The sequence below is a fragment of the Mammaliicoccus sciuri genome (assembly GCF_025561425.1).
In the GTDB taxonomy this organism is placed as follows: Bacteria; Bacillota; Bacilli; order Staphylococcales; family Staphylococcaceae; genus Mammaliicoccus; species Mammaliicoccus sciuri_A.
In genome coordinates, this window is the sequence record NZ_CP094824.1 from 173015 (window position 1) to 230685 (window position 57671).

The 57671-nt window shown below is 32.6% G+C and carries 53 protein-coding genes, 5 pseudogenes and 1 riboswitch (2 of these 59 running past the window's edge); of the genes and pseudogenes, 30 read left to right on the plus strand and 28 right to left on the minus strand.

What is annotated here, in order from left to right:
* Positions 1 to 1052, minus strand: the 5' portion of a protein-coding gene (locus MUA60_RS00745; protein ID WP_262649158.1) for a thiolase family protein. The gene continues 106 nt to the left of window position 1, outside the view; only the first 1052 of its 1158 coding nucleotides appear in the window; the start codon lies at positions 1050 to 1052; the stop codon falls past the left edge of the window.
* A gap of 102 nt (positions 1053 to 1154) precedes the next feature.
* Between MUA60_RS00745 and MUA60_RS00750 the strand changes: the two genes are divergently transcribed.
* Together MUA60_RS00750 and MUA60_RS00755 are read left to right on the plus strand one after the other, a co-directional pair.
* Positions 1155 to 2324: a hydroxymethylglutaryl-CoA synthase gene (locus MUA60_RS00750; RefSeq protein WP_262649159.1), complete on the plus strand. Its 1170-nt coding sequence runs from the start codon at positions 1155 to 1157 to the stop codon at positions 2322 to 2324.
* A gap of 404 nt (positions 2325 to 2728) precedes the next feature.
* The gene (locus MUA60_RS00755) at positions 2729 to 3472 is read left to right on the plus strand and encodes a glycerophosphoryl diester phosphodiesterase (RefSeq protein WP_262649161.1); all 744 of its coding nucleotides are present in this window, start codon (positions 2729 to 2731) and stop codon (positions 3470 to 3472) included.
* A gap of 307 nt (positions 3473 to 3779) precedes the next feature.
* Here the strand turns inward: MUA60_RS00755 and MUA60_RS00760 are convergent, their stop codons facing one another.
* The 3 genes from MUA60_RS00760 to MUA60_RS00770 form a co-directional block, all read right to left on the minus strand.
* Positions 3780 to 5024: an IS110 family RNA-guided transposase gene (locus tag MUA60_RS00760; RefSeq protein ID WP_262648674.1), complete on the minus strand. Its 1245-nt coding sequence runs from the start codon at positions 5022 to 5024 to the stop codon at positions 3780 to 3782.
* Positions 5025 to 5502: 478 nt separating this feature from the next.
* On the minus strand, positions 5503 to 6366 hold the full coding sequence (locus MUA60_RS00765) for an IS3 family transposase (protein ID WP_103361549.1): 864 nt from the start codon (positions 6364 to 6366) through the stop codon (positions 5503 to 5505).
* Entirely contained in the window at positions 6330 to 6881 is a 552-nt protein-coding gene (locus MUA60_RS00770; RefSeq protein ID WP_025907016.1) for a helix-turn-helix domain-containing protein, read from the minus strand. The genes MUA60_RS00765 and MUA60_RS00770 overlap by 37 nt, the downstream gene beginning before the upstream one ends.
* Before the next feature lie 60 nt (positions 6882 to 6941).
* Here MUA60_RS00770 and MUA60_RS00775 point away from each other — a divergent pair, with 60 nt between their 5' ends.
* The 3 genes from MUA60_RS00775 to MUA60_RS00785 are packed head-to-tail and all read left to right on the plus strand — an operon-like array spanning position 6942 to position 9939.
* Complete coding sequence (locus tag MUA60_RS00775) at positions 6942 to 7661, plus strand: extracellular solute-binding protein (protein ID WP_262649162.1); 720 nt, start codon at positions 6942 to 6944, stop codon at positions 7659 to 7661.
* Positions 7658 to 9199 (plus strand): sensor histidine kinase, encoded by a 1542-nt coding sequence (locus MUA60_RS00780; RefSeq protein ID WP_262649164.1) that lies wholly within the window; start codon positions 7658 to 7660, stop codon positions 9197 to 9199. Before MUA60_RS00775 ends, MUA60_RS00780 begins: the two co-directional genes overlap by 4 nt.
* A 5-nt stretch (positions 9200 to 9204) precedes the next feature.
* Positions 9205 to 9939, plus strand: a complete 735-nt coding sequence (locus MUA60_RS00785; protein WP_262649166.1) for a response regulator transcription factor — start codon at positions 9205 to 9207, stop codon at positions 9937 to 9939.
* 35 nt (positions 9940 to 9974) lie between these two features.
* Here MUA60_RS00785 and uhpT read toward each other — a convergent pair whose 3' ends face one another.
* The 3 genes from uhpT to MUA60_RS00800 form a co-directional block, all read right to left on the minus strand.
* Positions 9975 to 11354 carry a hexose-6-phosphate:phosphate antiporter UhpT gene (uhpT, locus tag MUA60_RS00790; protein WP_262649168.1) on the minus strand — a complete coding sequence of 460 codons (1380 nt, stop codon included), beginning with the start codon at positions 11352 to 11354 and terminating at the stop codon, positions 9975 to 9977.
* A gap of 168 nt (positions 11355 to 11522) precedes the next feature.
* A complete protein-coding gene (locus MUA60_RS00795; RefSeq protein WP_262649170.1) occupies positions 11523 to 12866 on the minus strand; it encodes a dihydrolipoyl dehydrogenase family protein in 1344 nt (447 codons plus the stop codon).
* A 20-nt stretch (positions 12867 to 12886) separates the two neighbouring features.
* Positions 12887 to 13324: a MarR family transcriptional regulator gene (locus tag MUA60_RS00800; RefSeq protein ID WP_262649171.1), complete on the minus strand. Its 438-nt coding sequence runs from the start codon at positions 13322 to 13324 to the stop codon at positions 12887 to 12889.
* Between the two features lie 196 nt (positions 13325 to 13520).
* Here MUA60_RS00800 and MUA60_RS00805 point away from each other — a divergent pair, with 196 nt between their 5' ends.
* From MUA60_RS00805 to fadH, 6 genes are all read left to right on the plus strand, one after another.
* A complete protein-coding gene (locus MUA60_RS00805; RefSeq protein WP_107577300.1) occupies positions 13521 to 13706 on the plus strand; it encodes a hypothetical protein in 186 nt (61 codons plus the stop codon).
* A gap of 716 nt (positions 13707 to 14422) precedes the next feature.
* On the plus strand, positions 14423 to 15760 hold the full coding sequence (locus MUA60_RS00810) for an aspartate aminotransferase family protein (protein ID WP_394812729.1): 1338 nt from the start codon (positions 14423 to 14425) through the stop codon (positions 15758 to 15760).
* 12 nt (positions 15761 to 15772) lie between these two features.
* Positions 15773 to 16516, plus strand: a complete 744-nt coding sequence (locus MUA60_RS00815; protein ID WP_262649173.1) for a YkvI family membrane protein — start codon at positions 15773 to 15775, stop codon at positions 16514 to 16516.
* Positions 16470 to 16847, plus strand: coding sequence for a hypothetical protein (locus MUA60_RS00820; protein ID WP_262649175.1), 378 nt, complete (start codon positions 16470 to 16472; stop codon positions 16845 to 16847). The genes MUA60_RS00815 and MUA60_RS00820 overlap by 47 nt, the downstream gene beginning before the upstream one ends.
* 193 nt (positions 16848 to 17040) lie before the next feature.
* Complete coding sequence (locus tag MUA60_RS00825) at positions 17041 to 17919, plus strand: hypothetical protein (RefSeq protein ID WP_262650543.1); 879 nt, start codon at positions 17041 to 17043, stop codon at positions 17917 to 17919.
* 184 nt (positions 17920 to 18103) lie between these two features.
* Positions 18104 to 18868, plus strand: coding sequence for a 2,4-dienoyl-CoA reductase (gene fadH / locus MUA60_RS00830; RefSeq protein WP_262649177.1), 765 nt, complete (start codon positions 18104 to 18106; stop codon positions 18866 to 18868).
* Between the two features lie 52 nt (positions 18869 to 18920).
* Here the strand turns inward: fadH and nadA are convergent, their stop codons facing one another.
* The 3 genes from nadA to MUA60_RS00845 are packed head-to-tail and all read right to left on the minus strand — an operon-like array spanning position 18921 to position 22380.
* Positions 18921 to 20021: a quinolinate synthase NadA gene (gene nadA, locus MUA60_RS00835; RefSeq protein WP_262649179.1), complete on the minus strand. Its 1101-nt coding sequence runs from the start codon at positions 20019 to 20021 to the stop codon at positions 18921 to 18923.
* Positions 20022 to 20855 (minus strand): carboxylating nicotinate-nucleotide diphosphorylase, encoded by an 834-nt coding sequence (nadC, locus tag MUA60_RS00840; RefSeq protein WP_262649180.1) that lies wholly within the window; start codon positions 20853 to 20855, stop codon positions 20022 to 20024.
* Complete coding sequence (locus tag MUA60_RS00845) at positions 20806 to 22380, minus strand: L-aspartate oxidase (protein ID WP_262649182.1); 1575 nt, start codon at positions 22378 to 22380, stop codon at positions 20806 to 20808. Before MUA60_RS00845 ends, nadC begins: the two co-directional genes overlap by 50 nt.
* Positions 22381 to 22468: 88 nt before the next feature.
* On the opposite strand from MUA60_RS00845, the gene MUA60_RS00850 reads away from it, so the two are divergent.
* The 9 genes from MUA60_RS00850 to MUA60_RS00890 all read left to right on the plus strand — a co-directional run bounded on the left by MUA60_RS00850 (position 22469) and on the right by MUA60_RS00890 (position 32544).
* Positions 22469 to 23557 carry a cysteine desulfurase family protein gene (locus MUA60_RS00850; protein ID WP_262649183.1) on the plus strand — a complete coding sequence of 363 codons (1089 nt, stop codon included), beginning with the start codon at positions 22469 to 22471 and terminating at the stop codon, positions 23555 to 23557.
* A 4-nt stretch (positions 23558 to 23561) separates the two neighbouring features.
* A complete protein-coding gene (locus MUA60_RS00855) occupies positions 23562 to 24080 on the plus strand; it encodes a transcription repressor NadR (RefSeq protein ID WP_262649185.1) in 519 nt (172 codons plus the stop codon).
* A gap of 166 nt (positions 24081 to 24246) precedes the next feature.
* Positions 24247 to 24450 carry a hypothetical protein gene (locus MUA60_RS00860; RefSeq protein ID WP_262649186.1) on the plus strand — a complete coding sequence of 68 codons (204 nt, stop codon included), beginning with the start codon at positions 24247 to 24249 and terminating at the stop codon, positions 24448 to 24450.
* Positions 24389 to 26596: an immune inhibitor A gene (locus MUA60_RS00865; protein WP_262649187.1), complete on the plus strand. Its 2208-nt coding sequence runs from the start codon at positions 24389 to 24391 to the stop codon at positions 26594 to 26596. The genes MUA60_RS00860 and MUA60_RS00865 overlap by 62 nt, the downstream gene beginning before the upstream one ends.
* Positions 26597 to 26737: 141 nt before the next feature.
* A complete protein-coding gene (locus MUA60_RS00870) occupies positions 26738 to 27250 on the plus strand; it encodes a YfiT family bacillithiol transferase (RefSeq protein WP_262649188.1) in 513 nt (170 codons plus the stop codon).
* 147 nt (positions 27251 to 27397) lie between these two features.
* The gene (locus MUA60_RS00875) at positions 27398 to 28705 is read left to right on the plus strand and encodes a CitMHS family transporter (RefSeq protein WP_262649189.1); all 1308 of its coding nucleotides are present in this window, start codon (positions 27398 to 27400) and stop codon (positions 28703 to 28705) included.
* 173 nt (positions 28706 to 28878) lie between these two features.
* Positions 28879 to 30438, plus strand: coding sequence for a hypothetical protein (locus tag MUA60_RS00880; RefSeq protein ID WP_262649190.1), 1560 nt, complete (start codon positions 28879 to 28881; stop codon positions 30436 to 30438).
* A gap of 134 nt (positions 30439 to 30572) precedes the next feature.
* Complete coding sequence (locus MUA60_RS00885) at positions 30573 to 31346, plus strand: spr1630 family ClpXP-sensitive toxin (RefSeq protein WP_262649191.1); 774 nt, start codon at positions 30573 to 30575, stop codon at positions 31344 to 31346.
* Between the two features lie 16 nt (positions 31347 to 31362).
* Positions 31363 to 32544, plus strand: coding sequence for a spr1629 family repressor/antitoxin (locus MUA60_RS00890; RefSeq protein WP_262650544.1), 1182 nt, complete (start codon positions 31363 to 31365; stop codon positions 32542 to 32544).
* A 113-nt stretch (positions 32545 to 32657) separates the two neighbouring features.
* Here MUA60_RS00890 and trhO read toward each other — a convergent pair whose 3' ends face one another.
* From trhO to MUA60_RS00910, 4 genes are all read right to left on the minus strand, one after another.
* Positions 32658 to 33605, minus strand: coding sequence for an oxygen-dependent tRNA uridine(34) hydroxylase TrhO (trhO, locus tag MUA60_RS00895; protein WP_262649192.1), 948 nt, complete (start codon positions 33603 to 33605; stop codon positions 32658 to 32660).
* A 240-nt stretch (positions 33606 to 33845) separates the two neighbouring features.
* A complete protein-coding gene (locus MUA60_RS00900; protein WP_262649194.1) occupies positions 33846 to 34322 on the minus strand; it encodes a MarR family winged helix-turn-helix transcriptional regulator in 477 nt (158 codons plus the stop codon).
* Between the two features lie 199 nt (positions 34323 to 34521).
* Positions 34522 to 34794 carry an SPIN family peroxidase inhibitor gene (spn, locus tag MUA60_RS00905; RefSeq protein ID WP_262649195.1) on the minus strand — a complete coding sequence of 91 codons (273 nt, stop codon included), beginning with the start codon at positions 34792 to 34794 and terminating at the stop codon, positions 34522 to 34524.
* Between the two features lie 156 nt (positions 34795 to 34950).
* Complete coding sequence (locus MUA60_RS00910; protein ID WP_262649196.1) at positions 34951 to 35442, minus strand: GNAT family N-acetyltransferase; 492 nt, start codon at positions 35440 to 35442, stop codon at positions 34951 to 34953.
* 172 nt (positions 35443 to 35614) lie between these two features.
* On the opposite strand from MUA60_RS00910, the gene MUA60_RS00915 reads away from it, so the two are divergent.
* From MUA60_RS00915 to MUA60_RS00925, 3 genes are read left to right on the plus strand one after another with little or no spacing between them, the layout of a single operon-like run.
* A complete protein-coding gene (locus tag MUA60_RS00915) occupies positions 35615 to 36022 on the plus strand; it encodes a class I SAM-dependent methyltransferase (RefSeq protein WP_262649197.1) in 408 nt (135 codons plus the stop codon).
* Between the two features lie 21 nt (positions 36023 to 36043).
* Positions 36044 to 36439, plus strand: a complete 396-nt coding sequence (locus MUA60_RS00920; protein WP_262649198.1) for a hypothetical protein — start codon at positions 36044 to 36046, stop codon at positions 36437 to 36439.
* 25 nt (positions 36440 to 36464) lie between these two features.
* Complete coding sequence (locus tag MUA60_RS00925; protein WP_262649200.1) at positions 36465 to 36935, plus strand: peptide-methionine (S)-S-oxide reductase; 471 nt, start codon at positions 36465 to 36467, stop codon at positions 36933 to 36935.
* A 131-nt stretch (positions 36936 to 37066) separates the two neighbouring features.
* Here MUA60_RS00925 and MUA60_RS00930 read toward each other — a convergent pair whose 3' ends face one another.
* The 5 genes from MUA60_RS00930 to fni all read right to left on the minus strand — a co-directional run bounded on the left by MUA60_RS00930 (position 37067) and on the right by fni (position 42408).
* The gene (locus MUA60_RS00930) at positions 37067 to 38143 is read right to left on the minus strand and encodes a phosphomevalonate kinase (protein WP_037589206.1); all 1077 of its coding nucleotides are present in this window, start codon (positions 38141 to 38143) and stop codon (positions 37067 to 37069) included.
* Between the two features lie 12 nt (positions 38144 to 38155).
* A complete protein-coding gene (gene mvaD / locus MUA60_RS00935) occupies positions 38156 to 39139 on the minus strand; it encodes a diphosphomevalonate decarboxylase (protein WP_262649201.1) in 984 nt (327 codons plus the stop codon).
* A 5-nt stretch (positions 39140 to 39144) separates the two neighbouring features.
* Positions 39145 to 40068, minus strand: coding sequence for a mevalonate kinase (mvk, locus tag MUA60_RS00940; protein ID WP_262649203.1), 924 nt, complete (start codon positions 40066 to 40068; stop codon positions 39145 to 39147).
* Between the two features lie 119 nt (positions 40069 to 40187).
* Complete coding sequence (locus MUA60_RS00945; RefSeq protein WP_037589209.1) at positions 40188 to 41162, minus strand: SMP-30/gluconolactonase/LRE family protein; 975 nt, start codon at positions 41160 to 41162, stop codon at positions 40188 to 40190.
* A gap of 199 nt (positions 41163 to 41361) precedes the next feature.
* Positions 41362 to 42408, minus strand: a complete 1047-nt coding sequence (gene fni, locus MUA60_RS00950; RefSeq protein WP_262649204.1) for a type 2 isopentenyl-diphosphate Delta-isomerase — start codon at positions 42406 to 42408, stop codon at positions 41362 to 41364.
* A gap of 201 nt (positions 42409 to 42609) precedes the next feature.
* Here fni and MUA60_RS00955 point away from each other — a divergent pair.
* Positions 42610 to 43521: pseudogene (locus MUA60_RS00955) on the plus strand (osmoprotectant ABC transporter substrate-binding protein).
* Positions 43522 to 43679: 158 nt separating this feature from the next.
* Here the strand turns inward: MUA60_RS00955 and MUA60_RS00960 are convergent.
* The 3 genes from MUA60_RS00960 to MUA60_RS00970 all read right to left on the minus strand — a co-directional run bounded on the left by MUA60_RS00960 (position 43680) and on the right by MUA60_RS00970 (position 46571).
* Entirely contained in the window at positions 43680 to 44606 is a 927-nt protein-coding gene (locus MUA60_RS00960) for an IS3 family transposase (RefSeq protein ID WP_316964795.1), read from the minus strand.
* Positions 44584 to 45087 (minus strand): transposase, encoded by a 504-nt coding sequence (locus MUA60_RS00965; RefSeq protein ID WP_262648412.1) that lies wholly within the window; start codon positions 45085 to 45087, stop codon positions 44584 to 44586. The genes MUA60_RS00960 and MUA60_RS00965 overlap by 23 nt, the downstream gene beginning before the upstream one ends.
* Before the next feature lie 239 nt (positions 45088 to 45326).
* Positions 45327 to 46571, minus strand: coding sequence for a Glu/Leu/Phe/Val family dehydrogenase (locus tag MUA60_RS00970; RefSeq protein ID WP_262649205.1), 1245 nt, complete (start codon positions 46569 to 46571; stop codon positions 45327 to 45329).
* Between the two features lie 591 nt (positions 46572 to 47162).
* Here MUA60_RS00970 and MUA60_RS00975 point away from each other — a divergent pair.
* Positions 47163 to 48086, plus strand: a complete 924-nt coding sequence (locus MUA60_RS00975; protein WP_262649206.1) for an AEC family transporter — start codon at positions 47163 to 47165, stop codon at positions 48084 to 48086.
* Here the strand turns inward: MUA60_RS00975 and MUA60_RS00980 are convergent.
* Positions 48083 to 48922 (minus strand): annotated as a pseudogene (locus MUA60_RS00980) (LLM class flavin-dependent oxidoreductase); the annotation flags it as partial. The gene MUA60_RS00975 and the pseudogene MUA60_RS00980 sit on opposite strands and share 4 nt — an antisense overlap.
* 55 nt (positions 48923 to 48977) lie before the next feature.
* Between MUA60_RS00980 and MUA60_RS00985 the strand changes: the two are divergent.
* The gene (locus tag MUA60_RS00985; RefSeq protein ID WP_262648361.1) at positions 48978 to 49514 is read left to right on the plus strand and encodes a transposase; all 537 of its coding nucleotides are present in this window, start codon (positions 48978 to 48980) and stop codon (positions 49512 to 49514) included.
* An 8-nt stretch (positions 49515 to 49522) separates the two neighbouring features.
* Entirely contained in the window at positions 49523 to 50386 is an 864-nt protein-coding gene (locus MUA60_RS00990) for an IS3 family transposase (protein ID WP_262650549.1), read from the plus strand.
* Between the two features lie 29 nt (positions 50387 to 50415).
* Here the strand turns inward: MUA60_RS00990 and MUA60_RS00995 are convergent.
* A pseudogene (locus MUA60_RS00995) lies at positions 50416 to 50886 on the minus strand (LLM class flavin-dependent oxidoreductase); the annotation flags it as partial.
* A 30-nt stretch (positions 50887 to 50916) separates the two neighbouring features.
* Positions 50917 to 51669, minus strand: coding sequence for a 3-oxoacyl-ACP reductase (locus tag MUA60_RS01000; protein WP_262649207.1), 753 nt, complete (start codon positions 51667 to 51669; stop codon positions 50917 to 50919).
* Positions 51670 to 51778: 109 nt separating this feature from the next.
* A riboswitch (TPP riboswitch) is annotated at positions 51779 to 51880 on the minus strand.
* A 134-nt stretch (positions 51881 to 52014) separates the two neighbouring features.
* Here MUA60_RS01000 and MUA60_RS01005 point away from each other — a divergent pair.
* On the plus strand, positions 52015 to 53163 hold the full coding sequence (locus tag MUA60_RS01005) for an NAD(P)-binding domain-containing protein (protein ID WP_262650550.1): 1149 nt from the start codon (positions 52015 to 52017) through the stop codon (positions 53161 to 53163).
* 51 nt (positions 53164 to 53214) lie between these two features.
* Here MUA60_RS01005 and MUA60_RS15485 read toward each other — a convergent pair.
* From MUA60_RS15485 to MUA60_RS01015, 3 genes and pseudogenes are all read right to left on the minus strand, one after another.
* A pseudogene (locus tag MUA60_RS15485) lies at positions 53215 to 53610 on the minus strand (PTS sugar transporter subunit IIA); the annotation flags it as partial.
* Positions 53611 to 53720: 110 nt separating this feature from the next.
* Positions 53721 to 55176, minus strand: a pseudogene (locus tag MUA60_RS01010) (PTS fructose transporter subunit IIC); the annotation flags it as partial.
* A 79-nt stretch (positions 55177 to 55255) separates the two neighbouring features.
* Positions 55256 to 57118, minus strand: coding sequence for a BglG family transcription antiterminator (locus MUA60_RS01015; RefSeq protein WP_262649209.1), 1863 nt, complete (start codon positions 57116 to 57118; stop codon positions 55256 to 55258).
* Between the two features lie 206 nt (positions 57119 to 57324).
* Here MUA60_RS01015 and MUA60_RS01020 point away from each other — a divergent pair, with 206 nt between their 5' ends.
* Both MUA60_RS01020 and MUA60_RS01025 read left to right on the plus strand, forming a co-directional pair.
* The gene (locus MUA60_RS01020) at positions 57325 to 57621 is read left to right on the plus strand and encodes a YkvR family protein (RefSeq protein WP_262649210.1); all 297 of its coding nucleotides are present in this window, start codon (positions 57325 to 57327) and stop codon (positions 57619 to 57621) included.
* Between the two features lie 5 nt (positions 57622 to 57626).
* Positions 57627 to 57671 carry the 5' end (the start) of an LLM class flavin-dependent oxidoreductase gene (locus MUA60_RS01025; RefSeq protein WP_262649211.1) on the plus strand. The gene runs 921 nt beyond the window's last position, so only the first 45 of its 966 coding nucleotides appear in the window; its start codon is at positions 57627 to 57629; the stop codon falls past the right edge of the window.

The following is a 57671-nucleotide window of genomic DNA, read 5'->3' on the forward strand; positions in this document are numbered from 1 at the left end:
AACGTTGTAACTAATCTTGAACCTGTTGAGCCTAGTGGATGACCTAAAGCAATTGCGCCACCATAAATGTTAAATTTCTCATCTGGTATGTTCAAGTTCTTTTTAACAGGAATACTTTGTGCTGAGAATGCTTCTGTCATCTCAACTAAGTCGATATCTTGAATTGTCTTTCCAATCTTGTTTAATAGTGACTCTACAGCATAGAAAGGTGCATAACCCATGTATAATGGATCACAGCCGATCTCTGCGTGTTGTCCGACAGTTGCTAGGATTGTATAGCCATTCTTTTTCGCATATGATTCACTCATTAAAATTAAAGCAGAACCACCGTCACTTAAAGCTGAAGCGTTACCCGCAGTCACTGTACCATCTTCTTTGAAAATAGTTTTTAATGTTGCAAGGTCTTCCATTGTACTTTCTGGTCTAATTAATTCATCTGAAGTCATTGTTTCACCATTTGCATCTTCTAACGAAACGATTTCTTCGTTAAATTTACCAGCTTTAGTTGCTTTATCAGATTTTAAGTGTGAATTTAAAGCAAACGCATCTTGTTCTTCACGTGTAACTTCATATTTAGTTGCAATTGCTTCTGCAGTTAAGCCCATCGCCATATTATGAAAGACGTCTGTTAAACCATCATGCATGAAACTTTTAACAGGTGCGTCGCTTTTTTTTAGAATAAGGTCTGGTGTGTTCGTCATACTTTCAACGCCGCCAACAGCAACAACATTTGCTTCGCCAAGTTGAATAAGTTGTTTCCCTAAAATGATAGATTTAAGTCCTGATCCACAAACTTCGTTTACAGTCATACCAGGTGTTTCATATGGTAAACTAGCATTTACAGCAATTTGTCGAGCAGCATTTTGTCCCGTACCTGCTTGAACAACGTTACCGAAAATGACATTCTCGATATCTTTAGGATCTAGTTGAATTTTATTAATTGCAGATTTTAAAGCAGCAGTCCCTAATTCTACTGCAGAGTAGTTACTCAACCTTCCTCTGAATTTTCCTACAGGTGTTCTTTGAGCACTTACGATTACAACTTTATTCATATTTTATGTTCTCCTTAAAAATTTATTTATTAATAATTGTCAATACTTAATGTAGTTTGATATCATTCAATATATAAAATAACATATTGAGAGGAAATTATTATGGCAATAGGTATTGATAAATTAGATTTTTACATCCCAAGTTTTTATGTAAGTATGGAAGATTTGGCAAATGCTCGTGGAGTAGATCCAAATAAATTTAAAATTGGTATCGGACAAAATAAAATGGCCGTTAATCCAGTGAGCCAAGATATTATATCAATGGGTATTAACGCAGCTCAAGATATTTTATCTGAACAAGATAAAAAAGATATCGACATGGTGATCGTAGCGACTGAATCAAGCGTTGATCACTCTAAAGCAGCATCAATAGAAATTCATAACCAACTAAATATTCAACCATTTGCACGTTGTATTGAAATGAAAGAAGCATGTTACTCAGCTACAGCAGCTATCCAACTTGCTAAAGATTTCTTATCAAACAACCCAAACAAGAAAGTACTTGTAATCGCATCTGATATCGCACGTTACGGATTAAATTCAGGTGGCGAACCTACACAAGGTGCAGGAGCAGTGGCTTTATTATTAAGTCATAATCCTAGAATTTTAGAATTAAATGACGATAGCGTTGCATATACTAATAACGTATATGATTTCTGGAGACCAACATCTGAAAAATATCCTGTCGTGGATGGTGCTTTATCTAAGGATGCATACATTGAATCATTCAACACAGTTTGGAATGAATACGCTAAACGTACAGGTCATGAAGTAAATGATTTTGAATCATTCTGTTTCCACGTTCCATTTACAAAAATGGGCGAAAAAGCCTTCAAGACTATTTTAAACGAAAACTTAGAAGATTCAATTAAAAACAGATTAATGGATGCATATCAAGATTCTGTATTATGGAATAGAGACGTAGGAAATATTTATACAGGTTCATTGTATTTAAGTTTAATCTCTTTATTACAAAACCATACATTCCAAGCAGGACAAAAAGTGTGTCTATTTAGTTATGGTTCAGGCGCAGTAGGTGAAATATTTAGTGGTTCAATCGTAGAAGGTTATGATAAAGCGCTAGACAAAGAAAAACACCTAGACATGCTTACATCAAGAGAACAATTATCTGTAGAAGAATACGAAACATTCTTTAATAGATTTGATAACCAAGAATTTGACTTCGAACGTGAACTTAGACAAGACCCATATTCAAAAGTATACTTACACAGTATCGCAGATCACATTAGAACATATAAAACAGAAGAATAATGAATGAAGCCTAGGACGTCGCTCAAGACGTCCTAGGCTTTTCAAATTTTTAGGTGTATTTTTTAGTATGAGTTGTATTACTGAGAAGATGTGAGTTAAAGATGCAGTAAACACACGAGATCGCGAAAATTGAACTTTATAAGTATCAAAGCCTAGGACAAGAGGCTTTGTCGTCTTACGTTCGTTCACATAATCGATAATGTCTTGTTTCTTATGTATTGTAATTGTTTCACTAGCCATAACCATACCTTCCTAAAAATAATCTGCACACATTTTGTTGGCAATAAACAGACCATTAATGTGATAATACAGGTATGCTGATTCTACGGATGTTTGTTGTAAAAATATACCCTAAGAATCAAAAAATTAACAAAGTAAAAATAAAAAACGCAAGGAGAGGTAATATGTTAACAATATATGGACATAGAGGATTACCTAGTAAAGCTCCAGAAAATACAATAGCATCTTTTAAAGCAGCATCAGAAATAGAAGGCGTAAATTGGCTAGAATTAGATGTAGGTATTACAAAAGATGAACAATTAATCATCATTCACGATGACTATTTAGACCGTACAACAAGTATGTCCGGGGAAATAACAGCATTAAACTATGAAGAATTAAAAGAAGCATCAGCGGGATTATGGTATGGTGAGAAATTTAAAGATGAACACTTACCAACATTCGATGATGTCATAGAAATAGCGAATGAATATAACATGAACTTAAACGTAGAATTAAAAGGCGTCACTGGCCCAAATGGACTGGCGCTATCTAAAAGTATGGTAAAACAAGTTAAAGAAAAATTAGCAAACTTAAATCAAAATCAAGAAGTACTCATATCAAGCTTTAACGTCGTACTCGTTAAATTAGCAGAAGAAATCATGCCAGAATATAAAAGAGCAGTCATCTTCCACACAACATCATTCAAAGAAGACTGGAGAACATTGTTAGACTATTGCAATGCGAAGATAGTGAATACAGAAGATGCCAAACTCACAAAAGCAAAAGTAAGAATGGTCAAAGAAGCGGGTTATGAATTAAACGTTTGGACCGTAAACAAACCAGCACGCGCAAACCAATTAGCAAACTGGGGTGTTGATGGCATATTCACAGACAGCGCTGATAAAATGGTGCATTTGTCTGAGTAGGAGAGACTATTAAAAATATAATTTGTTAAGGGAGCGGGACAGAAATCTAATTTGCATAAAAAGATTTCGTAGTCCCGCCCCGGCAAGGATGACTAGAGTTGAAAAAAGCTTGTTAAAAGCGCATTTTCAATTCAGTCAGCTACTGCCAAGATGTTCAAATAGACTGAGACATTATATTATGTCCCAGTCTATTTCCTACGATTTGTCAACTACTACGTAGTAAAATGTATTTAAAATTGGCATCACTAAATAAGCCTTTATTATTTAATAATTTTTTCAATATGTTATGATTTATTTGAATAGATTATCAGTGTGGAGACAAGTGATAATCATATTCTTTATTATTTATAACTAGATAATGAATGGTTTTAAGTAGCTTGTTAACGCAAGCTATTGAAGCAGTCTTGTGGCCTTTGCCATTAGGCTGCTTTTTTAATTTGTAATAATAGTCGATAATATGATTTTTAAATAACCTTTGACCCAACAGGAAATTTTTAATGATTAAGTAAAATAATGATCTAGCATGTTTGTTTCCACGTTTGTTAATTTTATCTTTAAAATGCGTTTTACCAGACTGATATCTTTTTATATCAATGCCTACATATGCATTCAATTGTTTATGAGAATCAAAGGATTTGATGTCACCTAATTCGCCAATAATCATTATGGCTGTTAAATCACCAATGCCAGGAATAGATTTAATTATTTTAAATTCTTCGAATTCCTCAGCTAACACTAATAACCTTTGTTTTATAGAAGCATGCCGTTTCATTAGATTTAATAAATCTTCAATCACATAAATTAATTTATCTGTTAAAAATGAATCTTTAGAAACAGAAGGATAACTGACCATAGAGAACTCTACGAGTTTTTTTGCATATTGTGCTTTCTTTTTCTCTGATAGATTTTTTTCTGTACAACTATTAATTGTATTTTTTAGTTCTTCAATTTCATTAGAATCAACAAAGTCAGGATGTGGGAACTTACTAGCTACTTGTAAAGCCAATTTTGAATATCTATCCTTAAATAGGTTTTGTAATTCTGGAAAAGTCATATCTAGTAACTGAATCAATTGGTTTTTTAAGTAATTTTGTTGATTGTTAATTTCTTCATAGTATCTTGTCAGTTCTCTCAGTTTTACGTATTTTTCTTCCATTAAATTTCTAGAAGGTTTTTTATTTATATTTTTAGCTAAAACGGCAAGTTTATGTGCATCAGATTTATCTGTTTTCCAATTTCTTAAAGAATTAGTTAGTAATTTTGCCTCAAGAGGATTAATTACACAAAATGAAATGTTGTTAACTGTACAGAATTTCTCTAACACTTTTGAATATATACCAGTAGCTTCAAATAAAAAATATACTCCTGCGAAATCCTTTATATATTTGTTTAGTGACTCAAAACCATTATTATCGTGGGTAATTTCAAATTCTTTAACAAATTCATTGTTTGAATAATGTGCAATAAAACTCTTTCCTTTTCCAACATCTATACCAAAATATTCGATAAAAATCACTCCTAAGTTATTAAATTTAAGAAGCTTTAACTTCACTTAGCCTTACTTAGTTCATTTTCCTGTACACGATTTCAAGGGACCCAACATACTAAAATCGAATTCATAAGGAGAGTGAAGTTCTCCAGTTTTTGCTACGGGTTCTATGACCCTAGAGACCGATCGGAGTACTTCTCTCTTCTACTATTTCATATTCTTAAAATAAGTACCAACGGTATGAAAAAGAATATGAAAAAAGTAGCGAAGTTCATCTACCGTCGTAGATTACTTCGCTACTAATCTTAGTATGTTTTTGTTTGTAATATGTAAAAAACCATATTGATAATTTATTCCAAATGATAAAATAATTTCAAGAGTAGTAAATGAAAAACAATAATCGGGAGAAAAAGTATGAAGAAATTTTTTATTTTAGTTTGCTTATTATTGATTGTTTCTGGGTGTGGTAAATTAAACAATCATCAAGCAGATGAAGATGAACTAGGGGATAGGTAGTGACCCCCCAAAGTTAGAGTTTCCATTATGCTATTAATTGGCTGGATTGAGTTCGGTATTGTACTGGACTTCGTCCAGCCAATTTTAATTTCAAACGTTCATTGTTATACCAATAGATGTAATCCTCAATTCTTCTTTTTAATGTTTCATAGTTAACAAGTTCTTCTCCATGATACATTTCCTGCTTCATGATGCCAAAGAAATTCTCCATAGAAGCATTATCCGCACACGTCGCTTTACGTGACATACTTTGATAAATCCTTTGTTCCGATAATCTTCTAATCCATGCATTATGCTGATAATGCCAACCTTGATCAGAATGTATCGTCGTACGATATGGTGCTTCATGCTTAATGATTGTAACTGCTTTATCCAATGATTGAAGTACTAAGTCTAATGTTGGTCTTCTGGATATACCATAAGAAATGATTTCCCCATTGTATAAATCCATAATAGGGCTGAGATATAATTTTTGTTCTTCAGCACATTTAAATTCAGTGATATCTGTCACTAATTTTTGAAGTCGAATAGATGTATGGAATCTACGATTCAAGCGATTTTCAGCCACTTTACCAACTGTACCTTTGTATGATTGATAGCGTGATTTACGTGTGAATTTTTGACATTTTAATCCTAGTTCTCGCATAATTCGTTGTACTTTCTTATGGTTAATGAGATAACCTTGATTTCTCAAAGCTAAATATATACGACGATAGCCGTATTTACCGTTGTGTTTTTGAAAAAGTTCAATGATCTTTTTCTTCCAACCTTTATCTAAATCTTCCTTTTGTAATTGTTTGGCATGGTAATGATAGGTTGCTTCTGGTATACCAACCTTTACTAAGATATCTTTTAATTTGAATCCTTCTTCTTTGAGTTCGAATGCCACTGCTGCTTGTGCTTTTCTAGAAAGGCACTCGGATTCTCTCGAAAAGCGTTCAACTTTTTTAAATAAGCATTCTCTAATCGAAGATTTTCATTTTCTAGCTCTAACTCTTTTTCTCGTGATAGGTTTTGATTAGATTTCTTCTGTTTCTTCTTTTTCATGGGAGGTCGTCCTTTCGGCTTTTCGAGTCCTTCCACACCTTCTTTGTCATATATCTTTTTCCATCGCACAATAATAGATGGGGTATTTAGGCCAAATTTAATCGCTGTATCTTGGAAGGAATCGCCTGTTCTTTTCATATAGTTTAATACATTTATTTTGAATGTAACAGAATAAACTGTCTTTTTCTGTTTCTTTTTAATGCCATCTACACCGAATGATTGAAAGGCTTTTACCCATGTTCGTATAATAATTTTATCAGGTATATTATATTTTTTAGCTAATTTTCGATAACCATAATGGCCATCTAGATAATCTCTTACAACTTTCAACTTAAATTCATCACTATATTTTGTCATATTAAAACACCCCCTAAAGTTAGTTTTTTTACTCTAACTTTAGGGGTGCAGTACCATATTGTGGTTGGTGGCGTTTTGTCAGAAATGATTGAACATCCAGATGATTTTGAAGCATACGAATCGAAAAATCAGAAGTATATGAAATATGCTAAACAAAAAGTTCCGTATGTTTCGGATTTTATATTAATGCCAACTACGATTGTTGTGAACAAAGACTTAATAGGAAATATTAAAGTTAGGGGTTATAAAGACTTATGTGCTGATGAATTGAAAGGTAAAGTGGTTTATTCTAATCCTCTAGAAACAACGACGGGATACCAACATATGAAAGCTATTGAAAGTATTAATCACAATGTTGATGACGTAAAAGATTTTATGGCTTCTGCAAATAAAGTTGATAAATCTTCTAAAGTTATACAAGAAGTTGCGAAAGGTAAATATTATGCTGGTTTAAGTTATGAATCGGATGCTAAAGCTTATATTAACAAAGGTTATCCTCTGAAAATGATTTATCCAAGTGAAGGTACAATGTTGAATCATGACGGCATCGCGCTTGTAAAAAAAGAAAATATTAATCCGAAAAGTAAAAAACTGATTAATTACTTAACAAGTAAAAAGGTTCAACAAAAAATAGCAGATGAGTATAAAATTCAGTCCGGTAGAAAAGATGTTTTTAATCAAAATAAGCAAGTTGCAGCAAAGTTCAGGGAAATTCCTGTTATTAAGGATGACGATATTAGTGATCTAACTAGAAAGCAATTTTTGGAGTTGATTCAATGATACCAACTAAACCTTATCAACGTATGATTAGAAAATCTTTATTTATCACTACAATACTACCGGCATTTTTAATTATATTAATAGGATTTGCAACATTTTTAGGCGTATACAGAATGATTGAAATAAATAGTTTGAAGCATAATATAGTTGAAAGTAAAGATATTGTCACGTCATTAAATCAAAAAGTTACAAAAGCAATTAATAATGATAAACACAAATTTGAATCTTTAAATACTAAGAATGGTCATGATAAAACAGAAATACGTCGTCTCATTAATGACTCTATTCACATAAAAGATGCTTCTATGATTTATATATTAGAAAATCATGATATAAAAATGACAAATAATTATGAAGATAAAAATTTATCGAATTTACTTCGCATAAAGAGTCAAAATATAAAGTTTAACAATGGTTATTATAAACTTTCGATATACATAGAAGAACAACCTTATTTGAATCAATTGCACTATAAAAATAATCAACATTTATTATTAGTAGATAGTTATGATAATGTCTTGTATTCAAATTATGAAAAGATCCTGTCAAACTATAAAGTTACATTACCTAAATTTGGCTATGTTTATAAAAGTGAATATATACCTGAGTTAAATGCACATATTGTTTTATTAAAAGATATACATGAAATATTGAATGACGGTTTTAAATTACTATCAATTATGTTGTTAACATTCGTCATTTTAACTATTTTTGGTTACATTTCTTCTAGTAAAATTTCTCAAGTTCAAACACGAGATATAGAATCAATTATTAAGCGAATTAAATACGCAAAAGAAAGAAAGCTCGGAACATATGAACCATTGTCTCGTACAAGTGAATTAGAAGAAATTAATAAGTATGTTTATGATTTGTTTGAATCTAATGAAGCATTAATTCATTCAATTGAAGATACAGAAAAATCATTGAGAGAAATACAACTTAAAGAAATAGAACGACAATTTCACCCACATTTTTTATTCAATACAATGCAAACGATACAATATCTTGTAAGTACTTCTCCGAACAAAGCAGAAGAAATTTTGCAACAACTATCAGAAATGCTCAGATATTCATTAAGGGTTAAGTCTGATAATGTACTCGTTAAAGATGAACTCCTATATATAAAGAAATATATCTCTATTCAAAATGTAAGATTTGACGACAAAATAAAATTATTAATCGATGTACCTTCTGATATTAAAGAAATGAAAATCGATAAAATGTGTATATTTCCATTTATAGAAAATGCGATTAAACATAATGAACGTGAGCATGATTTGACAATCAATATTCGAATAAGAGAAAATGCGCATCATCTTCTTATTATTGTTAAAGATGATAGAGATGGCATGTCAAAAGAACAACTAAGATTAACGCGAGAAAATTTAAATCTTTCTGTTTATGAAACAACACATTTAGGATTAAATCATTTGAATCATAAATTAATATTGAAATATGGTATAAAATCAAAAATAAAAATTTATTCAATTGAAAATAAAGGCACAATGATTGCTCTAAGAATTCCTAGAGGTAGGTGAGTATTATGCATACAGTTATTATTTGTGATGATGAAAGAATTATAAGAGAAGGTTTGAAGGCTTCTATACAATGGTCTGATTATAATTTCAATGAAGTATTGTTAGCAAAAGATGGAGAAGAAGCACTGGAATTAATACATCTCAATCATCCACTACTCGTAATTATTGATATTAGAATGCCTAAGATGAATGGCATACAATTACTAGAGAACATTAAAGATATTTCTTGTGAGAAAATTATTTTATCTAGTTATGACGATTACGAATATATGAAAGCAGGCATTCAACATAAAGTAACAGATTATTTGCTAAAACCTATTAATCAACAAGAATTAAAACAAATACTCAATAAGATTTATGAAAAGTATGACGATCAAGAAGAAAAAGTAGATATAGAAGTGTTCAAACCTTTAAAAGAGGTTGATTATGATGACTACTATGTAAATAAAATCATTCAATATATCCGTAAACATTATCACGATAAACAATCAGTGAAAGAAATGCTTAGTCAATTTGACGCAAGTGAAAGCTATCTTATGAGGATTTTTAAACAAGAAGTAGGTATAACAATATTAGATTACTTAAATAGATATAGAGTATTCAAATCCCTTCATCTACTAGAACATCATTATAAACATTATGAAGTAGCTGATATGGTAGGCTTTTCAGAATATAAAGTGTTTAGTTATCAATTCAAAAAATATTTAGAAGTATCACCAAGTGATTATATGAAAAAATAAAAAGGAATGGGTTAAAATCCATTCCTTTTTATATATTAAATGTTTAATGAGCGTATTTTCTTTTCTTCATAATATGCAACGATACATAATAAAATGATACCTATGAATAAGGCAAAATAGAAGACGATAAAGACATCTGTCCAACCGCTAAGTGTATAACCAAATACATTTAATCCTTTTGATTTAGGGTCTGCAATAGCAGCAAGTCCTACTTTGGCCATTGAATCACCGAATAAATAAGCGAATGATCCTGTCATACCGTTAGCAACACTGATTGCTCGTTTTGGTACAAATCCTGTTAATGAAACACCAATCAATAATTGAGGACCAAAAATTAATGCACCTAATGCAAATAAAGCGATATTAACCATGGCAACACTTGTAGCATTTGTATAAAGTATAACTACAAATGTAATGATAAACATGCATCCAACTGCAACGACTGCACGACGTCCTTTTAGTAAATCGGAAACATATCCCCATAATAAACTCGCAACAAGTGCACCTATCTCAAAGTAGAATATGGTATTAATAGCATCAGATTGACCGAATCCTAAATGCTCAGATACGTATAAAGGTGCCCAGTTATCTATACCTATACGTACTATATAAACAAATACATTTGAAATACATAAAATCCAAATAACAGGATTTTTTAATATGTAAGTTTTGAAAATTTCCCATTTTGACATATGAACTGAATCAATATTTTCTTGTTTAATTGGTTCTTCCCATATTTCTTCAGCACGATTCCAACCTAATTCTTCAGGATCGTCTTTACCAATGAATGAACCAACAATACCTATAATTAAAGCAATGACTGAAGGGAAGATAAACATACCAACAACACTACCGTTAAAGAATGTATGTGCGCCCCATAAAGCAAGTCCACCGGCTATTGCACCACCGATATTATGTGAAGTATTCCAAAATCCAAGGTAACGTCCTCTTTTCGAACGTGGTGCCCATCTTGAGATTGTCGAATAACTAGCTGGACCACCAACTGATTGGAACACACCATTTAATCCCCATAAAACAATGAATAGTCCTAAAATAGAACCAAAGTAACTAAGCGTAAAGCCCATTATTAAAACAGCAAGTGCTGCTAAAACAAGTAAGAATGAAATAACTTTCTTAGTGTTCTTACCATCTATAAAATAGCCAAGTAATGATTTACCAAGACCATATGTAATACTAAACGCTAACCCGATATATCCTAATTCTAAAGTAGTCAGACCGACTTCTTCTTTTAGTAATGGCTGAGCAGCTTTAAAGTTATTTCTAATTAAATACATCGCCATATATGTAAAGAATACTACAAAGAAAGCTTTTAAAAAGTGTCGAAGCCATAACTTTCTTTGAGTTGAAAGTGGAATTCCTTTGTTAGGAATTTTGTTAATTTCAAAAAATTGCATGTAATCACCCCATGTAGTTTTGTATATAAAAATCTTAGCAATTTATGTAAGCGCTTTATATACGAATAAATGTCATTTTATCCAAAAAAGTGAAGTGATTTTCCAAAACATAAACAGAGGTAAGTCTTCCGTATTAGTGACGGTAGTCTTACCTCTGTATTTTATATCCTACATCATAGCTACTTTTAATAAATCTAGCACGCCGCTTGATGATCCTGGGAATGCAAAGATGAGTTGATTAAGGTCTTTGCCTGTTAGTTTTTGGTTAACGATAAATGTGAGTAGGTTGATTAAGTTTGCTGCGTCGTCTGCGTATATTTCTGCGCCTACGAGTTGTTTGTCTGCGTTTAATATAATTGTCATTTCTGCTTCTGTTTCGTTTTTATATTCAAATACCATTTGTTTGCCGAATGGTATGTCTTTTATTGTATATGCTCCGTTATCTTCTGCTTCTTTAACAGTAACACCAATTTGTGAAAGTCTTGGTAATGAGTATAATACTGATGGTATTGCTGGATATTGAATTGGATTTGGATTGATGCCCAATATGTGAGTCGCGATGTAGTTAGATTCAAATGTTGCTGTTGGTGTTAATTTAGGAATTGTTTTATCTAATACATCACCGCTAGCATATATGTCTTGTATGTTTGTTCTTAAATAATCATCGACTTGAATACCTTTTTCACTATATTCAATACCTAATTCGTCTAATCCTATATTTTGTACATTTGGTTTACCTCCTGTTGCGTCTAGTACATAGTCAGTGTTGATGCTAAGTCCTGATTCTGTTGTAACGTTGTAACTGTTACCAGCTTGTTGGACTGATTGAACATTTTCATTGAAATGGAATTGTACGCCCTCTGATTCTAATTTATGAATTAAATTTGCAATGTGCTTTTCATTAAAGCCATCTAATGGTTTGTCTGTATGGTGGATGACGTGAACTTCAGCACCAGATTTAATTGCGATTGAAGCGAATTCGATACTAATAATACCGGCACCAATAAATGTGATGCTATTTGGCATTTTATCTAAAGATAAGAAGTCACGACTATCATGTGTTAATGTGCTACCTTCTATATCAAGTTTATTACTATGTTGTCCAGTTGCAATGACGATGTTCTCAGCTTGAATAGGTGTACCTTCAACATCAATTGTATGGGCATCTATTAATTTACCGGCACCCATGATCACTTCAATACCTTGTTGTTCAAACATAGATTTAAGTGTATTGGAAAGGGGATTAATGACAGCTTTCTTATATTGCATCAAGTTCTCCCAGTTTACATGTAATTGGTCAGATTCAATAATTTGAGGGTAGTGACTAGCTTCTTCTAGCACTTCATAAGGTCCTTCAAGTAAGATCATGGCATTACAACCGTAATTCGTACAAGTACCAGCTATCGTGTCTTTTTCTATAATGGCTACAGATTTGCCAGCATGTTTTAACGTTAACGCAGCATGCCATGCAGCATGTCCACTACCTATAAATACAACATCAAATTTGTTCATAGTTTATCATCCTTTATAAGTTATTTATTTAATTGTTTTCTTAAAGTTGTTTCTAATTGATCCATAATGTCTTTCGTTTGTTTGTATAGTCCTAAATCCATTTCTTCTGATACACATTTAGAGATGGCATCATAAATAGGTTGTTTTTGTTCTTTTCCTTTTTGAGTTAATGAAACAATTAATTGTCTTTTGTCTTGTTCTGATTTTTGTCGAGTAACCCATCCTGACTGTTCTAATCTTTTAAGGAGTGGGGTAAGCGTGTTGCTTGAAAGGTCCAATTTCTGACCAATCGAATGTAATGTTTGAGGATTTTGTTCCCATAATGAAAGTAAGACTAAATATTGTGAGTAAGTTAAACCAAATGACTTAAGTTCTTTTTCGTAAAATTGAGCAAATAATCGACTTACATTATATGCTGAGAAACATACTTGATTGGCTAGCTTCATATTGTAATCCATAAAATACTCCTTTCTATCGTGTACGATTGATTATATATTAAACTATCGCGCGCGATTAATCAAAGAAGGTGCTCGCAAATTGAAAAAAAGATCTAGAATTGATAACTTATAAATAATATAAAGTAAAGATTGTCCTTTTACAGAAATTGTAATAATATAAATTTAAAGATGAACATGTAATCGTGGAGGGATAGTTGTGAGTGAAAATCATGACAAAGATATTAACGAGGAAATAGAGAAAGAATTACTAGAATATCTTGAGAATAAAGATGAAATAGAAGCAGCAAAGCCTAAAAAGAAAAAATATATGAGCATGGTATTTCTATGCAGTTTAATCATTGTATTGCTTTATGTTTCTAGGATCATTATGAGTATTTTTTAATATAATAAAAACAGAACAGCATCCAATCACGGATGCTGCTCTATTTGTTTATTTATCAATACGATACGTCTTCTTACCATTATCATATAAATCGTCATAAGAATCCTCGCAGAATTAGGACTAAGATTGAGTGATTCATTTATTCTATAGAAAGAATATCGTTATATCAACGATACCTTTTCAAATTAAAACATTAAACTAAAATCATTTGTATTTTACAACTATATATTTAAAAAAGCAGAGGAAACAATCAAAAGATTGAATATTTCCTCTGCCTTTTTAATGCAATAAAACTGAATTAACCGAAAGTTTGAATGCAAGTCTTGATTAAATCAATAATGCTTGTAATAACACCAGCGATATCCATTTGCAAAACCTCTTTCTTTTTAAGATACATTTAGTATAAATAAACTTAACCCATTTATGTTAAAAATTCCCTATAAAGCCAAAAATCATACATAACTGTCAATCAATTAAAAAACAACGTACAAATATGCACAAAAACCCGTCACTTAGGGAATGTGAAGGAATTTGAACTGTTGGTAAACATAACTATTCAAAAGAAAAAGTAATGTTAAAGCGGGTTCGAATTGTATATTTACTCCTTTTTTCAACACAAAAGTCAGAAAATTCCGAAATATTTATTTATATAACTGTTACTAATTGGTAATATGCTTAATTAATAACAACTTTTATTTAAGGAAAGGGGAATTTTTGTGGGAAAAGTACAAGATGTTATGAATAGGGATAAACAATATTTTGCTAAAGCTGGGCGTATTCCTTATTATCCATTAGTCATTGAAGAAGCACATGGCTCTACTTTGATTGATGTAGAAGGAAAGAAATATATTGATTTATTATCGAGTGCTAGTTCACAAAATGTAGGACATACGCCTAAAAAAGTAGTTGAAGCTATTCAAAGACAGGCTTCTAAAATGGTTCATTACACACCAGCGTATATGCACCATGAACCACTTACAAAGTTATCTGAAAAGCTTTGTAAATTATCTCCAGGTAATTTTGAGAAACAAGTTCTGTTTGGTTTAACTGGTTCTGATGCTTGTGATGGAATGATTAAATTTGCGAGAGGCTATACGGGACGTCCATATATTATTAGTTTTGAAAATGCATATCATGGGTCTACATATGGTTCGATTACAGCTTCAGCCATTTCTTTGAATATGAGACGTAAAATAGGTCCATTATTACCAGGGTTCTATCATATTCCTTATCCAGATAATTACCGTGGTATGTACAAAGAAAATGAACCGAAGACTGTTGAAGGATATCTTGCACCGTTGAAAGAAATGTTTGAAAAATATGTGCCACCAGAAGAAGTAGCCTGTATTATGATTGAAACATTTCAAGGAGATGGCGGTTTGTTAGAGCCAGTGCCAGGATATTTTGAAGCATTGTCTGATTTATGTAAAGAACATGGCATTTTAATTGCTTTAGATGATATTCAACAAGGCTTCGGTCGTACTGGTAAGTTTAGTTCAATTGAACATTTTAATATTGAAGCGGATCTTATTGCTTATGGTAAATCAATTGCAGGTGGTATGCCGATGTCAGCCATTGTAGGTCGAAAAGAGATTATGGAAGCACTGGATGCGCCAGCTCACTTATTCACAACAGGTGCTAATCCAGTTTGTTGTGAGGCGGCACTTGCCACGATTGAAATTTTAGAAGAGGAGCAATTAATTCAAGAAACTGAAAGAAAAGGTGCAGTTGCCAAAAAGCGCATGAAAGAATGGGCAACAAGATTTGATTGTGTAGGAGATGTACGTGGCAAAGGGTTATCAATCGGAATTGATATTGTTTCTGATAAATCATCCAAGGCAAAAGATTCTGAAGCCGCATTAAAAATTTGTAATAGATGCTTTGACCGTGGTGTAGTCATTATTGCTATAGCAGGTAGTGTGCTCAGATTCCAACCACCATTAGTGATTACGGATGAAGAATTAAATACAGCATTAAATATATTAGAAGAAACAATCGAAGAATTAGAACGAGGACAACTTAACAATTACAAGGTCGATGGCCAAGGATGGTAAGGAGTGATATAGATGGAATTCAGTTGGAAAAATGTTATTAAATTAAGTGGTGCATATATAGCTTATTTAATTGGTTCTGGGTTTGCAACAGGTCAGGAAGTTATGCAATTTTTCGCGTCATATGGACCAGTAGGGATAGTTGGGGCATTGATTTCTGCAGTACTATTTTGCTTATTAGGTTCAATGATTATGGTTAAAGGTCACGAGTTGAAATTAAGTCAGCCTGGCGATATTTTTAAAGTTTATTGTGGTAACTTTTTCGGAAGAATTATAGAGTATTTCGCTTTATTATTCATATTTAGTATTGTGGTGATTATGATTTCTGGTACAGGGGCAGTTGTGTCTGAACACTTTAAATTACCTTCTTCTGTAGGGTTTATAGGAATGGGTATACTAGCAATGATTACAGTTATTCTAGGTTTAAATAAATTGATAGATATTATAGGTTTAATCGGTCCTGTTATCGTTGTATTAACTGTCTTTATATGTGGATATGTGTTTATCACACAAGTTGGTAACATACCATCATTTGGTCATTTACCTCAAGCAGCTAAAGACTTACAACCGACTAGTCATTTTTGGCAGTCAGCAATACTCTTCTTCTGTTATAACATGCTAGCAGGTACAGTATTTTTCACACAATTAGGTAGTGAAGCAAATAGTAAAAAAAGAAGCGGTTGCTGCAGCAATTTGTGGAGGATCTGGTTTAATGTTAACGGTTATTATGATGGTTGTTGCGATGCTCGTTTATTATAATGATGTCATTAAATTAGAAGTGCCAGTATTGTATATAGGTGGTACAATCCATGCAATCGTTGCACTTTTCTTCGCAATTTGTATTGTATTAGGTATTTTCTCAACAACTGCGCCAATGTATTGGCTCGTTAAAAATGAAGTGATGCGCTGTATCAATAATAGATTTGATATCATCGTTACAATTGTATTAGGCATTATCTTTATACTAGGTGGTACATTGCCATTTGGTTCATTAGTAGCAACCATTTATCCATTTGTAGGATATGTAGGTATACTGATTACAGTCATTATTATTGCGCATACAGCATTTAATAAATTTAAGAAAGCTTAATCATAAATCAAAAGACTTTTGAGAACACATTCTTCTAAGTGAAATATCTCTGAATACATTTCAATTTACAATGTGTTTGTTACAATAGTAAAGAACATGTATATAACTTATTTAAAATTATTTAGCGAATATATTATAAATTTATAAGGGAGTGATTCTTTTGAAGAAACAGCTGTTCTCAGGTCTTGTACTTATGTCGGTTGTGGTGTTGAGTGGTTGTACGATTAGTATTGGTGGAGATTCAAATGATGACAAGTCATCAGAAAATGCACAAAAGAGTGAATCACAGGATAATCAGTCTAATGATTCAAATAGTAATAACTCGAATAAAGATGAATCAAATGATGGTAATCATCATGAATCCAATCAAGACAACAACACTTCTAACGAGAATACGAATAGTGATGAATATTATGCGAAAGTATGGTTAACGGCTTTACCGAGTTATCGAAATATGGATGAAAGTGAAATGAATGCAGATCTTCAATTTCATAATCTTGAGGGTGAGTATTTGAATCCATATAATAAAGCAAATACTGTGAAATATCCTAAAGGTATGTACCTTTTAGCAGGTTCGCCTACTGCTGCTGGACAAGTTGTGTATAAGAATAATGGAGATGGTACGATTTCTATTTATAATGTACCTTCACATTTTCAAGATAAAAGATGGTTAGAAGATGATGAATACTCTCAACAAGAATCTGAAAAGATTTTAAACAATCCGAAAGTCATTAAGCTTTATGATGCGTCTGATGAACAAATCGCAAAGACTGTGAAAATGTTTAACGGATCAACTTCGATGAATGATGGTTCAGATTCTGATTCAGATGATGATAGTAGTTCTGAAAAAGTAACACGTGAGAATGTTATTGATAAAGTAGAATCATATGAAGGTTCACTGTTAGATACAGATAAGTATACGTATAAGGAGCCTGAGAAGACAGACGAAGGTAAATGGGGCTTCTCATTTGAAGATAAAGATGGCAATTTAGCAGGTTCCTATATTATAGATGATGACGGTAAAGTGACTGAGTATGATGAAAATGGAGAAGAAGTTGGATCAGGATATTAATATATTGAAAGACCTTTGAGCTTATAACGTTCAAAGGTCTTTTACTATATTAATAAATGTTTTTAAAGCTTGATGTAGTGTATAACTTCTGTTTAATTGTCCTTTATTGCAACTTATTGTACACTATATGTAAGCGCTTACTAAATACAAGTATTTTAATATAGTAAATATGAGGAGAATATATATGAAGGATAAAGTGATCATTGTAACGGGTGGTAGCAGTGGTATGGGTAAAGCGATGGCAACGAGATTTGCAGCAGATGGTGCAAAAGTTGTCATAACTGGACGCTCACTTGAAAGACTTGAAGAAGCGAAAAAGGATATAGAACAAGAAGAAGGACAAGTATTATGTATTGATATGGACGTACGTGATCCAGAACGCGTTCAATATACAGTAGATGAAACGATTAAAACATTTGGTAAAATAGACGGATTAGTCAATAATGCAGCAGGAAACTTCATTTGTGCTGCAGAAGATTTATCATATAACGGTTGGAATTCAGTTATAGATATCGTGTTAAATGGGACTTTCTATTGTTCGCAAGCAGTAGGTAAAGAATGGATTAAGAGTGGTCATAAAGGTCGTATATTGAATATTGTAGCAACGTATTCATGGACAGCTGGTGCAGGTGTGATACATTCAGCAAGTGCCAAAGCAGGTGTACTTGCTATGACGAGAACATTAGCAGTTGAATGGGGAAGTAAATACGGAATTACGGTTAATGCCATTGCACCTGGACCAATAGATAATACAGGTGGTGCTAAGAAGTTGACGTTATCTGAAGATGTCAGACAACAAACATTAGATAGTGTTCCTGTAGGCAGAATGGGCCAACCTGAAGAAATTGCAGGATTAGCAAGATTTCTATTCTCAGATGAAGCGGCTTATATCAATGGCGATTGTATCACAATGGATGGTGGTCAGTGGCTCAATCGAAATCCATTTTAATATGAAATAACCTTTCACCTCGAATGTATTGTAGGTGAAAGGTTATTTTTTATTAAACGATACTTAACATACGTTCTAATGATTGTTTCGCAAAATGCGATGTTTCTTTATCGACTTTAATAATGTTTGATCGATCTCCGGCAATGATTTTATCTAAGCACCAAGCGAGGTGAGGTAAGTCAATTCTATTCATTGTTAAGCATGAACACATAAGTGGATTAAGGGATTCAATTGTAATATCTGTATATGTTTCTTTTAAGCGTTGCACGAGGTTCATCTCAGTACCAATCACCCAATGAGAACCTTTTGGTGCATTTTTTATTTTGTCGATTATATATTTAGTTGAACCTGCATAGTCTGCCATTTGTACAATATCAAATTGACACTCTGGATGTACAATAACATTCACGTCTGGAACTTTTTGTCGTGCTTGATCTATATGAATTGGGTAGAACTTTTCATGAACAGAGCAATGTCCCTTCCATAAGATGATTCTAATATCTTCATCACGACCGTCGAAGTCCAGTTTCTTTTGTATTGGATCCCAGACGGCCATTTCTTCAAGTTTAATACCTAATTTATAAGCTGTATTACGACCTAAATGTTGATCAGGTAAAAATAATATACGTTTATCTTGCTCTAATGCCCATTGAATCACGCTGTCAGCATTACCACTTGTCATACAAGAACCACCATTTTCTCCTACGAATTTTTTGATCGCAGCAGTCGAGTTCACATAAGTAAGCGGGAGAATATTATCACCTAAACGATTTGTTAATATGTCATAGCCATGAAGCGCTTGTTCAATATTCGCCATATCTGCCATAGAGCAACCTGCAGATAAATCAGGTAAGTAAATATCTTGATTATCATCAGTCAAGATGTCAGCAGTTTCAGCCATAAAATGAACACCATTAAAGACGAAATATTGAGCCTTTGTGTTCTCTTTACAAATACGTGCAAGTTCAAGAGAGTCACCCATAATATCAGCAAATTGAGCAACTTCATTTTTTTGATAGTGATGCGTTGGCATAAATAAACGATCACCTAAGGAAGCTTTAATGGATTTGATTTTGTCTTCAAGTTCTTGATGAGACATTTTTATGTACTTTTCAGGAATAGATTGGGCATTCTCAATTGTGAGATTAAACATTTATATAACCACCTTTGCAGAGATATCTAATGCATGTTGCTCATAAAATAACGAACCTATAGAAATATAATCGACGCCCGTTTCAGCGTAGTCGACAACATTTTTAATATTAATGTTACCCGATGCTTCAGTTTGTATATGTTCAGGCACTTTCGCGATATGTGCCTTTATCCATTCTGGTTTGCAATTATCAAACATAATGATATCCACATTGGATAATATGGCTTCATCTAAAGCTCGTTCATCTTCAATTTCTATTTCGATTTTATCCATTGGTCCAATATGTTGTTTAGCTTTAGCAACAAGTTCGCGAATCGATGAACTGAAACTGATATGGTTGTCTTTTAACATTAATCCGTCATTAAGCGTACGACGGTGATTATAGCCACCGCCAATAAATACTGAATGTTTCTCAAACATACCTAATCCTGGCGTTGTCTTTCTCGTATCTACAATCTTGACGTTTGTATGCTGAACTTTTTGGACGATTTCATGTGTAGCTGTAGCGATACCGGACATTCTTTGAATTAAATTTAAAGTGATGCGTTCCATCGTCAGGAGTGTCGAAATGCTACCTTTCATAACAGCGAGCTTCTGACCTTTCGCTATGAACGTACCGTCTTGAACGAACAAAGTGGTCGTAATAGCATCATCAATCAGTTTAAAACTTTCTTGAATGATCATTTCACCACAAAATATGCCTTCTGATTTACTTAAAAGTGTTAATGTACCTTGTTGATTGGCGTCGAATAAGCTTGAAGACAAATCGCCATAATGGTTATCTTCAATGTAAAATTGTTTGAGTTTTTCTTGGACGTATAACTTGTTTAGCATGAATTGAATCCTCCATTAGTATTTCGATATCAGTATGTTGCATTGTTGATTCAGTATTTGGATAATCTAATCTGTAGTGGACACCCCGTGATTCCAAACGACTTAAAGCTGATAGAGAGATCATTTCTAAAGTCTTTACTTCTATATATTTCTGCCAATCTGATTGAGTCCATTCAGTTAAAGTCATCGCATTGCTTAGACAATCTTGTATTGAATGTAAGTAAGCTGTGATGTCTGGACCATTACGCTCTATCCCTAATACTTTAAAAGTTTGTTGACGAAGACCTTGTATGTCTTCGTCACTTATTTTAGGAATATGTCGTTGCTCAGATTCACTAATCTGAATATCTCTTATTTCAGATTGATGAATAGCTTCTCCACAAAGATGTCCCATAACAAGAGCTTCAAGTAAGGAATTACTTGCTAGACGATTTGCACCATGAAAATTTGTATTACTCGCTTCTCCTATAACGTAAAAGTGGCTCAAGTTCGTTCGACCATAAATATCAGTTTTTACGCCACCCATAGTATAGTGAGCGCCAGGTGTAATAGGAATGAGATGATGCGCATATTCATCTGGAAAGTGTTCAATGACATTTTGATAAATCGTTGGAAATCTATTAGAAAATGCTTCAACTTGTTCAATATTAATAAAGCATTGATGACCAAGTTGTTGTTGCTGAAAGATGGCTCTACTTGTCACGTCTCTAGGTGCGAGACTGCCTAAAGGATGTTTATCTTCCATAAAATGTTCCCCGAGGCTATTGACTAAAATACCACCATGACCTCTTACTGCTTCAGAAACTAGACCATATGTTTGTCCGGGCTTACCGAGTAAAGTGGGATGAAATTGAATCATTTCCATATGTCTTAATGGAATGCCGTGATGATGTGCGATAACATGACCTGAACTTATTGAACTGGACGCACTGGAATGAGTAGGGAATAAATTGCTATAACCACCTGTAGCCAAAATGACATCATGGGCTATGATATCAAGTTGTTGTCCATGTTTATCAAGTGCACGTACACCACAAACAGCATGTTCTGTATCTTTCAACAAATCGATTACTTCAGTTTCTTCATAAATCTTAATATGCTTGGATGATAATTGATTCATCAAATGGTGCGTTAAATATTTACCCGTTTGATCTCCACCAATATGTAAAATCCGAGGGCGAGTGTGGGCACCTTCCATCGCAAAATCTAAAACATGTTGATTGGTAATCATATCAAAATTCAATCCATTTTGAATGAGTTGCTCAATGTAACGATGACTATGTTGGATGATGGATTGTATGACATCAATATCTCCAAGTGCATTGCCAGCTTTATACGTATCAACAATATGCGCATGGCCGTTGTCATGTTCGTATTGAGAACAACAAATCCCGCCTTGAGCTAGTGAACTGTTATGTTGATTTAGTTTATCTTTCGTAATGCAATGAATTTCAGTTTGTTCATTAAATGACTGTATAGCTGCTAATGCAGCGATGCCAGAACCTACTACAATGACTTTCCTCAAAGTTTACATTTTACTTTACATATATGTTATCATTTTATATACAACATATTGACACAAAGAAACGTAAATAACAAGAGGGGGATTATAATTGATTTATTTAGATAACGCATCAACTACGAGGATTGATAGCGAAGTGATGGATGTCTATCAAGATATACAGCGCGAAGCATATTACAATAGCGAAAGTTTACATGTAGGTGGAATACATACTAGACAGTTGTTAGATGAGTGTAAACAATTTATAAAGGATTATTTCTCAACAGATAAAGAAGTGATTTATACAAGAAGCGGTTCTCATGCAAATGAAATTGCGATACATAGTTTTTTGAAAGAGCAGGAGGGCGGTAAAGTACTTGTATCACCATATGAACATCCCTCTATATATGCCGCTTTAGAAGTTTATCAAGATAAATTTGATATCATTATGTTGCCTTTAGACAACAATGGAGAAATAGATTTAGAACAGACGAATGACTTAATGACAGATGATGTTGTGCTCATCATTACACAACATGTTAATTCTGAGACTGGATACATATTGCCTGTTGAAGCATTGAGTCAAATTGCACAGGATTACAATGTTCCTATGCATGTTGATGGCGTACAAGCAGTTCATAAATTAAATGATATTAATGTAAAATTGTTCAGTTCATATGCGTTTTCAGGTCACAAGTTTCACGGTACAAAAGGTTCAGGTGCGTTAATGATGAATCATGAGTATGTAAAGCCTTTAAATCAACATTATTTTCATGAAATGTATACACAAAATGGTACAATAGATTCACCAAGTATTATCGCGATGACAAAAGCATTATCATTGTCACCAAGTATTGACGAGATGCATACTTTACAACAATACTTCATCAAACAATTAAGAGACTTATCATTTACACCTATTGTTTACAAAGCGCAAGCACCACATATTGTTGCAGTATTAACACCGATATATGAAGGACAATATATTATGCAATATTTGTCGAATAGAAACATATGTGTTTCGACAGGTACTGCATGTGGTCATGGCGCATTGTTAAGTAATGGTTTACAAGTTAAAATAGATTCAATACCTGAGAAAACGTATGATCAATATATACGTTTATCTATTGGAAAATTTACAACTAGAAATGACATAGATACTTGTTTGCACCATTTAAAAACAGCTATCAGAGGAGATTAGTGAAATGAATAACCCTTTTAAAAGAAGAGAACAAATTTTACAATTACTTGAGTCTTCAGATGAACCGATTAGCGGTAAGCAACTGAGTCAACAATTTGATGTTTCGAGACAGATTATTGTGAAAGATATTTCTATATTGAAATCACAAAATTATAATATTGATTCCACAAGTCGTGGTTACGTTGTTAATAATGAACAATGTGGTAAAAGATATAAACGTGTCATTGTTTGCCAACATGATAATCACCGAATGGAAGAAGAGTTAAAGCTTATATTGGATAATGGGGCAATGATTGATGATGTTGCGATTGATCATCCTGTATATGGCAGTATTAAAGCGGATTTAATGATTGAAACATACGAAGATTTATCTAAATTTATTAGTGAAATGGAAAAGTTTGAAGGACAAATGTTAGCGTACTTAACAGATAATCTTCATTTACATACGATTTCTGCACATACTGAAAAGATTTTAGACAATGCTGTAAGAGATTTAAAAGAACACCAATTTATTGTAGAATAACCAACAATATACCTCCGTATAATTTGCATAAAGTAAAATTACACGGAGGTATGTTTTTTAGATATAATAAAAAGAAAAATTAGAATTTTTTTGAATTATTACTACTATTTTATGGGAATAAGTATATAATGAATATAGATTAGATAAATAAGGGGGATTTTTAAAAGTGAATTTATTTATGAAAAAGTTATCAGTTGCTTCATTGAGTGCTCTGATTGCACTACCTGCATTTGCTACTCAAGCATCTGCAAATAGTGTCGCACCAAATGAAGACAGGTTACTCGAAACATTAGAAAAAGAGGGTGTCATTGAATCAACCGAAACACCTGAACAGAAAAATGAAAAAAATCAGAGAGTATATGGATGGTAAAGATGAACAATATCATCAAAAATACATACCGAATAAAGGGCTTTTTGATAAGAAGTACAACAAGGGGAATAATGGTAAGCGTTTAGAACCATTAAAGAAGAATCAAAAAGAAATGTATAAAAAGAAAAACAACGGTAAACGTGTTGATAATGTTGAAGAAGAAAAATATAAAGGTAAAGTACGACAAGATAAAGTGTTAGTATTAGCGATGGAATTTCCAGATTATCCACATAGTTCGATTACGAAAGATGAAACAGATATGTACTATGATGATTATCCAGTTTCGCATTTTCAAGATATGGTATTTGGAGAAAATGGCTATAAAGGTCCAAATGGCGAGAATTTAATGAGTATGAAACAGTATTACAAAAACCAATCTGGTGGTAGTTATGATATAGATGGAAAAGTGCACGGTTGGTATAAAGCTAAACATCCTGCAAGTTATTACGGTGGAAATGTGCCAGACGAAAGTGGCAGTGACGGTAAACCGAAAGAGTTAATTAAAGAAGCACTAGAACAAGCAGCGAAAGATCCAGATATTAATTTAAGCGATTATGACCAATGGGATCGTGATGATATTGATGGTGACGGCGTTTATGATGAGAAAGATGGCATCATCGATCACATTATGATCGTACACTCTGGTTCTGGTGAAGAAGCGGGTGGCGGTAAATTAGGAACAGATGCTATTTGGTCACATCGATGGTCACTTGATATTGATGATAACGGTGAACCTTATACTATTCCAGGCACTGATTCTGGGCTTGATCAATTTGATGGAAAATTAGCAGCAATTGATTACACGGTTCAACCTGAAGATGGTGCAGCAGGTGTGTTCTCTCATGAATTCGGACATGATTTAGGTTTACCAGATGAATATGATATTGAGTATTCAGGTAAAGGTGAACCCGTATCATTCTGGTCTATTATGTCATCAGGTAGTTGGGCAGGTACTATTCCAGGTACTGAACCGACTGGATTTGATCCATACATGAAAGAAATACTTCAACAATTACATGGTGGTAATTGGCAAACAGGAAATGAAATCAATGCATCTGAATTTAAAGGTGAAACGTCAGAACTTATAGATGAAGCATCTACTAAAGGGACAAACAATGATACAATTAAAGTTAAACTCCCTGCCAAATCTACTTTAATTCAAAAGCCAGTTCAAGGTAAGAAAGCATACTGGAGTGGTGCAGATGATGATTCACAATATTCAATGGAAACAGCATTAGATTTAAGTTCTGCTAAATCAAGTACGTTAAAATTTAAGACTTGGTATGATATAGAACAAGGATTTGACTATGGTTATGTTCAAGTATCTACAGATGATGGTCAAAATTGGGAAAACGTAGCAGGTAATATTACGAATAATGATGACCCATCAGAGAGTGGACAAAACCAAGGTAATGGTATTGATGGTCAGTCTGAAGGGTACGTTAATGCTAAATTTGATTTATCGAAATACGATGGTAAAAAAGTAAAATTAAGATTCTTATATGTAACAGATAAATTTGAAACAAACCCAGGTTGGTTTGTCGATCAAGTTAAAGTAACTTCAGAAGATGGACAAAACATCTTCAGTGATGATGCAGAAGGTAAATCGAATTTTGATTTACAAGGCTTTGAACAAAGTGATGGTAATAGATATGATGAGAACTACTATTTATTACAATGGAGAAACTTTACAGGACCAGATAAAGGATTACAACACATTAAACGCGGTGGCGGAACGATGTCTTACAACAAAGGTTTAACAGTTTGGTATGTTGATAAGAGCTTCTCAGATAACAACGTAAGTTCACACCAAGGACAAGGCTTCATAAGCGTAGTAGATGCTGACCAAAATGCATTGAATTGGAAGAAAAAAGGTGTAGCTGATGATCCAGCAACAACACAATTCCAAATTAGAGACGCAGCATTTAGTTTAGATCATCAATCTAAATTAAAATTGAAAAGCGTAGACGGCTATAAACTACATGATAATAAAACGAAGAAAAATCCTGTATTCGATGACAGTCAAGATTACTCAAACCAAGGACAAAAAGATGCAGGCGTATTATTACCGAATCATGGCTTGAAATTTGAAGTATCAGCAAAAAGTAAAGACAACTCAGTCGGTAAAGTGAAAATTACAAAATAAATATGAATCTTAAAACAGGAACGCCAATGGGTGTTCCTGTTTTTTGATAATTAATTAACCACTCAATCTGTTTAATTTTCATTCATCGTAAATATAACCTATAATAAAGGTGAATTTAATCTAATGAAAAGGGTGATTATTGTGGATGTAAGATTTCCGATTGGAGAATTAGAATTACCTGAAAAAGTAACAATGAATGATATTAATCAGTGGTTAGATGAGATTGGTAACTACGCAAATCGATTAAGAAAAGTTGTTGATGGATTAAACGACGAAGCATTAAAGAAAAAATACAGAGAAGGTAGTTGGACAGTTAGACAACTTGTCCATCATATAGCCGATTCTCAACTGAATATGTATCAACGTTTGAAGATCGCTTTAACCGATGATAGAAAGCCGACGATAGTTGGTTTTGATCAAGAAAAATGGATTGAATTACCAGATAATGAATTACCTATCGAATGTTCTCTTAGAATGTTAGAAGGTATTAATGAACGGATTGTTGCAGTAGGACGAAGTTTATCTGAAGAACAACTGAAACGCGCATTCATTCATGAAGATAATGGTGAAACAACAGTAGCCTTTAAAATCGCAAAATTATCATGGCACGAAGAACATCATTTAACACATATTAAATTAGCTTTAAATAATTAATCATAATACCGTCCAAATTATATTTGGATGGTATTTTTTTATATTAAAATATGGTAATTAATATTCTGAAAATTTTTTAAATAGTCTATTGCGAAGATTTATAAAAACGCTTACAATAATAAAATACAATAGAGGGGGTACTACAACATGAATTTGGCAATACTTGGATTTATAATGGTTATCATTTTTATGATTCTCATTATGAGCAAAAAGATGTCAGCTTTAGCAGCATTAATTATAGTGCCAACAGTTTTCGGACTGATTGGGGGATTCTACTCTAAATTAGGCGAATATATGGTGGATGGACTATTAACAGTGGCACCAACGGGTATTATGCTCGTATTCGCAATTTTATACTTTGGGGTTATGATTGACGCAGGATTATTTAATCCTGTTATTGAAGCAATTATGAAAGCTGTTAAAGGAGATCCAGTTAAGATTACAATTGGAACAGTTGCTTTAGCATCACTAGTTGCGTTAGATGGAGATGGCACGACAACGTTTATTATTACCGTTACGGCTATGCTGCCTTTATATAAGAAAATGGGCATGAATTTATACATATTATCAACGTTAGCATTACTATCTATTGGTGTTATGAATATGACGCCATGGGGTGGACCAACTGCAAGAGCGATTTCTTCGCTACAGTTAACGACTGAAGAAGTATTTACACCGATTATTCCAGTAATGATAGCTGGTATACTATTCGCTGTATTTGCAGCTTACGTATTAGGTGTTAAAGAAAGAAGAAGAGTCGGTATTAAAAATCATTTAAGTTTAACACTTGATGAAATGCATAATTCAAACGGTAAAGATGAAGATGAAAAAGCATTATTAAGACCTAAAATTGTAATTGTTAATGCACTTTTAACTATATTATTACTAATCGCATTGATTACAAGTTTCTTACCAATTCCAGTATTATTCATGATTGGTTTTGCGACTGCTTTACTAATCAATTATCCAAGCCTTGAAGTGCAATCTGAATTGATTAAACGTCATGCTGGCAATGTATTAGCAGTTGTAGGTTTAGTGTTTGCTTCTGGAATTTTCACAGGAGTTATGAATGGAACTGAAATGGTAGATGAAATGGCAAAATCATTAGTAAATGTCATTCCTGAATCAATGGGTAATCATTTCGCACTTATCACAGCAATCTTAAGTATGCCATTCACATATTTTATGGCCAATGATCCATTTTATTATGGTATTTTGCCAATCTTAGCAGAGTCTGCCCAACAATTTGGCGTAGCAAAAGCAGAAATGGCAAGGGCATCAATATTAGGGCAACCATTACACGTATTAAGTCCACTATACGCCGCCGGTTATTTATTAGTCGGTATGTTAGGCATAGATTATGGTACAAACCAAAAAGTTGTTATGAAATGGGCAATAGGTTCCTCAGTATTTATGATATTTGTAGCTGGAATAATAGGCGTTATTTCGTTTTAATAGGATGATTCATTATGTAGTAAACTCAGAAATCTAATTTATGGATTTCTGAGTTTTTTTATGGAATATAGTATAAATATTCATACATTTGATATAAAAATTTTGTTATGATATATGAATAAAGAAATAATAAAATCTTATAATATAATTGTTTAAAACAAGGGATGGTTTATATGTTATACGGTAAAGATTTTGTTAATACACATAGCAAGGAATTTGTTAAAGTTCTAGAAGCGGAAATAATAAAATTGTTGAATCCTGATGAAATGTTATTGAATTTAACATTCTCAAGTAGCAAGAAATCGTATTATGTAACATTGCTTAATACAGAAATACATAAATGGGTTAATTTTAGAATAAGTGATCATAAGAGGAGAGGTAATCTTAAATCACTTTATAGTGTTTATTATGACCATTACAGCGATGTTGAAAGTATGATGGATGACATTAAAGAATATTTAGACAAGACATCGTGGACTTATTTTAGTTATCAACATTATTTCATACTAAAAACAATCAAGTCGATGCCACATTATAAAGGTGGTATTTATGTAAAAATTCCTAAAGGAGACCCTAAACATTTAAATCATAAAGTAACATTTGAGCAAGAAGTCAACGAAGGTACAATTTTAATTGAAACAAAGGATATAGATAATCATACTGAGAACTTAATAAGATCTTTGTATGTCCAAAATATGCTCGCAAGTGAAATGCATAAACATATAAGAAAATCACAAGTGTATGTTCCCTCGATTGGCATGAAGTTGTTAGAACGATTCGATACACTATATTATAAACAATATGAAGATGACTTTTCGGAAGATATTTATCAAAATTTTAAAGTTCCAGACAAAGAAGAAATATGTATTGAATCAGATGAACAAATTTTACTTCAAATGGAAGATATAAAAGCATTTAATCGCTATTATGTATATGGTTTAATTAATAAAAAGAAACATTCATTGATTCACATAGGATATCATTTAGGAAATTTAACGGTAGGTGATTTAGAAGAAATACCAGTGATAAAAAAGTATAAGCACCTTGAACCTGTCATGAAAGATCCAACACTCGTATCGCCAGTTGTATTTATGACAGATATTACAGAACGAGAAGCACAAATCACAGTTAAAGCAATGTTGAATCAATATAGAATATTTAATCCAGCAAATTTTGGGAAAGCTGTTTCGTATAATCAAATGTATAATGATGAAAATGAATTTCAAATTGATAATGAAAGGATTAATCATAAAATATATGGTGATTATAATATGTTACAACATCATATACAAACAGAATATGTAGACATTGAACAGTTAAATAAAGCACATATCTTAATTGTAAAGCTATCCATAGATAGTGATAAAGAAAGTGTACCAGCATCCAGAACATATTCAACAACATCAAAAGTAATTAAAAAAGCACTCGTCAGTCACATAGAAATCAGTGAACGCGTAGCAAACAAAGTAGAATATATCGTCGGCATACATCCACACGATGGCAGGGTGATTACGGTATATAAAGTGAAAGAACAGAAAAAGAGATACACTAAATACAAAAATACATTAGGTAAATCTAAATATATATTTAATTTTTATGCTTATACTGAAAAAACATCAACTATCAATGATATTAAACTTGTAAAAACAATCAATACTGTACTCACGAATTATCAATTTGTAGATCAAAACGGTATGATGAAGCGGAGTAAACGAAAAGTAGTGTTTGTTTAAAATAATGCGAATTAATACGTAATGACTTTAATTTTAATAGAAAATATCTTATACCACTTTATAAAATACTTTGAATTTACAGTTTTTATAGTGTATATTGAAGATAATTATTTTAAACTTCAAGAGGTGATAATATGATTTCTATGAATTCTAATTTATTAGATTCAATTGTAAAAGGTATTGTTGCAGGATATAAGGATTATATTGAGGTTAGAAAAGAGAAAGAAAATGAAATGTATATTAGTGATGCTTATGCTCACGTAAAATCTAATCATATTGAGGATCAAGTATATAGACATATAGATGAATATTGTGGATTTATTAAACAAAATGCTGGGCCAGCTTGGAAATTTTTAAAATTCAACACAATTGAGAATCAGGGTAACAGAAAAGTGAGTTTTATCTTTAAGAATGAAAGATATTTTGATGAGAAGAATGTCACTTATGGTAAGAATGCATTAAATGATAAAGAGACTAAGGAGAAAAAATATTTAAAAGATTTAATGAATGACAATTATGGATTAAATTTTGAAAAAATTAAAACTATAAGTGAAGAACCTTATCAACTTGATGCTGATAGAGTACTTTTTGATGATATTAGAAATGAAGATAATATTGATGATCATATATTTACTATTGTTACATATGGTATTGATGTTATAACGAGACAGTTAAATTCTGTGAAATTATGGATCCCAAATCCGGAAGATAATACTGCAGTATTATTTCAGGATTTAACTGACTATTTATTGAATTTAATTAAAAATGAGGAACAATATTTTATTGATTATAAAGATTTAGAAGTGCTTAAATCTGATAGAGAGTTAGAAGAAGGAATTGTAGATATTGAAAAAGAATTTAGATATAGTCTTACAGAAGAAGATGAAGATGAATCTAATAAGGATTGAGGAATAGGTGAAACGAATGTTTATAGGTAGCAATCTTGAGTGCGTGAGAACACTTAATGGTTACAGCCGGAAAGAACTTGCTGAAAAGGTTAGTGTAAGTGAGCAAGCTATATGGCAATATGAAGTGAAAAATATGATGCCTGAAATTAATAAGATATATGAATTGTCAAACTTATTTAATGTGCAAACAAGCTATTTTATAAGTGATCAACCTAAGATACTTAAGGAAAAATCTGTTGAAAAACAAACGATCGCGTTCAGAGCTGTAAGCTATAAGGTATCTACTAAGTTATTAAACAAACAACATTATCAGGCTAATTATGTATCGAATTTAACCAATTATTTACTAGCATATGTTAAATCACCATTAATGGAAATAAAAGCATTGATTGATGAGTTGGATGACTTGATAGAATCTTTAGAGGATTTAGATCGCATTAAAATTATAAAAAAATGTGCAAGTATAAGTAGGGAAAAATTATTAGGAAACTGTAGTAATAATCATTTATTATTTAATTTAGAAAAATCAGGCATCATGATATTTGAAAAAAATATTGATAATGATGCTGATGCATTTAGTTTTTGGTCAAATCGCGAAATACCATATATTATATTAGGTAATAACAAAGGCATAGCTGTAAGAAGGAATTTTGATATAGCGCATGAACTATGCCATATACTTTTACACAGACACATTCAGTTTGATAATTTGTCACAAGCGGAGTATAGACAATTAGAAAATGAAGCTAATATCTTTGCAGCTGAGTTCTTATTACCAGAAGCTGAGTTTATAGAGGATTTTAATAAGCTTACTAAAAAATCTAATCCAGATCATATGAAAATATTAAAAGAAAAGTGGTTTGTTTCGATACAATCTATAGAATTGAGAGCTTATTATTTAGGATTATTGACTGAAACTCAAAATAGATATTTTTGGGAATCTGTAAATAAAAAGGGTTATAGACGAAAAGAGCCACTTGATGAGGAAATCAAGTTACCTAAACCAGTTAAAATAAATAGTTTATTAAATTTTTACTTTAAAGAGAAGGTTATGACACCAGAATTTTTATTAAATGACTTAAAAGTAAGTCCAAAATTTTTGAATGAAATCGCAAATATAGATACACGACTCATTGATAAATATATGGACGTAGAATCAGATAAAGAACGTAATGTCATCTCGCATTTATTTAAATAATAAAGAGAAGTTAAAATAATGATTTATATAATGAATGTATAACATAATTTCCATAGGCATCACCAAACCCCCTTACTAGTGGAGTAGTAAGGGGGTTTATTTAGTGATATTTTTTATACTAATGCTTTAAAGTTTTCTAAGCGGTTTGCTTTTTCTTCTTCGCTAATGTTGTGTGCTTTTACGTAACGGTTTCTTTCGTGTGATGCACATTCGTGTGAGCATGCACCAAGATATTTGTGTTCGTTTTCTTCTGTAACTAAGAATTGACGGTTACATTCTGGGTTACTACAGTTAATGTATCTTTCACATGGTGTGCCGTCGAACCATTCTTTACCGACTACTGTTTTCTCAACTTGGTTTACGTCTACGCTAATTCTTTCATCGAATACGTACATTTTACCGTCCCAGAATTCACCTTTAGTTTCTGGATCTTTACCGTAAGTTGCGATTCCGCCTTCTAATTGGCTAACGTATTCGAAACCTTCTTTTAATAAGAAGCCTGAGAATTTTTCACAACGGATACCGCCTGTACAATAAGTGACGATTTTCTTATCCATAAATTGTTCTTTATTCTCTTTAATCCAGTCTGGTAAATCTCTGAATCTTGTAATATCTGGACGAATTGCACCGCGGAAGTGTCCTAAGTCATATTCGTAATCATTTCTTGCATCAATGACGATTGTATCTTCTTCTAATAAAGCTTCTTTAAATTCTTTTGGTGATAAGTAGTTACCAGTTAATTCTCTAGGATCTACATCTTCTTCTAAGTCTAATGCTACGATTTCTGGTCTTGGACGCACGTGCATTTTTTTGAAAGTATGTCCTTCAGATTCGTCGATTTTGAATGTAATGCCTTCAAATCTTTCGTCTGCTTTCATTTGTTCCATGTATTTATCTGTGTCAGCTTTCGTACCTGAAAGTGTACCGTTAATACCTTCAGTTGCTACTAAAATACGTCCTTTAAGTTCAAGGTCTTTACAAAATTCTAAATGCTCTGCTGCAAAAGTTGCGGGGTCAGTAATTGTTGTATATTTATAAAACAATAGTACTCTATAATCCATTTTCTTATCTCCTCTAATTCTCTTTTTTTTATTTATATGATATGTCAATTTGAAAGTATCTAGTTGATATGGAACAATTTTTATATGAATGCACATTTTTATCCTCATTATATTGTATCAAAAAAGTTGCATTTTTCAATTGTTTGATTTTGTAAAATAATATGAAATCGTTTTTATCTTTCATTTTGTGTGAATTCGAGGGTGAAAAGGAGCTATATTGACTGATATTTATTGAGAAAGTTAAACTTGTAATTCGCCTTCTTTAATTTCTTTTGTGCGATTGCCAAAGTGGTTGTCTAATTTAGTTAAAGTGGAAATAAAGCTTGTAAATTCATCATCAGGTATTATTTTTAATAAGTAATCTAAATTTGTGATACATATCTTATTTAATTCTTTAATTTTTTCACGACCAACTTCTGTTATATATACATGAATCTTTCTATTGTCTTCCTTGTCCATTTTCTTTTCTACGAAGCCTTCTTTAATTTGACCATTTAACAAACGACTTAAATTCCCTTTATCCATGTCTTGAGATTCAGCAAGTTCAGCTAATGTCATACCTTCATTTTCACTAATAAAATACAATAAGTTCAGGTAATTTAATGAGTAACCATTGTTATTAGCAACATGTCCACATAGAAATTTAAAATTAGTATTTAATCGTAAAAGCTTAGTTTTAAAATCTTGTAATAACTCTTGCCTCTCTATATTTTCCATATTGTATTCCTCCATTAAATTAATTTATGCATTAAGATTTTATCAAACTTTCAATCATTAAAAAAGTAAAATTTCGCAAATTGTATGCTAATGTTTAGTTGTTATGCACAATTAATTGTTTTTGAATATTAATATTATTCAAAAACAAAAAGAAGTTGAAATGGAATTTAATCAGTCCCAAATTCAACTTCTGACATTATTATTTCCAACCTTTATGATTTCTGTATTTATAAAAAGCAGAAACATCAATATTTTGTTTTTCAGCTGTTTTAATAACTTGTCCTACATTTTTAAAGCCTAATAATTTAAAATAATCAATAAGTTGCTGTTTAGTTAATGTGTCAGTATCTTTGTTTAATAGAGCTGCTAAATCTTGATCAGTATGGAAAGGTAATCGCGTATCATCATGAAGTGTTAATCCATTTTGAGAATACGTTCTAGCATCAGCATGATGACCATCAGTAACACTCAACGCACCAAAACCTAAAATAACAGCAGATAAAGTAACAGGAATTAATTTTTAAAATTTCATATATAACCATCTCCAATCATTTGATGAGTCGATTATAATATAAAAATTTCCAAAAAATAGGCAGTTAAAAGTTATTTAATAATAGTTAAGAATGAGTTAAGAAATAGGGGAGAATAAATCCTTCTCCATTAATTTTGTTAAATCACCATCGTTATTTATTTCTACTCCGGTATCTACAAAGCCTAATTTAATATATAGTTCATATGCAATTTGATTTGGAATATCTACTAAGAGTGCAATGTGTTTTATATGTGGCATATGTTCTGATAAGTAATGATTGAGTTGTTGCAAGCTTTGTTTTGCATAGCCTTGTCTTAAATAGCGTTTATCTGTTGATAATGATCTTACAAAAATTGTGGATTCATCTGGTGTTGAAAAGTACTTTGTAAATTCGCTATGTTCATGTAAGACGAAGAATACAGCCAGTTTGTCATCTTCTAATAATCCTAATATGCAATGTCTATTTTTATTTTGTGCTGCCAGTTTAATATTTTCTTTCGGTGTTTTTGTAAACTGAAGTTGTGAATCATCCATTTGATATGACTGAACTTTATCATAATAATTGTCGTTATATGCAATTAATTTCATAGTAGACCTCCAATATGATTTCTAAATTAAAATAACTCTTTTATGTCTGTTAAATTATTGTTTGTATTTTATCATAATTTAAATAACCTTTTTCAAAAGAAAACAAAGTTTAAATTGACATTTTTTTACAATGTGTAATAATAAATTTAAAATTCTAGTGGGAGGCTATGATATGTCAGAGTTAAAAGGAATACCTGAATCTATGTTAATACCACTTGCTGTTAAGGCGAGAGAGACTTTAAGTGATATGCCAATTATTAATGATCCTTTATCTGTTAAAATAATAAAAGATATAGATAATCCTGTACTTGATACATATGTGGACTGGCTATCACAGCTTGGTATTAGTATTAGGACAGAAATTTTAGATGAAATTGTGATTAACTTTATTAAACATGCTAATCATCCTTTTATTATTAATATTGGATGTGGGTTGGATACGCGTCTCAGTCGATTGAAATTGAACAATGTGCCTTGGATTGATATTGATGTGCCAAAAAGTATAAATCTTAGAAGACGATTTTTTAATGAAACATATTTTTATAAAATGATTAATAAGTCAATGTTTGATTATAGTTGAATTGATGATGTTAAACGTAATGTGCATTTTAAAGAAGATAGTGATATTTTAATAATATTTGAAGGTGTGTTAATGTATTTTGAGAAAGTAGAAGTTGAAGCTGTGTATAAAGAGATTGCTCGTTCATTTGATAAGCATCAGTTAGTAATTGCTTCTGAATTTTGTTCAAAGTTTATGACTAAACATACTAATAATCATCCATCTGTCTCTAAGCTTTCTAGTAAACCATTATTTAAGTTTGGTTATAATAATGTCGCAGAGTTAAAAGACATTTTGCCTGGCAGTTGGAAAGTTGTTAAAGAGTATAATTACTTTGATAGATATTCACATAGATGGCGCTATTTGAAGTGGTTTAAGTATATAGTCTATCTTAAAAATCGATTTAATAATAAAATTGTAATAATCAAAAACACTTAATATAAAAGTGTAGTGGGAGTTGGCTATGGAAACGATATATTTAGCAGGCGGTTGTTTATGGGGCGTGCAAGCTTTTGTAAAGACGTTACCCGGTGTAATTGAGACAGAAGCAGGTAGAGCGAATGGAAGTAGCCGTACACTTGAAGGTGAATACGATGGCTATGCAGAATGTGTAAAGACTGTATTTGATCCTGCAATCGTTAGTGTAGAAGATTTGATGTCATACTTGTTTGAAATTATAGACCCATATAGTGTGAACAAACAAGGTGAAGACGTTGGGTTGAAATATCGAACAGGTGTCTATAGTGAAGAAGAGCATCATTTAGTAGCTGCACGTCAATTTATAGCAAATAGAAGTGATGCAGACCGAATTGCAGTTGAGGTTAAAGCATTAGAGAATTATGTACGAAGCTCAGAAGAACACCAAGACCGTTTAGCAAAATGCCCAGACGATTATTGCCACATTTCCCAAGAAATGATGAATAAATATAAATAAAAGAGGTGTGTGATTTGGGGGCAGAGGCGTTGAATATTGCAAGACGGGCCTGACTAGCAACATAGCAACATTCCCCATATATCATTCCACAAAAAAGCTAGGACTTGTTCAAAGTCCTAGCTTTTCTCATTTTATTGTCCGTGATAAATACTAAAGTTCAGTGGCTTAATGCCATTGCTTGACCACTCGTTGTATATTTTTTGTTTATTTCTATCGTTTTCTACAATTGTGATACCGCAGTCGCCACCGCCAGCTCCTGATGTTTTACTTGCGCCACCGTATGATTCTCCGATATCGCATAATTTTTTAAGATGTGGTGTTTCGATATCTATTGTAGCGAATGAATCTAAATATTGTATAACGGTACGATTCTTTCTAATTGTATCTTGAACACCTTGTATATTGTTTGTCTTAAATGCTTTAATAAGTTGTTCGACATATTTCTGTGATTGATCTAAAAATTGTGTATATATTGTTGGATCTGCTTTTAAGCGTTTGACTTCACTTACTAAATGATGTGAAGAAGCGGGTGAGCCTGTCCAACCGATTAATACTTCCATATGCTCTGGTGCTTGAAGTGGTTCGATGTGTAACCCTGGCCAGTTTTTATAAAGGACGTCCATTACAGATGTTTCTTCTATTTGTTGTTTAACCCAAACGTGATCAAAAGTACTATAGACTAACCAACCTGTATAAACACTTACTGCGATATCACCGCAAGAACTTAAACTTTGTAATTTCATATTAGCGATAACAGCTAATTTATAAATAAATAAATTTGATAATTGTAAGTTATAGAATTCGTTTAGAGCTTTGATAACAGATACTAATACGGCTGCACTAGAACCTAAACCATATTTATGACCGGATGCATCATCAAGGTTACTATCAATTGTTAAGTTGTAATGTCTTAATGTGACATTGGAACTTTTAGCAAATTGTTCAAAGACTTCTATAGCTTGTGTAATATATTTAAGCTGATCTGCAGCATCATTATCAGAAATGATGATTTTGTCTTGTTCTCTTGTAAATGTAATCGGCTCATGATGTAAAGTCTTAGAATGGATAAATCCTGATGATGAATTCGTATCTTCAATTGTTGCTGTCACAAATCGATCAACTGCAATTAAGACAGATTTATATCCAGGCTCTGTTACTGCATATTCTCCAGCAATATACAGCTTTCCTGGCGCTTTGACTTGAATCATTATATCTCTTCCTTACTCAATAATTTCAATTCCTGTGTTTGTAATATCACTCGCAATAACTTGTTCTTTATTAAAAGATTTAAGTAAAGCGTCTATTATAAATTGCTGGTTTTTCTTTTCGACTAATATTTTAACATTTGGACCTGCATCCATTGTAAAATAGCACGGATATCCAGCTTTTCTACATTGATGTACAATATCCATAACTTCATAACTTTCTGGTACTAAGTATGTGAAAGGTGGCTGTGCACCTAAATTAGTAGCGTGCATGCGCAAGCCATTTTCTTCGATAACTTCACCTAAATGTTTGAAGTCTTTGTTACGTATGGCTTCTTTAACTGATGCAATATCTTCATCAACATGATCTAACCAATATTGGTAGAAACGAGATGTGTCTCTTGTATGGGACATCCCTGAACGACTAGATACTTTTTTAGATTGGTTATTGATGACCACAAATACCATTGATAAATCTTCTTCCCAACCTTGTGCATCGATTGCGTGTGCATATGACGTTTCGTCGTCATGACCTCTTTCCCATTCAGCAAATCCACCAAAAATACTTCTAGAAGCTGAGCCTGAACCTCTTCTAGCTAATCTTGATAAATCTTTATCAGACATATTTAAGTTAAGTGCCTCGTTACAAGCTGCAGCAAGGGCTGCAAATGCGCTTGCTGATGAAGCAAGACCTGCTGCTGTCGGAACATAATTGACACTTTCAATATAAGCATAGTGTGAAGTATGACTACGTTCTCTTACAAGATTCATAAATTGATAAATTTTCTTCGATTGTGCTTCGTTTACTTCTTCACCATTTAGAACGAGTATATCTTTTGTGTATTCAGGACTAAATGTCACTTTTGTTTCTGTATAAAATTTATCAAGCGTAACGGATAAGCTATTATTCATGGGGATGATAAGTGATTCATCAGCTTTTCCCCAATATTTAATTAAAGCAATATTTGTGTGCGCGCGGGCTTTACCACTCATATTCAATCTCGTTAACCTCCTAAATTTTCAATCCAAGTATGATGAGCACCGAATTTTTCAGCACTTGTTGCAATTTTTTCAGCAATGTCGAGATTTTGAGCGAGTACAATCATGCTACCACCACGGCCGCCGCCTGTAAGTTTACCAGCAGTTGCACCTTGTAATTTACTTATTTCAAGTAATGCTTCAATATTGTCATGACTAACTGTTAACTTGCGTAAATTTTCTTGTGCACGTTCAAATACGTGTGCTAATTTTGTGAAATCATGATGTTCGATTGCATCATTAGCTTCATATACGAGCGTACCAATATGCTCTATATACTGCATATATTGTTCGTTATGATCACATAATTGGTGGACATCTTCGACTGCTTGTTTAGTAGAACCTTGAACACCTGTATCGATCACGACCATATAGCCGTTTATGGATAGTGGTTTCAAAGTTGTTACTTTTCCTTGTTGGAACCATACTGGTTTATTAGAGACAATCGTTTGTGTATCGATGCCACTCGGTTTGCCATGCGCGATTTGTTCTGCCCAATTCGCTTCTTCTATTAATAATTCATCAGAAAGAGGCTCTCCTATATAATCATAACTTGCTCTTACAAAGGCGATAGCCATAGCAGCACTGGAACCTAATCCTCTTGAAGGGGGAAGATTTGTTTCGAATTTAACATTTATAGGCTCTTCGATATGATGTTTATCGATAAATCTTGAAATAACAGATTTAATATGTTCAGGAGCTGTTTGTAACGTACCTTCATATACATCACTATTAATATATGAAGTATCACCAGCATTAAGAGACTGGATCGTTACTTTCACTTTACCTGTTGCAAATGGAATCGCTATTGCTGGTTGTCCAAAAGTAACAGCATGTTCTCCTATTAAAATAACTTTCCCATTTGCTTCCCCGTATCCTATTTGTGCCATATTTTCAATCACCTTTAGTATTTCTTATTTTATTTTTTTGTTAAACACTTTATTATTATAAAGCTCTGTCACCATATATTCAAAAACTTTAACTAATTAATGTGCAATAATTACAATTTTTAATGAAATTGATAGCTATTATGACCTTTTGCGAAGCCTTTTGCTGTAAATAACCAAGAATCGCCACCACGTTCTATATCATTGGCACAAATGATTAATTGATTTGTACCGGGTATAAATGCAGGATGTGTCGATCTTAACATATGTCCTTGGTCACGACCTGGCATTAATATTTGTCCGATAGGGTAACCACTTTTGTTAAAGACAAGTACTCTACCTTGACCATACATAGCAACATAAAGGTTATCGTCGCTATCAATGCAACAAGAATCAGGACCTTCATGACCTGTAAAATGATATGGAATAGATGCACCAAATGGTTCAATTGTCACACCGTCTTCTTCTAATGAAATACGATGTAATCTATTCGCATTTGTTTCAGTCACCCATAGTACACGTTCATCTGTACTTAATGCAATACCATTTGCTACTGCGATATTTTGAATAATAGGTGTAATCGTTTGATGATCAGGTGAAACATAATATACGCCACCAAGTGGATTTGTAGAGTATCCTCTAAAATCAGTAAAGTAGAATCCACCTTTACTATCAAATACTAAATCATCAACGCAATATTCTGTATCGATATCTGAAACGATACTTTGTGGATTTTTGCCGTCTGCATCAGTCGCAAAAATACCACCAGAACTTTTGAAGTCACCTAAATAAGACATATATAATCGTCCGTCTTTATGTATTTTAACAGAAGCTGGGTTAGTTTTCTCAGATTTAAATACTGTATTAACTTTTTTCTCAGGTAAATCTACGCGGAAAATAGTCCCGCCAAATACTTCGCATAAGAAAAGATTATGATTTCTATCAAAGCATAAACCTTCTAATTGAAGACCTTCATCAGAAATTTTGAGCCAAGGTTCAGCTGTTACAGTTTGCAAGTGTTGTTCATGTGCAAGTAGTGGGACAGCACTTTTTGAAGCTTCCGTATAATATAAAGATGGTATATGTTGATCAGCCATGATAATCGCTCCTTTAAGTTGTACAATATAGAAAAGTACACATGTACTTTAAAGATGTGTTTAATATATATGTTTAATATTATCACTTTTAACTTACAATGAAAATGAATATTAAATTGCGAAAAATATGAATGATGTAAAAGATATTATAAACATATAAAAAACAGCTTTTCGAGAAGTGGAAAAGCTGTTTTTATGATTAAGCTTTAATTGATTTCGCGCGTTGCTCTACATATGTCTGTAATTCTGGAGACAATACATAGCTGATTGATTTTAAATCAGATACGTTTGATGCATTCAATAAATTAGCAATGACATGCATTTGTTCGATAAATTGTTTCATATGTTCAATTGTATCTTCTACACCATAAGCATCTAAATATTTGAGAACATATCCAGATAAGCCAACAGCTTCTGCACCTAATACTAGAGACTTAATGGCATCGAGTGGGTTTTTAACGCCACCACTAGCTAATATGTGAATATCTGCATTTAATAATTGTGCTTCTAATAAGCTTTGAACAGTACTTTGTCCCCATTGATTTAAGAATGCCATATCTTTTAATGGTCTTCTTTGATTTTCAATGTCCGCAAAATTCGTACCGCCTCTACCACTAACATCTACATATTGAATGCCAATATCTTTAACTTTTTGAATGGTTTCAGCACTCATACCGAAACCAACTTCTTTAATGATTACGGGTATATCAATATTATCTTGAATTTCTTGAATGTTTGTTAGCCAATTTTCAAATTCAGTATCACCTTCAGGCATTATCAGTTCTTGAGGTGCATTGACGTGAATTTGTAAGGCGTCAGCATTTAGAAGTTCTATTGATTTCTTAGCTTTTGCATATTCAATATCTGCTCCGACATTACTAAATATTAGACCTTCAGGATTTTCATCACGAACTACTGTGAAACTTGATTCAGCGTTAGGGTCTTTTAGAGCTGAATGTGTAGAACCTACAGCCATTGGTATGTTACAAGCTTTAGCGATTTGCGCTAACTCTTTGTTAATAGTTGCTGCTCTTTCACTTCCTCCCGTCATCGCATTGATATAAATAGGGTATTTAAAAGAGAAATGCGGAAACTTTACTGATAAATCAATTTGATTTTTATTAATAGAAGGAATGGATTGATGTATAAGCTGTACTTTATCAAAATCAGTACTAACTGGTGAATACGTATCTAATGCCAGCTGAATATGTTCATTCTTCCTTTTGCTTCTTAATGAGTCGTCCATTCATTTATCCTCCGTGCGTCTATATGTTTAATGATATATTTTATCTTAATACACATTATAGCAGTTGTATAATTGAATATAAACTAAACATTGTTATACATTCCGCTTCAAAATCTTTTTTCAAATACCCGAAAAATCAATCAAACAATTTATGCTAATATTAATACTATACAAATATACATAAAATGGAGGAGAATCGTTATCAAATTTAAAAAACTTACTTTAATTTTAATTTGTACATTATTATTAAGCGGTTGTACTTTACCAGGCTTAGGTGGCGTATCGTCTGATACAGTGAAAATTACGGCGCTTGCTACAAGTGAGTCTCAAATCATGGCGCATATGATTCGCTTACAAATTGAGCATGATACAAAAGGGGAAGTAAAGCCGATAATTGTAAATAATCTTGGTTCTGCGGTAATTGAACATAACGCGATATTAAATGATAATGCACAAATATCCGCGACAAGATATACAGGTACTGATTTAGTAGGTGCTTTAAACTCTGAACCCATTACAAATACTAAAAAAGCTGAGAAAGCTGTTAAAACAGGTTTCCAAAAGAAATTTGATCAAACATTCTTTGACTCATATGGATTTGAAAATACCTTTGCATTTACAGTCACTAAAGAAACAGCTAAAAAGTACAATTAAAAAAAAGTTTCGGATTTAGCAAAACATAAAGATGAACTAAGAGTAGCAAGTGATCCTACTTGGATTAAACGAAAAGGGGACGGCTATCCAGCTTTTTCAAAAGCGTACGGATTTGAATTTAAGGATATTAGAACAATGCAAATTGGACTTGTATATGATGCATTGAAGAATAAGAGTATTGATGCCGCACTTGGATATACAACAGACGGTAGAATAGCAGCTTATGATTTAGTGACACTAGAAGACGATCGTCACTTCTTCCCACCATATGACGCCAGTCCATTAGCAACAAATGAATATTTGGAACATAATCCAAAAGCTAAAAAATCTATAGAAAAATTAGTTGGGAAAGTATCCACTGAAAAAATGCAAGAATTGAATTATCGAGCAGACGGTAAAAAAGAAGAGCCCGCTATAATCGCAGAAAAATTTCTTAAAGCACATCACTACTTTGAATAGTTAATATAGTAAAAAGCAGGAACCACAATTGCGGTTCCTGTTTTTTTAATACATATTAAGGGTGAAATATAAGTGAGATAGGTAATTCTTGGCTTAAGTGCTGAGTAAAGCCAAGAGATTGTGGAAGTCTGTACTGAACCCAAAAATCTAAACCTTAATTAGTATATTATTTCAAAGGTTTGTCTCCTGTAATTTTTGGGAGATAAGCCTTTTAATTTTGATTTGATTCTTTCGTTATTATAAAAATCGATATATCGATGAATAGCTTGTTCAAGGTCCTGAAAATCTTTAAATTCTTGGCCATAATACATTTCTTGTTTAAGTAACCAAAAAAAGTTTTCCATAACTGAATTATCTAGACAATTACCTTTTCTAGACATACTCTGAAATATTTTATGGTCTTTTAATAATCTAGTGTATTGTGAATGTTGATAATGCCAGCCTTGATCTGAATGAATCGTTAAACGATGATCTAGGTTTGGACGACGCTTTATCATTTCTTTTAATGGATTGATGACTATATCTAATGTAGGACGACTTGAGATTTTAAAGCTGATAATCTCTGAACTATATAAGTCCATAAAAGGTGATAAATATAATTTCTGACCATTCATTAATTTGAACTCTGTAATATCTGTTACGACTTTTTGAAATGGGAGACTTGTTTTAAATCTACGATTTAATATATTTTGAGCTACTTTACCAACTTTACCTTTAAAGGAACGATACTTACGACCTCTATGTGTGAACTTTGTACAAGTTAGATTATGTTCTTTCATAATTCTTAGTACTTTTTTATGATTTACGATAAGACCTCTATTTCTTAGTGCTTGTGTAACACGACGATAACCATAGGTATGGTTTGATTCTTCACATATTTCTTTTATTACTTGAATCAATGTTTCATCTTTATCAGCTTTACTAAATTTATTTATCCAATAATAGTATACAGATTTAGCTATTTGAGCGACTTTAAATAAGATACTTAATCGTATATTATATGTTTCATTTAGTTCCTTAATGACCTTTACTATTTCTGATTTTTGCTTCCGTAAATGTCGGTCAAGGCTTGTAACTTTTTTGATAAGCTATACCTGCCTTTAACGTCTCATTTTCATTTCTAAGTCTTTCAAGTTCTTCACGTTCATTTTCATTTAAAGGTAAATTTTTATTATCTGATTTAGATCGTTTTTTAGTCATAGTGTGAGATCGTCCCTTTTGTTTATTATCTATATCAAGACGACACTTTTCATCAAATTGATGTTGCCAATTGGCAATGATAATAGGATTAATAATTCTAAAGTGATTCGCAGTATCTTGATAAGACAACATATTTTCTTGTCTAAATTTTAAAACAGATAATTTAAATTCGCTAGTATAAACAGTATTTCTACTTTTTATTTCTAAACCTTCTTCTCCAAACTCTTTATATTGATTGACCCAAATCCGAAGGACAGACCAACTTGAAATACCATATTTTAAAGCAATTGTTCTATAACTTTGATGTCCTTCTAAATATTCTTTTACAAGTTTTAGTTTGAATTTAAATTCATATTTTTTCCTCATTAGAATGCACCCCAATATTTTGATTTGTTTAGTTCAAATATTTGGGTTCACATCAGTCGTGGCTTAAGTGATGAGTAAAGCCAAGAGATGGCTGAAGTCGTGGCTTAAGTACTGAGTAAAGCCAAGAGATTGCTGAAGTCATGGCTTAAGTACCGAATAAAGCCAAGAGATCGTCCAAGTCATGGCTTAAGTGCTGAGTAAAGCCAAGACATTCAATATTTTCATTAATACTCTATTTATTAAGCCCATCCTCTGAATCGTGTTGCTTCTGCTGTACGTCTAACGCCTACTACATAAGCTGATAATCTCATGTCTAGTTTTCTCTTTTGTGAAATGTCATATACTTTGTCAAAAGCTTCCACAATCTTAGTTCTTAATAACTGATTCACATCTTCTTCTGACCAATAAAGTCCTTGATTGTTCTGTACCCATTCAAAGTATGAAACAGTTACACCACCGGCACTGGCAAGTACATCGGGTATTAATAGTACATCATTTTCTGTCAGTATACGTGTTGCTTCTTGTGTTGTAGGACCGTTAGCCGCTTCTGCTACTATACTCGCTTTAATGTCTCCTGCATTTTGTGCGGTGATTTGGTTTGCTAAAGCTGCGGGTACTAAAATGTCACAATCAATTCCAAATATATCTTCGTTTGGAATAATGTTATCAAATAAAGGTGTGATTCTACCATGTTCTTTACGAAGCTCTAATAAATGATCAATATCTAAACCTTCAGGATCATATAAAGCACCACGACTTTCTGAGATACATACAATTTTTGCACCTTTATCATGTAGGATTTTAGCGATAAAGCTACCAGCATTACCAAATCCTTGTATAACAACTTTTGAACCTTCGATATTAATACGCTTACGTTTAGCCGCTTCTTCAATCGTAATTACAGCACCTAATGCTGTTGCTTGTTCACGACCAAGTGAACCACCTAAAGAAATGGGTTTACCTGTAATGAAATTTGGTGCGTTAACTTTATGCATAATACTATATTCATCCATCATCCAAGACATGATTTGAGCATCCGTATATACATCGGGTGCAGGGATATCTTTAGTAGGTCCAACGATTTGAGCAATTGCTCTAACATATCCACGTGACAATCTTTCTAGTTCATTTTGACTCATGCTATGAGGGTCACATTGAATGGCACCTTTACCACCACCATAAGGTAAGTTAACGAGACCACATTTTAAAGTCATACACATAGATAATGCTTTTACTTCATTTTCATCTACATCAGGGTGGAAGCGGACGCCACCTTTAGTAGGTCCCACTGAACTATTATGTTGAGATCGATATCCTGTAAAAGTTTTTACAGATCCATCGTCCATTTTAACTGGAATACGAACTCTTAAAAATCTAGCAGGTTCTTTAATCAATTCAAAAAGACCTTCATCGTACCCTAATTTATATAAAGCTTGTTCAATTATATTTTGTGTAGAAGTTACAAGATTGCTATTTTCACTCATGACTGACGCTCCTTTGTCGGTTAAAATAATGTCTAAAAAAACATATTAAATAAAATCATAATACAAATGAAAATGGTTTTCAATAAAATAAACTGAATTTACTAAAAGTTCAAATATATATAATAATAAAATTTATTGTATTTTAATGTAGTGAGTATAAGTGGTTGGTAGTAATTGGAAGACGTGATATAATTCAATTACGAGCATATACAAATATAATGAAACCATTATATTTACTAGTGTGAATGAATCTTGGATAAATGAATTTTTGTCCAAGATTCTTCTTTTTATATAAACGAAGAGTCGTAGAAAAGAGGTTCATGAAGTCATAGTGTATATTTTATAAATTGAGTAACGGGGGAAAGAGAATATTGTCTGTGATGTGAGTTAAATCCCTAATAAACTCACGAGATCCACAAAAACCTAACGCTCTCGCACATCCCAGCCCCTAACATGATTCAAAGTCTGCATCATTCTCTCATATATAGCACACGATTATTTGCAATATTAAAAAGACGCCCCCAACATTTTTCTAAGAATGTTATGATATTACTATCAAAAACTTATCTTATACATCGTGGGGGTGTCTTTTTGTCTGAAATGCTCAATATTTTACTAACGGTTATTGTACCGATTTTTCTAATGACGGCGTTAGGTTATGTGCTTCAAAAGCGTGTGAAACTTGATTTACGTACGCTCGCAAAATTAAATATCAATGTGTTTGTGCCTGGATTTATTTTTGCGAAGTTTTACAAAGCTGAGTTAGCGGTCAATTTATTATTATTAATCATCGTATTCTTCGTTATATACATAATTGCTTTATATATCGTCGCTTTTGCTATCGCCAAAATGCAAACTTTAGATAAAGGTAAAGAGACGACTTTAACAAACAGTGTACTCTTCTTTAACTCTGGTAACTACGGTGCGCCGTTAAATGATATTGTATTTAAAAGTGATCCACTCGCTATGTCTGCACAAGTTATTGTATTAACACTGCAAAATGTCTTCACATTTACATATGGTGTCTTCGCAATTCAATCCGTTCAATTAGCTAAACTTAAAGCATTACTCAATTACTTTAAGATGCCCATTATTTATGCACTCGTTCTTGCAATTATTTTAAACTATAATCATATTCCAATTCCTGAGTTCATGTGGACGACTGTCAGTTATTTGTCTGATGCTATGATTGCGATTGCTTTAATTCTTCTCGGTGCGCAAATTGCCAATATTAAACTTAATTTTAAATGGTCATCTTCTTATATTTATATCTTTATAAGATTAGTTGTTGGACCAGTTATCGCATTAGTCATTATAAAATGCATGGGGTTAGAGGGTATTATCGCACAAACATTATTTATTGCTTCAGCGATGCCAACTTCCGTGAACAGTTCAGTTATTGCTCAAGAATATGATAACTACCCAGCTTTAGCTGCAGAATTAGTCTTCATGTCTACGTTATTTAGTTCTATTTCTGTTGTTGCTGTCATTTATTTATCTTATTTAATTTTTTAATGTACATTTAAAAGTTCTTTAAATGTCTGACTTGAATAAGCTTCTCTATACAGTCCGCGTCGTTGTAATTCTGGAACGATGTATGTTACAAAATCTTCAAGACTATAAGGTAAAGTAGGTGGCATTAAATTAAAGCCATCAGCAACACCAGTCTTAAACCAAAGCTCCATTTCATCTACTATTTCTTCAGGTGTACCTATTAATGTGAGATGCCCACCACCTGCATTGAGATAACCTAATAATTCTCTCACTGTAGGGTCGGTATCTTCTATAATTTCTAAAATCGTTTCATATCTGCCTACTGGACCATCGAACGCTTCTACAGGTGGAAGTTCTGGGACAGGTTCATCCAGTGCCCATTTTGAACAATCTTGTCTAACAAACGTACTTAATTGTTTGATGGCATTTTCAATTGGTAAAGCTTTATCTAATTTTTCCTTTTTGAGCAGTGCTTCTTCACGTGTTTCGCCAACATAAGTGACTAATCCTGGGAAGACTTTAATATATTTCTCGGGTGTATCACTTGCGCTGATAGCCGTATTTAATTTATTTCTATAAGCTTTCGCTTGTTTCAAATTCCATGAAACTGAATAAACCGCATCTGCATGTTTGACGGCTAATGCAATACCTTGTTTGGATGCACCAGCTTGCATAGCGACAGGTTTGCCTTGTGGGCTACTTGGTGTCGATAACGGTCCATTTACTTGGAAATAATCGCCAGAATGATGAAAAGCATGCACATGCTCATGATTAATCACTTTATTGTTATGACGGTCATGAACAAAGTCTTCTTTATGCCAAGATGTAAATAGTTTGTCCATCAACTCAGCAAATTCTGATGTGAACCCAAATATTTGAACTAAACAAATCAAAATATTGGGGTGCATTCTAATGAGGAAAAAATATGAATTTAAATTCAAACTAAAACTTGTAAAAGAATATTTAGAAGGACATCAAAGTTATAGAACAATTGCTTTAAAATATGGTATTTCAAGTTGGTCTGTCCTTCGGATTTGGGTCAATCAATATAAAGAGTTTGGAGAAGAAGGTTTAGAAATAAAAAGTAGAAATACTGTTTATACTAGCGAATTTAAATTATCTGTTTTAAAATTTAGACAAGAAAATATGTTGTCTTATCAAGATACTGCGAATCACTTTAGAATTATTAATCCTATTATCATTGCCAATTGGCAACATCAATTTGATGAAAAGTGTCGTCTTGATATAGATAATAAACAAAAGGGACGATCTCACACTATGACTAAAAAACGATCTAAATCAGATAATAAAAATTTACCTTTAAATGAAAATGAACGTGAAGAACTTGAAAGACTTAGAAATGAAAATGAGACGTTAAAGGCAGGTATAGCTTATCAAAAAAAGTTACAAGCCTTGACCGACATTTACGGAAGCAAAAATCAGAAATAGTAAAGGTCATTAAGGAACTAAATGAAACATATAATATACGATTAAGTATCTTATTTAAAGTCGCTCAAATAGCTAAATCTGTATACTATTATTGGATAAATAAATTTAGTAAAGCTGATAAAGATGAAACATTGATTCAAGTAATAAAAGAAATATGTGAAGAATCAAACCATACCTATGGTTATCGTCGTGTTACACAAGCACTAAGAAATAGAGGTCTTATCGTAAATCATAAAAAAGTACTAAGAATTATGAAAGAACATAATCTAACTTGTACAAAGTTCACACATAGAGGTCGTAAGTATCGTTCCTTTAAAGGTAAAGTTGGTAAAGTAGCTCAAAATATATTAAATCGTAGATTTAAAACAAGTCTCCCATTTCAAAAAGTCGTAACAGATATTACAGAGTTCAAATTAATGAATGGTCAGAAATTATATTTATCACCTTTTATGGACTTATATAGTTCAGAGATTATCAGCTTTAAAATCTCAAGTCGTCCTACATTAGATATAGTCATCAATCCATTAAAAGAAATGATAAAGCGTCGTCCAAACCTAGATCATCGTTTAACGATTCATTCAGATCAAGGCTGGCATTATCAATATTCACAATACACTAGATTATTAAAAGACCATAAAATATTTCAGAGTATGTCTAGAAAAGGTAATTGTCTAGATAATTCAGTTATGGAAAACTTTTTTGGGTTACTTAAACAAGAAATGTATTATGGCCAAGAATTTAAAGATTTTCAGGACCTTGAACAAGCTATTCATCGATATATCGATTTTTATAATAACGAAAGAATCAAATCAAAATTAAAAGGCTTATCTCCCAAAAATTACAGGAGACAAACCTTTGAAATAATATACTAATTAAGGTTTAGATTTTTGGGTTCAGTACATTCTTGAGCTTTATGATATCTATCATCATGCTGAGGTAAAGTTTTCATACTATGATTTTGAGCTTCTATATCTGTCATAGATGTTACTAAGTTCCAACCAACACGACCATTCGTCGCATGATCGAGCGTTAAAATTTGCCTAGCCGCAGTATAAGGGTTTGAAAATGAACTTGAAATTGTTGAAACTAAACCAATATGTTGTGTAACTTGTGATATAGCAGTCAAGTTCACAATTGGATCTAACCAGAATGCTGGTAATTCACTATCTGACTTTGCAGGGAATGACTGATTATCTGCAAAGAACACGGCATCTAATAAACCTCTTTCTGATAGTTGTGCTAATGATTGATAATAAGAGATATCACCAATTTGTTCGATAGAGGAGTCTTCCATAAGCCATGCTGCTTGATGATGGCCACATCCATATAATAAGACACCAATATTGAGTTGATCACTTCTTAAATTACGCATTTCTATTCTCCTTATCTCTCTTTTGGAATTCTAGTTCATTGTTAAGCCGCCATCTACAGTATAATTTTGACCAGTTATACCATTTGCTTTATCAGAAGCAAGGAAGCTCACCATATTTGCGACATCTTGTGGTGAAGTGACTTTTTTAAGAGGTGTTGATTGAGCAATTAAGTCAAATACTTCAGGTGTTGTTACAGAGCTGGCATCGGTTGTTTTGAGTAGGCCACCAGAAACGACATTGGCTGTAATGCCGTATTGACCTAATTCAGCAGCGATATTACGCGTGAAACCAATTAAGCCAGCTTTCGCAGTTGTATATTCGTGATAAGGTACGACAGGATTTTGGAATAAGTTCGTACCGGTGCTAATGACAGCACCTTGTTTTCTTTCAATGAATTGTGGTGCAACACTTTGCACGATATTAAATGCTGCTTTTAATGTGCCATCAATTTGTTGTTGATAGTCTTCCCATGCAAGATCGACGAATGCTTTTTGTTTTACTGGGTCAAATTTAAAGTTAACTAAAGCATTGTTGACGACGACATCAATTTTTCCAAAATGTTTCGTGCCTTCATCAATTAACTGATCAACTTCAGCGCGATTCGTCACATCCGCTTGAATAGCAATCGCTTGTTCTGTTCCGATTTCAGCAACTAACTGTTCTGCTAATGCTTTACTATTATGATAATTAATGATGACTTGATGTCCTTCAGATGCTAATGTACGTGCGATTGTTGCGCCTAATCCTCTACTACTACCTGTTACTAAAATTGTTTTTGTCATATGTAACACTCCCATATAGAATTTTAAATAAAAAAATACACAACCTTCTCGTAAGAAAGTTGTGTAAAAACAAAGATATTTATAAAAAGGGCATAGTCATCTCTATAAATTCATTTCACAAACACTTTCCTACGCTAGTACGATCTAGTTCAGGTTCAAAGGGTTCGAGTTCATACTCATCTCAGTTAAAAAAACACCCCTAGTGCATCTATTTAATTACTATCAATGTATAGTTTTTAATAATCGATGTCAAGTTTGTATAAATGTTCAGTTGCAAACGATAGGTAAAATCGGTTATGATATAAAACGTACTGATTACGATTTAAAAGGATTAAAGGTGATATGATGAAGTGGACGATAGTAGGTGGTGGCATCCACGCGATAACGATAGCATTAGAATTAAAAGTTAAAGGATTAAAAAATAAAGATTTAACAATTATTGACCCGCACGATGTGTTCTGTCATCAATTTGACCATCGAACAAAGAATATTAGTATGCCTTATTTAAGGTCTCCAATCGTACACCATGTTCACCCAAATCCTTTTCATTTAAAACAATATTTTAAGAAAATGGATTATGCAGGTGGCATTTATGGTAAGTATAAGAGACCGAAAAGAGATATGTTTATGGACCATACAGCAGAACAAGTTGAATATTACCGATTACATGAATGTCATGTTAAATATACTGCAATAGATATAAAGAAAGATCGAGATAATTGGTGTGTCGTATTGGAATCAGGGGAGATGATATATACAGAGAATGTCATCATCGCATCTGGTTGTAACCATAAGCCAAAGATTCCAAAAATGTATGAGCATGCACCAGATGTACAACATATTTTTGAAGATGCAAATATTCAATTTAAAGAAAGTTCTCATGTTGTAGGAAGCGGGATATCAGCTGCACATTTAGCATTAAAATTAATTTATCATGACGATGAAAAGCATGTGCATTTATGGACGAATAAGCCGCTAGAAATTCATGATTTTGATGCTGATCCAGGGTGGTTAGGACCTAAAAATATGGCAAGCTTTACAAAAGTGATAGATCCAGAAGAGAAGATGGATATTGTCTTAAAAGAACGTCATAAAGGTTCGATGCCACAAGAATTATTCATTAGATTAAAGAAATATGTGAAAAAAGGAAGACTAACAATACATCTCAATGAATTAGATCATATTAACAATCATCAAATCATAACAGTAGATGGGAAACATATAGATTATGACCATATATTATTGGCAACAGGATTTGATAATACTTTATTAACACAACCAATATTAAATCGTTTAATTCATGAATATGAAGCACCACTCAATAAATGTGGGTATCCTGAAATTAGTAAACATTTAGAATGGCTGCCGAATTTATTCGTATCAGGTGGATTAGCTGATTTAGAATTAGGACCTTTTGCTAGAAATATTATGGGTGGCAGAGAAGCGGCACGCAAGATAGGTGAAAAGTATCATGAAATAGAGCAATGCAGTTAGACTTATCAGATATAGAAAAGCCTGGAACATATGCGTTCCAGGCTTTTAAAATTAAATTTCCTTCAAAATGTTATAAATAGATTCTGTGCTTTCAGCGTTGATTAATTTTTCTCTTGTATCATCGTCCATAAGCGTACGTGACAGTCTTTGTAATAACTTCAAGTGTGTGTCGCTACTATCATTTGGTACAGTAATTAAGAAGATGATCTTAGGTTGTGTTTCATCTAAGCTTTCCCATTCCACACCGTGTTTGTTATTCAGTACAGCTACGACAGGCTGTTTGACAACATTTGATTTAGCATGCGGGATGGCTACATTCATGCCGATTGCTGTTGTTGATTCTGATTCGCGTTTCAATACAGCTTCTTTTAACACTTGTTCATCGTCTATAAAGTTGTGATGTTTTAAATTGTGAATCAGTTTATCGATTGCGTCATCTCGAGACATTTCAGCATCTTCTATTGTGATGACTTTTTCGTAAAAGACTTGTTCTGATTCTGTCTGAGTTTCATCATTTGAAGTGGATGTTTCTTTTTGATCGTTATCATCTTCATCTGATCCCATAAATGATGTTGTGATACCGCTATTAGATGATTCCATTTCAGGTGTTGCAACGGTTGCTTCTTTTTTCTTTAATAAAAGTGTAACAAGCATTGTAACAGTACTTCCGATGATGACAGCTATAAAGAACCATAGTATTTTATCGATACCACCAAGGACAGCTACAATTGGACCACCATGTGCAACTCTATCGCCAACGCTACCTATTGCTGCGATGGCTGCTGCAACCATTGCACCAATCATATTTGCAGGAATAATACGTAATGGGTCTTGTGCGGCGAATGGAATAGCACCTTCAGTAATACCGAATAAGCCCATTGTAAATGATGCTTTACCCATTTCAATTTCACCTTTATTAAATTTACGTCTATTGATAAAAGTAGCAAGACCTAAACCAATAGGTGGTGTACATACAGCTACTGCAACCATACCCATAACGGCATAGTTTCCTTCAGCAATTAAAGCTGATCCGAATAAGAAAGCAACTTTGTTTACTGGACCACCCATATCGAATGCAATCATAGCTCCGATAATAAGCGCTAAGATAATACTATTTGTACCTTGCATACCTTTTAACCATGTTGTTAAACCTTCAAAAATACTCGCAATCGGTGCGCCGATAACAAATATGAAAATAAGTCCTACAATAATTGAAGAAATAATAGGAATAATGATAATTGGCATAATCGGTGCCATCGCTTTAGGAATTTTAATGTTTTTAATCCATTTAGCAATATAACCTGCTAAGAAACCAGCGACAATACCACCTAAGAATCCTGCACCAGCTTCACTTCCGTAAAAGCTACCATCAGCAGCAATTGCGCCGCCAATCATACCTGGTACTAAACCTGGTTTATCAGCAATACTAACTGCAATGTAACCAGCTAGAATTGGAACCATAAAACTAAATGCTAAACTACCGATATTTTCAATAGATTTCCAGAATGAATCATCAGGAATTTTAAGACCTTCAGGTGTTGTATGCCCACCTAAAGTTAAAGCAATGGCCATTAATAAACCACCAACTACGATAAATGGCACCATGAATGAAACACCATTCATTAAATGTTGATAGACCATTTGTAGACCACTTTTTTGATCTTCGTCATCATGCGTTTGTTTATAGCCACCTTTTTCATGATGAATATGTGCATCTTGATCGATGATGCGTTGAATTAATAATTTAGGGTTGTGAATACCTTCTCTAACACTTTCGTTAATTAATCGTTTCCCGTCAAATCTTGATAAATCGACTTGTCTGTCAGCAGCGATAATAATACCATCCGCTTCTCTAATTTCTTTTGATGTCAGAACATTTTCTGCACCGACACCACCTTGTGTTTCTACTTTAATATCTATGCCCATTTCTTTTGCGGCTTGTTCTAATTTTTCTTGAGCCATATAAGTATGTGCAATCCCGTTTGGACAAGATGTAATTGCTAATATTTTCATAACGTCAGCTCCTTCTTAATTCAATTGTAAACGCATTCACTAAAACATAAAAAAGAATAATTGCCGTTAGTAGTGGCAATTATTCTTTAAAACGATCGATAATATATTGTTTGAATGGTTCATCATCTAATTTTAGTAAATGTTTAACATCTTGTTCTGTTAATGCAGCAATACTGTGTATGATTTTTTTCATTACTTGTTTATCTTTGTCTGCAATAGATAAGAAGAACACTAAATGAACTTTATGTTGCTTCCATGCTATATCTTGGCGGAGTCTAAACATTAATACATGTGACTTAAAGACTTTAGTAGGGTCGCCATGTGGAATAGCAATGCCATTTCCAATATAAGTTGATGAGAACTTCTCCCTTTCTAGTGCACTTTCAATATACCCACTTGATATGGCATGTTGTTGATTAAGCAAAAGTTCCACATGTTGGAATATATCAACAGTAGAATGTATGTCTGTTTCGATTGGTACCGATAGAAAGTCGATAGGCAATAATGCGTCGTTGTTTAAAACAGGGTTTTGCTTTTGATTTAAAATGGTTTGAAATTTATGAGCATCTTCTTCTGAAAATAAAGGCGATACTTGAACAACTTGCACGTTACTTGGTATATGTTTCATATCAATTTCGTGTGTTGTAACGAGTATATCCGTATTAGAGAATGGGTAAGTTGAAACGGCTTCAAGTTTAATCGTATCCGTAATATTTATTTTATGGTTTAACTTTTGAATTTTTGCTTCTAACAAGCTAGAAATGCCCAGTCCATAATAACAAGTAATGACAACATTAAATTGATCTTGTACATTACGATCTATCGATGATTGAAAATGTAATGCTAGAAAGGCTATCTCATCTTCACTTAAATTGAGTTGTGCATCTTCTTCCAGTAAATGAACCGTTTCATATAAAGCGTTGAACACAAATGGGTATTGCTGTTTAATATCCTCTGTAAGCGGATTGTTAATATAAACGTTCTTAACGATACGCAAATATGTTCTGCTAAAATGTGAATAAACATTTTCACGAAGTACAGCATCTTGCATAAAATCAATACCAACTTTGGCATTCATTTGATAAATTAAGCGTTCAATATAACTTTGAATAAATATTTGTTTAAAGCCAAGATCATATTTATCAAAATAATAGCTAATAAAAAATGAAAATAACTTCGCTGTTTCATCGCTTAAAGTGTATTTAAGTTGTCTATTAATATCTTCTATAATTGCCCGGGAAATGGCCAATGCCTCTTGATTAATATCCCATTGTTCAGTTGTATCGTGGATTCTTTTGAAAATAATGATCAGGTGTACGAGCAACTGTTTAATATGTACTTTTGAAGTTTGTATATGGTGATGCTCTAAATGTTGTTCCATAATATGCATCATTAATTCGCTATGCACTTTTGGAATTTCATTCAAAATAAAATCCTCTACTTTAACATTGTTTGTAGAGAGTTGGTTTAAATGAAGAATAGCATTACGAATATCCATTTCATTGCCACTTACCGTAACACCTTTTCTTTTAACAAGTTTAATCGCAACGTCATAAGATTCACACCAAGCTTGAATTTGATTTAAATGATCGACGAGTTCATTCTTCGTTAAAGCATAGTCATCAGATAATTGTTCAAGCGTAACTGATTGTTTATACATTAATAATTGATAAGCCATCTTGATGAGTGTTTGACCATTCTTTTCCGTATATTGATTTAGAATAGATTCTATCTCTTCAGTTTGATACAACTCGTGATTTAATTGATAACCACGCCCTTTAATACTGATAATGACATCTTTAATTTCACTATTAATATATTTAATATCGCTTCTTACAGTTCTATTTGAAACATTCAAATAGTCAGCTATTTCAGTCCCGTTTAAATAACTATCGCGATTTAAAAGTAATAGTCTCATTAATTTCACATGTCTTTCTAACAATAATCCCACCACATTTCAAGTACACATTTAGATTCATATTATATTGTAAGCGTTTAATGAATGAGTGACAAATAAATGATTGATTAGCTAGAGTTACGAGATACTTAATCTAGTATTCGTGTGCTATAAACAGAATGCATGTATTATATCTTTCGACATATTATACTGAACTTAGATAATAAATATAAACTTTGAAGGTGACATAATTGGTTGAAAATATATATTTAGATGAAACGAAAATTCCATTAACATTTTTTGAAGACGAAACTGTAGATGGTTTATATAAAGTAACAATTGAATTTAATGTAACGAGTGAAGCGTATCACGATATTGCAGTTTTGCTATATAGAGGACGTTTTGATGTTGAAGTTCCGGATAAAGATAAGCAATTTAAAGGTGAAATCTATAATTATTCAACGTCTTTAACAAATTTATATAAGGACAATCAAGTTGCGGTGTACCATCTTGTGCTTAAAGAAATACGAGAGGACCAAAAGGGATGAATGGTATGAAATTGAGTATACTTGATCAATCACCCATTTCGCCTGGTCAA

Bases quoted from the DNA above. Each gene is read 5' to 3' on its own strand.
- MUA60_RS00880 (WP_262649190.1), top strand. From the start codon at position 28,879: ATGTTATACGGTAAAGATTTTGTTAATACACATAGCAAGGAATTTGTT.
- MUA60_RS00820 (WP_262649175.1), top strand. From the start codon at position 16,470: ATGTTAACGGTTATTATGATGGTTGTTGCGATGCTCGTTTATTATAAT.
- MUA60_RS00780 (WP_262649164.1), top strand. From the start codon at position 7,658: ATGATACCAACTAAACCTTATCAACGTATGATTAGAAAATCTTTATTT.
- MUA60_RS00945 (WP_037589209.1), bottom strand. From the start codon at position 41,162: ATGGCTGATCAACATATACCATCTTTATATTATACGGAAGCTTCAAAA.
- MUA60_RS00875 (WP_262649189.1), top strand. From the start codon at position 27,398: ATGAATTTGGCAATACTTGGATTTATAATGGTTATCATTTTTATGATT.
- MUA60_RS00750 (WP_262649159.1), top strand. From the start codon at position 1,155: ATGGCAATAGGTATTGATAAATTAGATTTTTACATCCCAAGTTTTTAT.
- MUA60_RS00900 (WP_262649194.1), bottom strand. From the start codon at position 34,322: ATGGAAAATATAGAGAGGCAAGAGTTATTACAAGATTTTAAAACTAAG.
- fni (WP_262649204.1), bottom strand. From the start codon at position 42,408: ATGGACGACTCATTAAGAAGCAAAAGGAAGAATGAACATATTCAGCTG.
- MUA60_RS00770 (WP_025907016.1), bottom strand. From the start codon at position 6,881: ATGACAAAATATAGTGATGAATTTAAGTTGAAAGTTGTAAGAGATTAT.
- MUA60_RS01005 (WP_262650550.1), top strand. From the start codon at position 52,015: ATGAAGTGGACGATAGTAGGTGGTGGCATCCACGCGATAACGATAGCA.
- uhpT (WP_262649168.1), bottom strand. From the start codon at position 11,354: ATGCAATTTTTTGAAATTAACAAAATTCCTAACAAAGGAATTCCACTT.
- fadH (WP_262649177.1), top strand. From the start codon at position 18,104: ATGAAGGATAAAGTGATCATTGTAACGGGTGGTAGCAGTGGTATGGGT.
- MUA60_RS00965 (WP_262648412.1), bottom strand. From the start codon at position 45,087: ATGAGGAAAAAATATGAATTTAAATTCAAACTAAAACTTGTAAAAGAA.
- nadA (WP_262649179.1), bottom strand. From the start codon at position 20,021: ATGTTTAATCTCACAATTGAGAATGCCCAATCTATTCCTGAAAAGTAC.
- MUA60_RS00890 (WP_262650544.1), top strand. From the start codon at position 31,363: ATGTTTATAGGTAGCAATCTTGAGTGCGTGAGAACACTTAATGGTTAC.
- MUA60_RS00800 (WP_262649171.1), bottom strand. From the start codon at position 13,324: ATGGATTACAATATGAAGCTAGCCAATCAAGTATGTTTCTCAGCATAT.
- MUA60_RS00785 (WP_262649166.1), top strand. From the start codon at position 9,205: ATGCATACAGTTATTATTTGTGATGATGAAAGAATTATAAGAGAAGGT.
- MUA60_RS00795 (WP_262649170.1), bottom strand. From the start codon at position 12,866: ATGAACAAATTTGATGTTGTATTTATAGGTAGTGGACATGCTGCATGG.
- MUA60_RS00970 (WP_262649205.1), bottom strand. From the start codon at position 46,571: ATGAGTGAAAATAGCAATCTTGTAACTTCTACACAAAATATAATTGAA.
- nadC (WP_262649180.1), bottom strand. From the start codon at position 20,855: ATGCTAAACAAGTTATACGTCCAAGAAAAACTCAAACAATTTTACATT.
- MUA60_RS00755 (WP_262649161.1), top strand. From the start codon at position 2,729: ATGTTAACAATATATGGACATAGAGGATTACCTAGTAAAGCTCCAGAA.
- MUA60_RS00910 (WP_262649196.1), bottom strand. From the start codon at position 35,442: ATGAAATTAATTGCATATAACGACAATTATTATGATAAAGTTCAGTCA.
- mvk (WP_262649203.1), bottom strand. From the start codon at position 40,068: ATGGCACAAATAGGATACGGGGAAGCAAATGGGAAAGTTATTTTAATA.
- MUA60_RS00925 (WP_262649200.1), top strand. From the start codon at position 36,465: ATGGAAACGATATATTTAGCAGGCGGTTGTTTATGGGGCGTGCAAGCT.
- MUA60_RS01000 (WP_262649207.1), bottom strand. From the start codon at position 51,669: ATGACAAAAACAATTTTAGTAACAGGTAGTAGTAGAGGATTAGGCGCA.
- MUA60_RS00855 (WP_262649185.1), top strand. From the start codon at position 23,562: ATGAATAACCCTTTTAAAAGAAGAGAACAAATTTTACAATTACTTGAG.
- MUA60_RS00825 (WP_262650543.1), top strand. From the start codon at position 17,041: ATGTCGGTTGTGGTGTTGAGTGGTTGTACGATTAGTATTGGTGGAGAT.
- MUA60_RS00915 (WP_262649197.1), top strand. From the start codon at position 35,615: ATGTCAGAGTTAAAAGGAATACCTGAATCTATGTTAATACCACTTGCT.
- trhO (WP_262649192.1), bottom strand. From the start codon at position 33,605: ATGGATTATAGAGTACTATTGTTTTATAAATATACAACAATTACTGAC.
- MUA60_RS00815 (WP_262649173.1), top strand. From the start codon at position 15,773: ATGGAATTCAGTTGGAAAAATGTTATTAAATTAAGTGGTGCATATATA.
- MUA60_RS00930 (WP_037589206.1), bottom strand. From the start codon at position 38,143: ATGATTCAAGTCAAAGCGCCAGGAAAGCTGTATATTGCTGGAGAATAT.
- MUA60_RS00885 (WP_262649191.1), top strand. From the start codon at position 30,573: ATGATTTCTATGAATTCTAATTTATTAGATTCAATTGTAAAAGGTATT.
- MUA60_RS00985 (WP_262648361.1), top strand. From the start codon at position 48,978: ATGAGGAAAAAATATGAATTTAAATTCAAACTAAAACTTGTAAAAGAA.